This is a genomic window from Paenibacillus zeisoli (assembly GCF_003994465.1).
GTDB lineage: Bacteria > Bacillota > Bacilli > Paenibacillales > Paenibacillaceae > Fontibacillus > Fontibacillus zeisoli.
This window is the reverse complement of the sequence record NZ_RZNX01000009.1, coordinates 1-57,671: the sequence shown is the minus strand read 5'-3', so window position 1 is coordinate 57,671 and position 57,671 is coordinate 1. Positions and strand designations below refer to the sequence as shown.

Genomic DNA, 57,671 nt, shown 5'->3' with positions numbered 1-57,671 from the left:
TTCGGTCTGCATCACATCTTCTATTCTCCATTCTGGTTCGAATTCGGAGAATACACCAGCAAGGCTGGCCAAGTTATCCGGGGTGACCAGCATATCTTCATGTCCCAGCTTCGTGATGGCGTACCATTCACAGCAGGTACATTCATGACTGGTAAATTCCCGTTCATGATGTTCGGTCTTCCGGCCGCTGCACTTGCTATGTACCATGAAGCTAAACCTGAACATAAGAGATATGTTGCGGGTATCATGGGTTCTGCTGCATTGACTTCATTCCTTACAGGGATTACAGAACCTATCGAGTTCTCCTTCCTGTTCCTGGCACCGCTGCTGTTCGCGATTCACTGTGTGTTCGCGGGTCTGTCTTTCATGACTATGCAACTGCTCGGTGTCAAAATCGGTATGACCTTCTCCGGTGGTCTGATTGACTATCTGATCTTCGGTGTAATTCCAAATCGTACCCCTTGGTATCTGGTTATTCTTGTGGGTGCAGTGTTTGCAGTCATCTACTACTTCGGTTTCCGGTTCATTATCCGGAAATTCAATCTTAAGACTCCAGGACGTGAGGATGCGGCTGAGGATGACCAAGCTGCAGCAGGCAGCGGTACTCCGGTTACCCAAGATGATCTTCCTAGCAATATCTTGGTAGCTCTTGGAGGTAAAGAGAATATTGCCCATCTGGATGCTTGTATCACACGTCTGCGTGTTGAAGTTAAAGACAAAGCAAATGTGAACAAGGATCGCCTCAAGAAGCTGGGAGCATCCGGCGTGCTTGAAGTGGGTAATAACGTACAAGCCATCTTCGGTACTCGTTCGGACACGATCAAGTCCCAAATTCAGGATATTATGAACGGCAACGCGCCGGCTCGCATTCCTAGCGCCGATGATGTAGGTGATCGAGCTACGGATTTCAACGCTGCAACCGGTAATGGTAAGCCAGCAGAAGCTGAACAACAGGCTGCACAGAATGGCGATGCCATCATTAAAGAAGATGTGGTAGCTCCAGCCAATGGTGAATTGATGGATATTACCAAGGTTCCGGATCCAGTCTTCTCTGAGAAAATGACCGGTGACGGATTCGCCATCCTTCCAAGTGACGGTACAATTTGCTCACCAGTCTACGGTAAAGTGTTCAATGTGTTCCCAAGTAAGCACGCTATTGGCATCATGTCGGATGGCGGCAAGGAAGTTCTTGTTCACATCGGTGTCAACACGGTGAAGCTGAAAGGCCAAGGCTTTAACGTTCTCGTTAAAGAAGGCGATCTGGTATCGGCAGGACAGCCGATTATGGAAGTGGATCTGGAATATGTGAAAGCACACGCGCCTTCGATTATTTCACCGATCATTTTCTCCAACTTGCCTGAAGGTTCTTCCGTAACCCTGAACAAATCGGGTCTGGTGAAGAGCGGAGAGAACAATATCATCACGATCAAGTAAGATATTTGTAATACAGCAAAGTTATCCCTTAATATGATGGATGAACTAAAACTACCAAAGAAAGCGAGATGTATTAAAATGCAAAGAAACTTTAAAATTACGGATGAAGACGGTATCCACGCTCGCCCGGCTACAGCTTTGGTGAACACAGCTAACAAATTCAAAGGCGCTGAATCTTTTGCTGAAGCGAAAGGTAAAAAAGTAACATTGAAATCTATTCTGGGTGTTCTATCCCTGGGTCTTGAACAAGGTGATATCATCACTCTTTCTTCTGAAGGTGAAGAAGCGGAAGCAGCGCTTAGCGCACTGTCCGATATTATGGTAAGTGAAGGGTTAGGCGAGATTAATGATTAATATCGAGGGTATTGCAGCATCTGCTGGTGTGGCAATTGCCCGCGCCTTCAAGCTTGAGCACCCTGATTTTACGATCAATAAGCAGTCGGTTCAAAGCACAGACGCCGAGATTACCCGCTTCAACAGTGCTCTTGCCAAATCACAGGAAGAGCTGGAAGCGATCAAGGAGCGCACACGCGCTGAGCTTGGTGACAAGAAGGCTGAAATCTTTGAATCCCATCTGCTGATTCTGAATGACCCGGAGCTTATTGATCCGGTTCGCACCATGATCACGGATGAACAGGTTAACGCAGAATATGCGCTGAATGAGACAGCATCCCAGTTCATTACGATGTTCGAGAACATGAAGAGTGCTTATCTGCAGGAACGTGCAGCCGATATGCGTGACGTAACCAAGCGTGTGCTGACTCATCTGCTCGGATTGACTTATGTCAATCCAGCAGAGATCAGCGAAGAAGTTATTGTCATTGCTGAAGACCTCACTCCTTCAGATACGGCTCAATTGAATCGTAAATACGTGCTTGGCTTTACAACGAATATTGGCGGACGTACTTCCCACTCTGCCATCATGGCCCGTTCTCTGGAAATTCCGGCTGTAGTCGGTACCAAGAATGTGGTTGAGCAGATTGGCAGCGGGGATCTCGTGATTGTAGACGGCCTAGACGGACAGGTGATCATTAACCCTACGGATGAGGTTGTCGCTGAATTCAGAGTGAAGCAGAAGCAATATCAGGAGCAGCGTGCGGAATGGAACAAGCTGCGTGATCAGAAGTCTGTATCGAAAGACGGTGTTCATGTAGAGCTTGCAGCAAATATTGGAACGCCGAACGATGTTGCAGGGGTTATTGATAACGGCGGTGAGGCCGTAGGTCTTTACCGTACAGAGTTCCTGTATATGGGCCGTGACAAGCTTCCTTCGGAAGATGTCCAGTTTAATGCCTACAAGACGGTTCTTGAGAAAATGGAAGGCAAGCCCGTTGTCGTACGTACGCTTGATATTGGCGGAGACAAAGAGCTTCCTTACCTGGATCTTCCAAAAGAAATGAATCCATTCCTTGGATTCCGCGCTGTGCGTCTGTGCCTGGATCGTACGGACATCTTCCGCACCCAGCTTCGCGCTTTGCTTCGTGCAAGTGTGTATGGGAATCTGCGGATCATGTTCCCGATGATCGCAACTCTTGGTGAATTCCGCGAAGCTAAGGCGCTGCTTCTTGAAGAGAAGCAGAATCTGATTGCAGCCGGAATTGAAGTATCCGAGAACATCCAGCTTGGCATCATGGTCGAAATTCCTTCAACCGCAGTAATGGCAGATCAATTTGCCAAGGAAGTGGATTTCTTCAGTATCGGAACGAATGATTTGATTCAATATACGATGGCGGCGGACCGGATGAATGAGCGTGTGTCTTATTTATACCAACCTTACAATCCAGCCATTCTTCGTTTGGTCAAAATGGTTATTGATGCAGCTCATAAAGAAGGACGCTGGGCAGGTATGTGTGGTGAGATGGCTGGTGATACAACGGCAATTCCACTACTTCTCGGACTTGGACTTGATGAATTCAGCATGAGTGCTACCTCAATTCTGCCGGCACGTTCCCTTATTTCCAAGCTGTCCAAAGCGGAAATGCAGGAGCTTGCAGCCAAAGCCCTTGAGCTTCAAACGGCTGAGCAGGTAGTTGAACTCGTAAGAGGTATTGATGCATAAACCGCATTTGCGGCTTGTAATCCGTAAATTCTTTTTCCAACATAATGACCTCGGGAGCTTCCCCGGCCGGTATCTTCGGATACCGGTTTTTTTTGTTTGCGGGCCATTTGGTTTATTTTTGAGAGAAGATAGGCTAGAGTGGTAAGGGAGAAATATGAATAATTTATATTTCTGCTGATTTAGTCTGTTTTAATGGGTTTATAATGAATCTATACCGACTTACAAGGAGTATACATATGAATGACAATCGCAGCACCGTGGGCATTATTGATATTGGTTCGAACTCGATCCGGGCCGTGGTCTATGAGGTCACCTCATCAGGAGACTACCGGGTTATTCATGAAAGCAAAGAATCTGCCCGCCTCAGCGAGAAGATTGGTGCAGATGGAAGAATGGAGTATGAGGGGATATTATCCATAGTCCCTGTTCTAAGTGAATTCAAGAATATCTGCACCTCCTATAAATGTGAGCGTATTCGCGTCGCGGCAACTGCCGCCATCCGCAATGCGGCTAATGCCAGGGAAATTGTAGAAACGCTGGACAAGCATACCGGTCTTGAAATCGAGATACTGTCCGGAGAGGAAGAGGCTTTTTACGGATTTCTTGGAGTAGCTCATGGGATTGGCGCCGCAAATGGCTTTATTATCGATATTGGCGGAGGAAGTACCGAGATTACCCTGTTCCGGGAACGGAAGCTGCTTCGCAGTGTCTCACTGCCTTTTGGAGCGGTGAATTCAAATTATAAATTTGCTGGGCCCAATGGCTGGACCTCGGAGTCTAGTAAGGAGCTTATTCACGAACTGAAGGGGCTGCTGGATCAGTATGACTGGATCTCGAGGCATCCGGAGCTTCCTCTCATTGGACTGGGCGGAACCATTCGTTCATTGGGTAAGCTCGACCAGCGCAGAAGCAAATATCCGCTGCCGATGACCCACCATTATGTGCTTGAAGAGGAAAGTATCGAGTATTATTCTGATCTGCTGCCATCCTTATCGGTTGAGCATCGCAGACGACTGCCTGGTTTGTCAAAGAACCGGGTGGATATTATTGCACCGGGCGTGATGATCCTGCATACGATATTCAGCTATATTAAAGCTAAATATTGTCTGATCAGCGGGACCGGATTGCGTGAAGGACTGCTGCATGATGTGATAAAGACCAAGCTGCCAGAAGCTTCCGAGGTAGTTGAGCGTCAGGTCCGCTCGCTGCTTTCTTTTCAATCGACAGCTTCCCTTCGACATTTGGAGCATGTTAACGGGTTAGCCCAGCAGATGCTTGATCAATTGAAGGTGCCGGAGGATGAGGAGCTTGCCCGAACCATTCTTCACGTGTCTGCCATGCTGTACAAGGTAGGGGCTTCACTCTGGTACCATCAGTATGAGAAGCATACGTTCTATTGGCTGCTGAACGCTCCCCTGGGTGGACTAACTCACCGTGAAATTGTGCTGATTGCACTTATTGCCGAATACCGGGCGAAGAACGGGAAGATGACCAGTGCGGGGCTCTACCAGAAAAGCATTCTCAAAGACGAGGATACCAAGCTGATCGCCCAGCTTGCCGCCCTGCTGCAGGTTGCAGTCTCCCTTGATGTGAGCGAGACTCAGCCGATTGACCTGGTGGACGCCGAGAAGGAGAACAAGACTTTGACGCTGAAATTGAACTGCCGCAGCCAGCCCTTTATCGAACTCAGGGAACTGGATGCGGCAGCGAAGGTCTTTCAGAAAGCTTGGGATATCAAATTGAAGTGGGAATTTCCGGCTTCTTCCAAGTACTAATATCAAGAGCTGCAAATTGGCTGCGGCATGACGGGAGATCGTTCACGATTCTCTCGTATTTGCCGTTCGGGATAAGCTGCTTGGCTTTGACATTATCAGCCAGGGATAGGCGTAGAATCTGAATGACCATATTGCGGGCGGCTTGATCGTATACCGGACACATGAGCTCAATCCGTCGGGTCAGATTCCGGGTCATCCAGTCTGCACTGGAGATCCAGACTTCGGGCTGGCCGCCATTCTCGAAATAGTAAATACGTGAGTGTTCGAGGAAGCGGTCTACAATACTTCTTACGTTGATACGGTCGCTGAGTCCCTCGACTCCTGGCCGGAGGCAGCATACTCCGCGAATAATCAGATCAATGTTAACTCCGTCTTGGGAAGCTGTATATAGGTCGTCAATCATCTCTTGGTTCGACAGGGAGTTCATCTTGGCGATGATCCTTGCCGGTCTTCCGCTGCGGGCATGCTCCGATTCTCTCTCAATCAGGCTGGCGAGCTTGTTATGCATATTCCCTGGGGCAAGGGTCAGGGACTGCCAGTCATGTACGGCGGAGTAGCCGGTAATTAGATTGAACAGCTCCGAGGCATCCTCGCCAATGGAGGGATGGGTCGTGAACAAGCCAATATCGGTATACAGCCTCGCTGTAATGTCATTGTAATTTCCGGTGCCGACATGAACATACCTCTTCAGATCTGGCCCCTCCTGGCGAACGATAAGCAGGATCTTGGCATGTGTCTTGAGTCCGACAAGACCGTATACTACGTGGCAGCCTGCTTTCTCTAATTTTCTGGCCCAGGCGATATTTCGTTCCTCGTCGAATCTGGCCTTCAGTTCAACGACCACTGTGACCTGCTTACCGGACTCTGCGGCATCCGCTAAAGCTTGAATCAGCGGCGAATTCCCGCTCACTCTGTAGAGCGTCATCTTAATTGCCATGACATGAGGATCCTCTGAGGCCTGGACAATGAAATCGGTCAACGCGTCAAAACACTCATACGGGTGGTACATCAGCACGTCCCGCTCCTTCAGCATCTCGAAGAAATCTTCACTCTCCTCGAATTCCTGAGGATAAGGGGGCTCATCCTGCGGATAACGGAGCTTGGAACTTCCTTTGACAGCCCCGGTGAAGTGACGCAGAAATGTCAAATCCAGAGGCCCATCGATTTCAAATACAGAATCTTTAATTTCGAATTCATCTTGAAGCAGCTCAAGAGCATAAGGATGGAAGCCCTTCTGGACTTCGAGGCGAACAGGGGCGCCCCAGCGCCGCTTCCGCAGCTCCTTCTCGATCTCTTCGAGCAAATCCTCAGCCCCCTCTTCATCAATGGCCAAATCCGCATTGCGGGTCACCCGGAACTCATGAACCGCAAGAGGGATATACCCGCTGAATAAGGTTTGTATATGATGCTTGATCAGCTCTTCAATCAGAATGAAGGACTGCTTCTTGCTGTTCGAATGCTGGGGAAGCGGGACGAACCTCGATAGGTTGGATGGAATCTGCACCACCGCGAAATAAGGTTCTTCTTCCGGGCTATCTCCATCCCGCTTCAAAACCACTGCCAAATACACGAACTGGTTGTGTACCAGAGGAAAAGGCCGGCTCTGATCTACCGCCATCGGTGTAAGTACTGGGAAAATTATATCGTGATAGTAACACTCCATGGATTTGCGCTGAGTCGCATTCAGATCCTCATATTTCAGGAACTGAATATGCTCTTTGGTCAGCTGGCGCATGATATCGCGGTATGTACGGTACTGAGCCTGTACCATTTTTGAAATGCGGGAGACCAGACGTTTATATAAGCCGGCCGGCGTGTAGCCTGTGAAATCCTTCTTGGCATAGCCCGCCCGGATCTGATCCTGGATGCCCGCCACGCGAACGCTCATGAACTCATCCAGATTGCTTGAGACGATGGATAGAAATTTGGCCTTCTCAAGCAAAGGGGTTGTCGGATCCTGGGCTTCATGCAGCACCCGCAAATTGAACTCGATCCAGCTTAAGTCCCTGTTAAGATAACGTGAACCGTCTTCTTTGATATGAATTTGTGTCATCAGTCTAACGACCTCCGCTTAAATACGCTAATTACTCTATTCCTTAATTGTACTCCTATGTTACCAAGATAAAAGAGTACTTTTGTAAAATGTATGTAAAATTTATAAAGGAATGTAAAGTGTTATGACCTCTAGAACTATTTTTTACCCAAAAAGTGAGTGTATCACCACCTTTCTGGGTAAATAAATGATATGGCCCTAGCTCTGCTGGTTTGATTTGCCTTGTTTTTGGCCATATTGAATCGAGTGAAGGGCTGACCGAGAATCTTGAAGAATGACCAGCGCAGCCTTAGGCTTCGCCAAATCATGAGGAGGTCGTAAAAGAATGAGTGCAGAACATAATGTTAAGCTTAGTGCTGAGAAAAGATCGTTAGCATCAAGTAGCTCTTTGCGTCAATTAAGAGAAGCAGGCCGAATTCCAGGTGTGGTCTATAGCTCCCAAATGGGCAGTCTGTCCCTGCATGTAGATGCGAAAGAGCTTCTAAAAGTCGCACGTACAGGACGCTCTGAATTTTTCACCCTCTCGATTACGGATGGAGAAAGCTTCCCGGCCTTGATTAAGGATGTTCAGCAGCGCGGAGGGAAAGTGGTTCATGTTGATTTTCAGCATGTATCCAAGAACAAGCCAATCCGGGTAAAGGTGCCTATTCATTACACCGGTACTCCTGAGGGAACCCAGTCAGGTGGTATTCTTCAGACTCAGGAAACAGAGCTTGAGGTCGAAGGACTTCCGGATTCTCTTCCTGCCGGAATCGATGTAGATGTTACGGGACTTGGAACTGGGGACAAGCTGACTGCAGCCGATGTAAAGCTTCCGGAAGGTGTGAGTCTGATTACTTCCGAGGAAGCACTGCTGGCCTCTATTGTTCTTCCTAGAGCAGCTCTGGAAGCCACGGATGAAGGAGCAGATGCAGCTGCTGAGGGTGAAGGTGCAGCTGAAACGGCAGAGGCTGATGCGAAGAGCGAGGAAGCTTAAGCTATTTAAAATCGCAGCTGGTGTAACATTTGGAGTGAAATTGCGAATTATATAGCCTAATCATATATAAAGTGAAAAGAAGGACCGGAGCAGAAGTGCTCCGGTCCTTTTTGGTGCGGGTGCACAGGAATAGTGACAAGTGCCTAAACTGCTGCATATGATATCGCAGACGAAAGCACCCAGGAAGGAGAGATCGGCTTGAAGAAAGGGAAAGTCACCAAACCGGTCAGAAGCAGACAGCTCAGTTACCGGGAAGAGAACCCCGAGTTCGATGAGATGGATCTGCTTGAGAAGGCTAGGGCCAGAAACAGGATGGAGAAGCGAGAAAACGAAGTGCATTTGTCACAGGCCTTGGCGCCTGTTGATGAGAAGGTCCTATCTCAGCATGAGGATGAGAATAAGCAGTCCCGGCAAGTGGTAGAGAAGGTTCTGCCTAAGCCGGAAGAAGAGAAGATCGAGTCTAAAGAGGAAGTTGTAAATTCCAGCGTAAATACGCAAACAAGCTCGCCGCCTGTCATAGATCAGCGGCCCCCTTCACAATCTGAGCGCGCTGGGGAATCCTGGGCCGCAGTTCGGCATCCTGTCGTCTATACGGATGATATTTCGGATGCGGCAGTGACTGGAGAGAAGATCGCCCCTTACACCATAGATGCGACCAAGATCAAATATGGTTCCATTGGCACAGCCTGGCTGGCCGATTATGCGGTCACAAGCCTCAATATTGCTGAAGGTGCCGTTACAGGTTCTAAGGTTGCTCCGCATTCATTAACAGGTGAACACTTTATTGACAGTTCGATTCAAGGACAGAAAATTGCTTATGGGACACTTAGTGGGGAGAAAATTCAGGATGGCAGCATCTCTGCAGATAAGCTTGCGGACAAAGTAATCAGTGCTGATAAATTGGCTGATGGCTCAATCGGAAGCCGGCATTTAAGCGGGGGCCTTATCACGACGGAGCTTCTTCAGGACCAGGCCGTGACTTCGGAGAAAATCCGGAGCGGTTCGATTCAATCCATCAACCTTTCGAATGGAATTATTGATACTTCCAAGCTGAGTGAGCGTTCTGTAACAGAGTCCAAGCTTCAGGATGGAGCGGTGACAGGTTCCAAGCTTGCAGAGCGAAGTGTGGAAGCTAGGCACATTGCACTGAATACGATCACATCCGATCACTTGGCCTCAGGAATCAGTGCAAGCGGACTTCTCGCGCCGGGGAGTGTTGGAGCTTCAGAGCTGGAGGAAGACTCGGTTCATGGCCGTCATATTAAAGAGCAGTCCATCGAGGCCTGCCACATCGCGCCTGAATCCCTGGAACGCAGGCATTTTGCCGCAGGGAGTGTTGGAGAGGAGCAGATTGGTTCCGGGGAGATTGAAAGCCGGCACATTGCGGACCGGAGCATTATCTCTACCAAGCTGGCAGATCAGTCTGTAGGGACTGCGCAGATTGTTGAGCAGGCCGTAACGTCCTCCAAGATTGCGGACCAGAGCATTCTCTCTCACAAAATAGCTGATGAAGCTGTAATTACACGTCACATTGGAAAAGCAACCATTCATAGTCCCCAGCTGGCGTCTGGCGCAGTCGGGTCCGAGCATATTCAGTCAGGCTCCCTGCGGGAGAGCCATATTGCCGATGATTCCATTCATGAGCGTCATATTCAGGAAGGCGCCGTAATTAGCGGTAAAATAGCTGCAAAAGCGGTGCTGGAGTCTCATCTCGCCCAGGAATCTGTAGCAGAGCGGCATATTCAGCCGGGAAGCATCACGGAGAATAAGCTGGCTCACGCCAGTGTGACCGCTGATAAGATTGCTCCGAGTGCAGTAACGGGAGCAGCGGTAAGCGGCAAGAGTATTTCTTCTGATCATATTGCATTTGAAGCGATTCATGAGGCTCACCTGGCAGAGAACAGCGTGAACAGCAGCGCGATCCAAGAGGGAGCAGTCGGTTCCGAGCACATTGAGCAGGGGGCTATCCGTGCCGAGCACCTGAAGAAAGCCTCGATCGGGACGGCTGCGCTTCAGCACCGGGCTGTGACCAGTGAGATCATTGACACTGGAGCCATTAAGGATCATCACCTGGAGGCAGGCTCCGTGTTCCAGCATCATCTTCAGAATCATGCGGTAACTTCCCTGAAGCTCTCACCGGAGAGTGTATCCACGGACAAAATTAATGATCTGGCTGTCACAACCGGTAAATTGGCAGAAGGCAGCGTGACGTCCTCTAAGATCCTGCCCTCATCAATTCTATCTGCCCATTTGGCAGATCACGCGGTGAGTGAGGATTCGCTGGCTGAGAATGCGGTGCACTCCAGACATATTGCGCCTGAATCCTTGGGATCAAAGCATCTCATGAGCGGATCCATACTCAGTCGCCATCTCTCGGATAAGGCAGTGACAGAGTCAGTACTGGCACAGGAGTCGGTGACCGCCGATAAGATTGCAGACGCAGCCATAAACACTCAGCACTTGGCTGAGGGAATTGTAACCTCCTCCAAGATTGCTTCCGGGAGTGTTCAGTCCCATCATTTATCCACGGGTCTGATTCAGCCCGACTTGTTGGCTCAAGGAGCTGTCCAAGCGGAACATATCACACAAGAATCCATCCATTCAAGTCATATTACATCTGGTGCGATATTGTCCCAGCATATTGCGGATGGTTCTATAGATTCAGATCATCTCGCTGCCGGATCGGTACAGACCAGGCATCTTGGGGAAGGATCGGTAGGTGCTGGGCAGATTGCCACAGGAGCTGTTCACGGAAGGCATGTAGCGAGCGGAACCCTGTCTGGTTCCAGCTTAGAGAACGATGCTATCAGCTCTGACAAGATTGCTGAGGAGGCAGTTAAGTCCGTTCATCTTGCTGATGGCAGTGTAACTTCAACCAAGTTAGCAACCAGCAGCGTGCAGTCCCACCATCTATCGAATGGACTGATATTGTCTAATTTCCTCGCAGAGGGTGCTGTCCATGCCGAGCACGTTGCCCCAGAATCGCTGGGCTCCTCTCATTTGAAACCGGGTGCTGTAATGTCCAAACATCTAGCCGAAGAATCGATTGGCTCCGGTCACATCAAGACGGCTGCGATACAGGGAGATCATATATATGAAGGGGCTGTAGGTTCCACTCATATTGCCTCCAGCGCAATTCAATCGAGGCATTTAGCCTCAGAAGCCATTACGGGTTCATCGCTCGAGAATGGAGCTGTACGTTCGGAGAAAATTGCGGGAGAAGCCATTCACACCTTCCATCTCGCAGAGGGCAGCGTCACTTCTTCGAAACTGGCTACAGGCAGCGTAAGAGGATATCACCTGCAAGCAGGCATAATTCAGTCCAGCCTATTGGCAGAAGGTGCAGTTCATGCTGAACATATTGCTCTTGAAGCCCTTGGTCCGGACCACATTGCCTCTCAGGCGATTCAGTCCAAACACCTTTCTGAGAGCGTAATAAGTTCCGGCCATATTCGGACCCACGCTGTGCAGTCCGGTCATCTGGCTGAGGGAATAGTGGGCCCCGAACACATCGCAGAAGGAGCCATTCAGCTCCAGCATCTTGCCTCAGGATCAATTACTGGTGCTTCGCTGATGGACGGAGGCGTGGGCTCCGATAAGATTGCCGTCGGTGCGATTGATACTCCTCATCTGGCCGAAGGCAGTGTAACATCAACCAAGCTGGCGGCAGGTAGTGTTCAGTCAGATCATCTCTCTGAAGGCCTGATTCATTCGGGACTTCTGGCCAGGGAGGCTGTTAAGGCCGAGCACATCTCTTCTGAATCCCTAGGCTCCCACCATCTCGCTTCGGGTGTGATCCAATCCAGACATATCGCAGCAAGCTCGGTAGGCTCCGATCACCTTAGAAATGAATCCGTATATGCCGAGCATCTTGCAGAAGGCTCAGTAGGATCGGATCATATCGCAGAAGGAGCCATCCGTGCTAAGCACCTTGCCTCTGAGGCTATTACCGGCTCCATTCTAGAAGATGGGACGATCAGCTCAGCCAAGATTGCACCGGAAGCCATTCAATCGCTGCATTTGGCTGAAGAGAGTGTAACCTCTTCCAAGCTGGCTCCTGGAAGTGTGCAGACCCGGCACTTGTCGGCAGGCTCCATCCATTCCGATCAACTGAAAGAAGGCTCCATTCAGTCCGGACATATATCACCTGAGGCTATTGGCGCAGGTCACCTGGCATCCGGCACCATCCAGACCCGGCATCTTGCTGCAGGTACGATCGTCTCTCATCATCTCCAGCCGGATATCATCCATCCTGAACATGTGGCAGAAGGTTCAATCGCTGCTGGTCATATCACTTCAGAAGCAATTGAAGCTAGACATATTGCATCAGGTGCGATAGTTACTGATCATCTCCAGCTAGGCATCATTCATGCTGAACATTTGTCGGCAGGTTCAGTTGCTGCTGCTCATATCGATTCTGGCGTGATAGAAGCCAGACATCTGGCCCCAGGGGCGATCTCTGGTTCGGTTCTGGAGGATGGTGCTGTTACTTCCGAGAAGCTGTCAGAAGACTCAGTCAGTGCTCGGCATCTGGTTGAAGGAAGTGTGATCTCATCCAAGATCGCGGAGGAGACGATCCAGTCGTATCACCTCTCCCCGGGCATTATTCATTCGGAGCTAATTGCGGGGCGTGCCGTACAATCGGCCAACATCGATCTGGGTTCCATTCATTCGGAACATATTAACTTTGGAGCTGTGCAGGATGTGCATCTGGCTTCCCAGGCTGTCTCTGGGGCAGTAATTCGAGATGGAGCTATCACTTCTGATAAGCTGGCTGATGAGGCTGTGGACACAAGGCATCTGGCGCAGGGAAGTGTGAACGCATCCCAAATTGCGGAGGGAGCGATTCAGCCGGCTCATATCTCAGAGGGAGCTGTGCAGGAGGCGTCTCTGGCGAATGAATCCGTGCAGTCCCGGCATATCGCGGCCGATTCAGTGGGCACGAGCCATCTGCAGGCGGGAGCTGTTCAGGAATATCATCTGGCCGAGGGAGCCATCTCGGGACAATCACTGCAGGATGAGTCGATTGGCTCTGAGAAAATATCTGGTAGCGCCATTCAGGCGTACCATCTTGCTCCCGAATCGATTGGGCCAGAGCATCTGCAGCCTGGTTCCATCCAGGGGCATCACCTGGGCTCGCAGACCATTTCAGGTAATGCACTGCAGAATGCTTCAATCAGCTCCGAGAAGCTGTCCGCTGGCTCGGTTCAATCTAAGCAGCTAGCCGCAAGCAGTATTGATAGCCGGCATATTGCAAAAGAAGCGGTAGCTTCGGGGCACATTCAGCGCGGTATTATTACTAAAGCGCATTTGTCCAAAGACCTGCTCTCCGGAGGCTTGCTGCCTGAGAGAGGAATACAAGGAGAACATCTGGAAGCAGAATGCATATCCCGGGAGCACTTGACTAGAGGCATTGTGGATGAAGTAGTGCTGCAGAATGATTCGGTGAGTGCGGATCATATTAAGCCGTTATCTATTCAAAGCTATCACTTGGCGGAGGAAAGTGTGCAGTCGCATCATTTAGCTGAAGGCTCCGTATCTGCAATACATTTGGAACCGGGAGCTATCGGTCTGGATCAGTTGACGGTTACACCGGTGCAAAGCTTGAAGGGCGTGCATGCGATGCAGCAGTTTGGGATGTCGGTCTTCCTGCTCCAAGGGCAGGAGAACCAGGCGGAGCTGACCATTAAGTTCGAGGAGCCTTTCGGGGATCAGAATTATACTTTGGTTGCGATGACGAATCAGCCTACCATCTATGCTTCGCTGAAGTCCCGTTCTCCGGAATCCGCGGTTATAGAGCTGACTCGGCATACAGGAGGTCCTCAAACGTATGGCTTCGTCACCTGGATTGCGATTGGAAGCTGCCTGAGTTAATTTAGTTTAGATTGATTTTAGAAAATTGTCACAACTATAGGGCTATCCCGGTAATCGGCCAAAATTGGCTGGGGGTAAGCCCTTTTTTTCATGCTTTATTACAGCTTCCGGATGTATGAAGAATATGGAGTCCATGAAGTGCGTCATAACGCTTGACGAAATGTTATTTACTATCTAGAATTTGTGGCAGTATGTTAATAGAGAAAGAGGGGATTACACTGCAACCCAAAAAGAAAACGACGGCTTTGTCACAGCGTAAACGAGAGGAGCAGCTCCAGAAACAAAGAATGAAGCGGCTGATCTGGTTCTCATCTGTGGCTGTACTTTTGGTTCTTATCATCGTTGTATTCACCATTAAGCCCAATTCTTCCAACCCAGCGTCTAACCCGAATTCTTCGAATAAAGTGGTTAAACCCAACTTTCCTTATGATACCCTCCCGGTATTAGGTAACAAGGAAGCCAAAGTGAAGATTGTTGAGTTTGGAGACTATCAATGCCCGGCTTGTAGAGATTTCACTCAGCAGGTCAAGCCGCAGATCGTCAAAGACTACGTCGACAAAGGCCTGGTGTCCTTCTACTTTATGAATTTCTCCTTCATCGGGGAAGAATCCAATCTGGCTGCGCTGGCGGCACAGGCGGTATATCACCAAAACAATGACGCGTTCTGGAAGTATTATGAAGCGCTTTATCGTGAGCAGGGTGCCGAGAACAGCGGCCGGATTACAGAAGCCTACCTTGTAGATTTGGCTAAGAAGGAGAATCTGCAGATCGATTACAATAAGCTTCAGCAGGATATCGAACAGAAGAAATATCAGGATGAAGTGGACAAGCATAATACCAAGACAAATGAACTGAATATTCAATATTCACCTACGGTGTATGTGAACGATACTCAATACACGGGTCATTATCTGGACTATGACAGTCTGAAGAAAGACATCGAAAAAGCGTTAAAGGGTGAGTAACCATGAGTGATAAGCCAGTACGTTCTGTATTTCATGTCTATGCTCTATACTTGGCTTGGTTAGTGTCCATCGTGGCCACCGTAGGCAGTCTGTACTTGAGTGAAGTGATGCTGTTTGAACCGTGCCGGCTGTGCTGGTTCCAGCGAATATTCATGTATCCGCAGGTAATTCTTCTGGGCATCGCGGCTTACCGCGAGGACCGGAACATCATCCGCTATCTGCTGCCGCTGAATATCATTGGAGGCTGTATCTCTTTGGTTCACTATGCCGACCAGAAGATTCCTGGATTCTCCAAGCTTGCTCCATGCAAGGTGGGAGTGCCCTGCAATGTGGACTATCTTGATTGGTTCGGATTCATTACGATTCCCTTGATGGCCCTGGTTGCCTTTATTCTTATTACCGTGTTCCTGTCTCTGGGACGCAGTAAGCAGAGTGAAGAAGAAATAGATGCGGAGCAGGAGCTGGCAGGGCAGGACTGAATAACAGAGTTACGGCAGTACCCGAATTGTGAACTTTTGATCTGTGTCTCAGATTAATCTAGATCTAATAGCTAAATGCCAATTTAAAAAGAGAGCCCACGGGCTCTCTTTTTCTTGTTCGAACAGGAATTCAATCTCCGGAGATCACCATAAAGTATTAGAAAGGCGGTGTCTGTTCAAGCAGCTTAAAGCGTTCGATTTGATCCCAGAGCTGTTCCTGCTTCAGGATAGATATTTGCTTCGAGCCGATTAAGTCATAATGGGGATAAGGCTGACGCTGATGAATATATTTGGGATTAAGACCATGTTCTTGGCACCAAGCTGTGAGCTTAAGAAGATCCGAGCAGCCCACTTTGGTAACTGTCGTTATTCCGGGCCACCGTGGCTCCAGCCAATAGTGAGTAAGGTATGCAACTTCACCGCGTCTGACTTGTTCTTTCCAATCGTAAAGCTCCTGTCTGCTAACGCCGAAGGCCATTTGATTCATTCCTATCTGATCTTAAGTTCAGTCCGTCCAGCCTTAATTATAGCAAGGTTTGTCTTGATTTTCATGGAGGTGAACCAAGAAGACCCTGTTAGACAAATCTGAAATAGTCTAATCATGCCGATACTGGAAGGATTTGAGGGAGATATGTCGAATAGTTGACTAACGTATTAAAAAGGAGGAAGCATACTTTGAGTTTTTTGGATAAATTTAAGGCGGGTGTAGCTGAAGCGGGCAACAAGGCCAAGAATGTGGTAGAGATCAACCGTCTGAAGATGCAGAACAATTCCATGCAGAATGAGATGGCGGGGCAGTATGAGGCCATAGGCAGAATCGTATTCGAATCCATGGAAGAGGGCTCATGGCCTGTGTCCAAGGAGCAGGTATCCACTCATGCCGTGCGTATTCAAGAGCTGCAGCTTGCAATTGAGCAGAATCTGCTGCATATTGCGAACATTAATGATTCCAAGACCTGCAAGTCATGCGGGGCAACGAACAATATCGAGGCCAAATTCTGTAACCACTGTGGACATACATATGAAGTGAAGCATAACAGTACAGTGGAGTATGAGACAGATGTCAAAGAAGAGCTAGAAGAAGGCGGGCACTCACTGCCTGATCATACCAATCGTAAGGGGGAATAGTTTTGCAGCAATTTTGGGTTGTGTTACAAGAGCTTCGTAAGTGGTTCGAATCATTTGGGTGGTACCGTCAATTAAGGAAATATGACATGCAGTTGTTATTCGGAGGACTGGGAGTTGGATTTCTATATGAAATTCTTATTCTGATCCTTCCTTATCAAAGCACCTCGGGACTGATCACGTTATTCTATACCATCCCTTTGCTGGCACTGGCTCACCAAGCCTTCCTGCTTGGAGCCTGGCTGACACTGACTTCTGGAAACATTAAATACCTGCCTTACGCATTATGGCTTGAGGCTGTGCTCATCATCTTCCCATTCTCGCATATTACGCTCGCTGGCTTAATTCCGGCTGCCGTATATGCACTTCTCGGATACTTTGTATTCAAATATACAGCTACTGCTTATGTGGACAAATCAGGTACCCCTTAAGCAAGGTGACCCGATTCATTAGACAGGGGCCGTCCCGCAAGATCTTGGATCTTGAGGGACGGCCCCTGATTTTAGTTAAGGAGATACGGTTTGTGTTCGTGCAGATCCCAAGAGCGAATGCTGCTCCTGCGAGCAGCTGTTCTACACCAACTTTCGATACAATTGTCTTAGATAGCGAGAGCGAGTAATGAAGAAATAGATAATCTGAATGAACAGGAATGTGGCAAATATCGCAATCGCGTATTGAAATACCGAGTAGGAGATCAGCTGCTGAAGGGCAGCTATGGCTACGGCGCTGTGAATCATCGCCAGCACAAGGGGCAGGAAGAACATGAGGATCAGCTGCTGGGTTACGGTTTTGTTGAGTTCCTTGCGGCTGAGCCCCACTTTGGCGATCATCTTGTACTGCTGCTCATCCCGCTCCGAGTCGGCATATAGACGGAAGTAGATGAAGCTGGCGGCGAAAGTGAAGAAGACGATGCCTACAAGTCCGCTCAAGATAAGCAGAATGCCGTTAACCTGCTGGGATTCAGTCCATTTATCGACCAAAGAAGATAAAGTGTAGTGACTGTTGTCCTGGGGGATTAACTTCTTAAGCTGTTCCGAGACGGCCCGGCTCTTTTGCCAGTCCTCTACGACAAAATGATAGGTTTTATTTATGTTTTGTTTGGGTTCCTTGGCGAAGATCGTATGGAAATCTTTATCCGTAACAATGTATAAACCCCAGATGTTGGGTAGGACGACATAATCAAGTGATTTTATGACCTTGAAAGTGCCCTTATAATCTCTCCTGATGATGCCCACTTGTTGACTTGGAACTCCCTGGATCTTGTAAGTATTGGCCATCTCTAGCGAGGATGGCGCGAGAATGGTCATCTGATCCTGCAGCTGCTCGGCAGGCCGACCCAGCGTCTTCGCTAGGCTGTTGTAGTCACTTAGCTTGATCAACCTTAGACCATTGTCTGACTGATCTATTGAGACTTCACCCATCCGGTACTTGAAGCCGTTCCTGGTCAGCTCTTGCTGGATCAGCCGGATGTGCTCCTGTTCTTTCGTATTGCCATAATAAGAAGCGTAGCTGAACGAGTATGGGTTCGCCATTTCAGCCAGACCCGGCGCCCCGATCGCCAGACAGGTGCCAATCGCGGTGAAAGCAACCGCGGAAATAATTGAGACCATGAAGAACATGACCGCGTTATCCTTCATCCGATAGGAAAGCTCGGATAAGGTCAATAGGTTAGTGCGGCGGAAGAACAAACCTTGATTTCTCTTGAGCATCCGAATGACATATACACTAAGCTGGGTGAAGAGGAAATAGGTTCCCAGGATGACGAGCCCGACACCTACAGCCAGAAGGGCGAGGCTGTAGACATGCATGATTACGAAATAGAATACACATCCATATCCAGCGCCAATCAGCAGCACGGCAAGGAGAGAGAGCACCCAGGAGGCCTTCGGCTCCGGCTTCGGCTTGTCGGAAGATTTGATCAGCTCTACCAGCTCTACCTTGCGCACCATCAGGGAGGTGAAGAGCGAGATGACGACGAACATTACCGCGAACGCGCCGGCGGTCAGCCAGATTGCTTTCAGCGGAATATAGAACCTGAGCCCCTGTTCAATCGACAGCAGATTCGCACTGACGAGCAGGATGAGCTTGGAGAAAATCAGGCCTACCCCAATTCCCGCGACAATAGAGCCAAAGCCGATTAGAATATTCTCGATGAACAACAGCTTATGCAGCTGTCTCTTCGACATGCCCAGAAGCATCAGAATACCGAATTCCCGCTTGCGCAGCTTCAGGAAGCTACTGACCGAATACAGCAGGAAGAAGAAAGAGAAGATGAAGACGATATACTGACAGATTTCCATGCCCATACTCGCCAGCATACTCATCGTTCTGCTAGTGGAGGCCAGCTCTCCCTGGAGATCCGGATGGTAGAGCAGCAGCGCATAGATGAAGAAGATCATGACAGCAAAGGCACTGCTTAGAAAGTGGGCAATGTAGGTCCGCTTGTTGCGGATCACATTGTTAAATGCGAATTGTCTGAAATTCATCAGCATTCCCTCCCAATAGCGACAGAACATTCATAATTTTCTGATAAAAGGCTGCCCGGTTGTCCCCATCATGAATTTCATTGTACAGCTGTCCGTCTTTGATGAAGACGACCCGGTTGCAGTAGCTGGCCGCGACAGGATCATGGGTGACCAGCATCATGGTGGTGCCGTCCTCCTGATTGCGTTTCTCCATGATCTCCATAACATCACGGGCCGCCTTGGAATCCAGATTCCCTGTAGGTTCATCCGCCAGCACCAGCTTGGGCTCATGAATCAGTGCACGGGCAATCGTCGTCCGCTGGGCCTGGCCTCCAGATATCTCATAGGTGCGCTTGTCCAGAATGGTGGTGATGCCAAGCTTGTCAGCCAGCTGATCGATCCGGGAGTTCATTTCCTTCAGACTCACTCCGTCCAGAGCAAGAGGGAGAAGGATGTTCTCCTTGACCGTTAATGTATGTAGCAGATTGAAGGACTGGAATACAAATCCGAGTTCCCGGCGGCGAAAGACAGCAAGCTGATCGGCAGAGAGCGTATGCGGATTGCGGCCGTTAATGAGCACCTCGCCCGAAGTGGGCGAGTCAATGGTGGAGACCAGATTCAGCAGCGTGGTCTTGCCGCTTCCCGAAGGACCCATGATGCCGACGAATTCACCTGGGTTGACAGACAGCTGAATCTTGGATAAAGCCTCATAAGATACGGCGCCTTTATATATTTTACTGAGATTATTCACTTTCAATATTTCCATGATGATACATTCCCCTTTCATTAGGTAATCCACGATTAGAGACAGATAGAGTCTAAGTGATAACGTGCCGTAAGCTGTATTAGTTACGGAGCTGCGCTCGTTACCGCCCAATCTCTGTTCCAAGTGTAAGGCATGGCGGTTCAATGTCCTATTGATCAATCTTTCAGGAAGCTGACAAAGTTGTAAGGTAGTATTGTGACTGGTTCGGTCAATAAGCAAAAACCCCTCATTCGCTAGAATGGGAGGTTCGGCATCATGCATATGGGAATCGAATACGTACGGCCGTGCCGCGGGACGGGGCAGATTCAAGTTCAATTTCATAACCTAGTCGATCAGCAACCTCTTTGACCAGGTACAGTCCCATACCGGTAGATTCCTTAAAGATTCTTCCGTTCTCTCCGGTGAAGAAGGGGCGGAAGACACGGGCGATATCGGCCTTCGGAATTCCGATTCCGGAATCGCGAATCTCGAGACACAGCGCCTGCTCATCACGAAAGGCAGTGAACGTCACGGTGCTGCGGCTGCCTGCCGAGTATTTTATAGCATTGGACATGATCTGCTGCAGCATGAAACGGAGCCATTTCACATCAGTCTGAGCCGTGTATTCATATGGAATTTGATTATCTGGATAGACACTGCTGCGGATAAAGTACAGCTTGTTCTCGTGAATGACATCTTGGACGATTTCTCGAAGGCAGATTTTCTCTACATGAAAATCCTGTTCAAACGTCTCCAGTCTCGCCATGTAGAGCACCATCTCAAGCCCGCGTCTAATTCTATCGGCCTCCTCGGCAATATTCTCAAACAGGGGATCTTCTTCACTTTGAGTGATCAAATCGATCACGGAGAGCGGGGTCTTCATCTGATGCACCCATTGGTTCATGAACACCAGATGCTCCTGCTGATGCTTTTCATATTTGATAAGCTGGTCTTGGTAGTGTTTGAATTGAATATCCAGCAGCCTGCTGACAGCTGAGGATAACGGGGCAGCATCGCCATCTTGGATGGAATCTAGAAGTGCTGCAGGCGGGTAGGTCAGGCGCTTATATAACAGGCGGTGAGTATAGTATCTGAACCCAAGATAAGCGACGAACAAGCAGAGACTTAGGAAGCAGGCATACAGAGCAGTCAAGGGATGTTTGTAGCCATCGTACCAGTAGACCAATATAATCAGAATCTGTTGGGCAATCCCGAACAGAAAGAGAGGAATATGCTCACGTACAAACAGCTTCATGCCCCCGTATCATCCTTCCAGGTGACATTAAGACGGTATCCAACACCCCGCATCGTTTCCAGGGCATCCTCTATGCCCAGATCGGCCAGTTTCTTGCGCACTCTGGTGATATTGACGCTCAGTGTATTGTCATCGACGAAGGAGTCATCCCACAGCTTATCCAGAATCTGGGTGCGGCTGATGGATCTAGGACTTCGATCGAGCAGAGCTTCGATAAGAACGGTCTCTTTTTTGGTTAAAGTAACGCTGTGTTCCCCAAGCTTCAGCTCCATTCTCTCGGGATAGAGAATCAGCCCCGCTTGAGATAGAGTACGCTCTTCCATCTTGGAAGCATAGTCTCCATATACCCGTCTAAGCTGACTACGGATCTTGGCCATCACGACTTCATAGTGAAAAGGTTTGGTTATATAATCATCCGCCCCGTTCTCCAGGGCGCGGACCTGATCCATTTCCCCGCTGCGCGCGGAGATGAAGATAATCGGACAGGTGGACACCGTCCGAATCTGGCGGCACCAGAAATATCCGTCAAAGCTGGGCAAATTAACGTCCATCAGTACTATGTGAGGCTCTAATTGTCTAAATTGATCTAACACTTGTTCGAAATCGTTAATAGTTTCAGCCCGATCTCCATATTTCTCAATATGAGACTTCAGGAGATGGGCAATCTTCGGATCATCTTCCACAATCATAATGGTATACATCCTAAATCTCCTTTTGAAAAGCCAATATACCCACATTATACATAAAGGCGAAACGGATGAACTATTATGTCGAAAAAATAGGGGCTATACAAGAGCAGCCACCCTGTGAAGGATGGCTGCTCTTTATAAATGGCCGAAGCCATAAGGGTTTTAGGAGGATACCAATATCTCTCTGAATTCCTTAGTAAGTAGAGGCACGACTTCGAATAAATCTCCAACGATACCATAATCCGCAACCTTGAATATAGGTGCTTCGGGGTCCTTGTTAATCGCGATAATTACACGGGACTGGCTCATGCCGGCAAGGTGCTGAATAGCACCGCTGATGCCGCAGGCGATGTAAATTTCTGGCGTAACGACCTTGCCGGTCTGGCCAATCTGCATGGCATAATCGCAGTAGCCGGCATCGCAGGCACCGCGTGAAGCTCCGACCGCACCGCCCAGAACATCGGCCAGCTCTTCGAGCGGCTTAAAGCCTTCAGCGCTCTTCACACCACGTCCGCCGGAGACCACGAATTTGGCCTCGGTAAGATCGACTTTACCGGAGGTTTTGCGGACGACATCCTTAATGACCGACTTGAGGTCGACTGCAGGCGAATACTCGGTCTCTACAATAGTTGCGGGATTGGCGGCCTTTGCAGCTGTAGGAATATTGTTGGGGCGAATGGTGATGACTCTTGGACCATCCGTGAACTGCTTCTGCTCAAAGGCTTTGCCTGCATAGATTGGGCGGGTGAACGAGGCGGTTGTGCCTGTATTTTGAATTGCTGTGATATCCGAAATTTGTCCGGCATTTAAATGAGCAGCTACCATAGGGGCAAGGTCACGGCCGATCGCAGTATGTCCGAACACTACGGTATGGGGGTTCAGGGTACCCAGCACTTGGGTAAGGGCCTCAAAATAAGCCTCGGCATTGTAATTCTCCAAGGCCGGATGATCCAAGACGTGCACTTCTCCATCCAGATACTCCGCCAGTTCACTGGCAAGTGGGGTAATCTGCGAGCCGATCAGGACAGCCGCCGCTGAATCGCCCTCTTCTTTAAGTAAGGATACAGCGTGAAGCGCTTCCAAAGTGACTTGTCTTAAAGCTCCTGCTCGAACCTCAGCAACAACCACGTACGCATGACTCATATCCGTTAACCTCCCATGGAATGGAATCTTATCAATCCGTACTCATATTAACTTCGCATCTGTACGCAGCAGCTGAACAAGCTGGGCAGCCTGCTCAGCCAAGTCACCCTTCATGATCTGTCCCGCTTTGCGAGCAGGAGGCAGAGCCAGCGACAGGCGCCGAGTCTTCGGGGCAATCTCAGTATCATCCAACCCCAGATCATCGAGGCTTAATGTCTGAAAAGGCTTCTTCTTCGCTTTCATAATTCCCGGAAGGGAAGGGTATCTCGGCTCGTTCAGCCCCTGCTGCGCTGTAAATAGAGCGGGGAGCGAGACCTGAACCGTCTCGGTATCTCCTTCGGAGTCCCGCTGAACTTCTGCGTTCATGCCGCTGATGTCCAACTTGATAATCGAGGAGACATGAGGGAGGCCCAGAAGCCGGGAGATACGTACGGCAATCTGCCCTCCGCCGCTGTCGACGGAGAAGTTCCCGCCGAGAATAAGATCAGGAGATTGCTTGCCAAGATAGGCGGCCAGCACCCTGGATACGCTGAACTCATCTGCCGGAATCCGGGCATCCATAATGAGCACCGCTTCATCGGCTCCCATGGCGAGGGCTGTACGAAGGGCTTCGGCTGAGCGCTCAGGACCTACTGAGAGGACGATGACCGTGCCGCCATGCTGCTCTTTTTGACGCAGCGCTTCCTCCACGGCGTATTCATCATACGGATTAATGACGTATTTCACTCCGTCATCCGAGATTTCCCCATTTGTGATCACGATTCTCTCCTCGGTATCGAACGTTTGCTTCAGCAGTACATAGATATTCATGTTCCAAACTCCTCTCTAAATTTAGGTAGGCGGAAACACATTGTAGCTGGTTCTGCTATTTAAGTCCTTTGAGGAAAAACTCCACCGTCTTTTCAACCTGAGCCGTAAGTGAATACTTGCGGCCCGAGATCAGCCAGGATGTCACCACTTCATCCAGGGCGCCGAAGATAAGCAGGCGGGTTAACTTGATGTCCAGGTCGGCGCGGAACAGCTTCTCCTGAATCCCCTTCTCCAGAATATGCTCAATTAACTGGATATAGGGCTTCACTACGTGCCCAATGGCTACGCGCAGTTCAAGGGAGCTCTGCCTAAGCTCAATCTGGGTAACGTAAGCCAGGTTCACATTGTTCTCAAGCTCACTGTAATGGATCTCGCATACTTTGCGCAGAGCCTCCTCTGCGGTACTGGATTCCTTAACACTTTCATGGAAGGAAGTAATCAGATCGCCAAGGCGCTCCTGAAAGAGAGAAATAAGGATATCTTCCTTCTTCTTAAAATATAAATAAATCGTGCCGTCCGCTACACCAGCCTCCTTTGCAATCTTGGAAATCTGAGAACCATGAAAGCCGTTCTCAGCAATCACTTTCAGCGCAGCTTCCAGGATCAGTTCATATTTTTCCGTTTTCCTACTTGCCATAGTTCCACCTCGGTGTTAGAATTCGAATTAACTGAATGAATACTCATTCATTTTTCTTAATCTTAGGGTAAAGCGTGCTGGATGTCAACGTTTTAGGCCTAAGAATTTACTACTTAATATGCAGTTACAAAGGTTTACCTGTGGGGGCACGCACCTTATACAGACTTATGTAACCGCTTACCAAGGCTTGGCCATCACAATCAAATATTTACTCGGCAGAAAGGACGGATGCTCCGATGGCATGGCAGATCGTTAATCTTCTCTTATTTCTATCAGTAACCGGGTATGGGATTTATTTGTTCTATAAGGCTGTGTATCACCGCTGGCTGTATGTGAAGCTCGGCAAGCCGTCCGACTTTCGCTTGCAGAGCGAGGGGAGGTGGAAAGATTTCCTGACTCAAGTGTTCGGGCAGAAGAAGCTGCTTAAAGATCCGAAGAGCGGCATCATGCATATCGTTATTTTCTATGGATTCATCATTCTTCAGTTCGGTGCCCTGGATCTCATTATTAAGGGCCTGACGAGAGGCGATGGGCATCTGCCCGTGCCAGGCTATGAAGTGTTTGGACTGCTGCAGGAAATTACGGTCCTGCTCATTCTCGTCGCTATGGCCTATGCCGCATACCGGCGCTATGGGGAGAAGCTGGCAAGACTAAAGCGCGGATTCAAACCGGGTATAGTTGTGATTTTTATCTTCTCCTTAATGTTCTCGGTGCTGCTGTCCCTTGGATTTGAAAGGGTTTGGCTTGGGATTCCGGCCTCCGGGTATGCACCTATCTCGTCAGCGATTGCGGGGGTGTTTGGTTCCCTACCGGCCGCTGCTGCTGCCGTACTTTTCTATATTTGCTGGTGGGCACATCTGATCATTCTCCTGGCATTCCTGGTCTATGTGCCGCAGTCGAAGCATTTTCACCTGATTACCGCCCCAATCAATATCTGGCTTGGCCGATCTAAGCCGGTTGGCCGGCTTAAGAAGCTTGATCTCGAGGATGAAGAAGCTGAATCGTTCGGGGTAGGCAAGATTGAAGATTTCACCCAGAAGCAGATGATTGATTTCTATGCCTGTGTGGAATGCGGGCGGTGTACCAATGTATGTCCAGCTTCAAACACCGGCAAGGTGCTGTCACCGATGCATCTGATTACCAAGCTTAGGGACCATCTCACGGAGAAAGGAACAGCTATAACCGGAAAATCTCCTTATGTGCCGGAGTTTGCTTTTGCCGGGGGAAGCGGTGCGAATGCCCTTAAGGAGAACGGACAGCATGAACTGGATTGGAACGGTACCGGAATTACGGATATCCGTCCAACATTGGCCTGGCAGAAAGCTGCATGGGGCCATACCGACAAGTCCCCACAGGAGCTGAATCTGGTTGGTGATGTCATGACGGAAGAAGAGATCTGGTCCTGCACGACCTGCCGTAACTGTGAGGATCAGTGCCCGGTAGGGAATGAGCATGTCGACAAGATCATCGATCTTCGCAGACATCTCGTGCTGATGGAAGGCAGCATGCCCCATGAAGGGCAGCGGGCCCTGCAGAATATTGAACGCCAGAGCAATCCATGGGGGCTGAATCGTAATGACCGCGCGGCCTGGAGCGGTGAAGTGGAAGGTATTAAAGTGCCGACGGTGAAAGACCAGCCTGAATTTGAATATTTATTTTTCGTAGGCTCCATGGGTTCTTATGATCTCCGCAGCCGAAAGATTTCTCGTGCTTTCGCGAGACTGCTGAACGAATCTGGAGTTAGCTTTGCGATTCTCGGCAACGAAGAGAAGAACTCGGGCGATACGCCCCGCCGGATGGGGAACGAGATGCTGTTCCAGCAGCTGTGTATGGAGAACATTGAGACTTTTGAGAAATATGGGGTTAAAAAGATCGTCACCGCCTGCCCTCATACGTTCAATACGCTGAAGAATGAGTATCCGGATTTCGGGCTTGAGGGGGTTGTAGTGCTTCATCATTCACAGCTGCTTGATCAACTCATCAAGGAAGGCCGGCTGCAGCCCCGGTATGAAGTGAAGGAACGCGTTACCTATCACGATTCCTGCTACTTGGGCAGGTACAACAATGTGTACGAAGAACCCCGCAATGTGCTTAGAGCCATTCCAGGTGTAGAGCTTGCCGAGATGGCACGGTCCCGGGAGAACGGAATGTGCTGCGGCGCCGGGGGAGGCATGATGTGGATGGAAGAATCCTCTGGCAAAAGAGTTAATCTGGCGCGCACCGAGCAGGCGCTTGAGGTCAACCCGACCGTGATCAGCAGCGCATGTCCCTACTGCCTGACGATGATGGAAGACGGTACGAAGATGAAGGAAGTTGAAGACAGCGTGAAGGCGAGGGATATTGCTGAACTGCTTGAGCTGTCCGTATTCGGCAGTGCTCCAGCAGACACTAATCATGAACTTGAATTGGAGGCTGGCAGGTTATGAACTTATCCATTCGTAAAGCGGCCGTAATCGGCTCCGGTATTATGGGTTCGCAAATTGCAGCACACCTAGCGGGTGTAGGCATCAAGACTCTGCTGCTCGATATCGTACCGAAGACATTGACGGAGGAAGAAGCAGGCAGAGGGCTAACCCTTGCTGATCCGGCCGTTCGAAACAGACTCGCTGCTTCGGCAATTAAAAGGCTGACCAAGATCAAGCCGGCCCCCCTCTATGATGAGGCGTTCGCGGAACGAATAACACCGGGAAATCTGGAGGATCATCTGGCCTCCCTTGGCGAGGTGGACTGGGTTATTGAAGTGGTTGTCGAGAATTTGGAGGTGAAGAAAAATCTGCTGAAGCAGATTGAACAGCACCGTAAGCCGGGGACCATCGTCAGCTCTAACACGTCGGGCATATCCATCAATGCGATGGCCGCAGATTGCGGGGAGGAGTTCAAGAAGCATTTTCTCGGTACCCATTTCTTCAATCCACCCCGATATATGAAGCTGCTTGAGATTATTCCGGGCGAGAAGACGGATTCCGAGCTGGTTAGGGCCATGAAAGCTTTCTGCGAGAAGGTACTTGGCAAGGGAGTTGTACTGGCAAAAGATACCCCCAACTTTATCGCCAACCGAATCGGGACTTACGGATTGCTTGTGACCTTGCAGGAGATGCAGAAGAACGGTGGCTATACGGTCGAGGAAGTAGATGCGGTTACCGGGCCTGCGATGGGCCGGCCGAAGAGTGCCACGTTCCGGACGCTGGATCTGGTAGGACTGGATACGTTCGTTCATGTCGCAGACAACGTGTTTCAGAATGTGACGGACGAACAAGAGAAGGCGGTCTTTGATACGCCGGATGTACTGAAGAAGATGACGGAGCTGAAATGGCTGGGGGAGAAGACGGGAAGAGGCTTTTACCTTAAGCAAAAAGGGGAAAAAGGCAGCGAGATCCTGTCCCTGAACCTGGCGACGATGGAATATGTTCCGCAGCAGAAGCCAAAAGGAGCCTCGCTCGAAGCGGCCAAAGCCGCCAAAGGCACCAAGGAGAAGCTAAAGACGCTGTTGTCGGGTAAGGACCGGTATTCGGAGCTGGCCTGGAATATTCTCAAGCCGGTGCTTATCTATTCCGCCGAGAAGGTCGGCGAAATCTCGGACTCTATCCAAGAGATTGATGAAGCTATGAGGTGGGGCTTCTCTTGGGATCTTGGACCGTTCGAGACCTGGGATGCCATCGGGCTGGCGCGGTCAGTCGAGCGCATGGAAGCAGAAGGCTTGGCCGTACCAGAGTGGGTGAAGGATTGGATTGCGTCCGGCCAGACCTCTTTCTATAAGAGCGATGAAGGACAGCTGTACTCGATTCATATCGGTTCACAGCAGTATAAGCAGGTGGAACAGGCACCGGAAGTGATTTCACTGCGTAGGCTCAAGGAGCAGAACAAGGTGATAAAAGGCAACTCAGGTGCGAGCCTGATCGATCTTGGAGAGGGAGTTGCTTGCCTGGAATTCCACTCGCCTAATAATGCAATCGGAGAAGACATTCTGTCGATGCTGCAGCAGAGTGTAGAGGAAGTCCGGAAGAACTACCTTGGCATGGTGATCGCTAACCAAGGTAAGAACTTCTGTGTTGGAGCCAATATCATGCTCTTATTAATGGAGGCACAGGACGAAGAATGGGATGAGATTGACGACATTATCCACATGTTCCAAAGCACCATGTATAAGGTCAAGCGGCTGGAAAAGCCAGTCGTTGCCGCACCGCACCGGATGTGTCTGGGCGGAGGGGTGGAAGCCTGTATGCCTGCGGACCAGGTCATTGCCTCAGCCGAAACTTATTATGGACTCGTCGAAGTAGGTGTGGGACTCATTCCCGCAGGAGGAGGCTGCAAAGAGTTTGCGCTTCGTGCAAGCCAGAGTCTTTTGAACGCGGAAGCGGATCTACAGCCTTACCTAAATCAAGTGTTCGAAACCGTTGGCATGGCCAAAGTATCGAGCAGCGGATATGATGCCAAGCGGCTTGGATATTTAAGGAGCTCAGATCGGGTTGTGGCTAACCAGGATCACTCGATTTATGAAGCGAAGCAGGCCGTGCTTGGCCTTGCTAGAAACGGTTACGAGCCGATTCCAGAGGAGAAGATCCGCGTAGCCGGTAGGGAAGGCAAGGCCATCCTGCAACTTGGAGCGATCGGAATGAGGCAGGGCGGCTACATCAGTGATCACGACCTGCTGATTGCTAAGAAGCTGGCCCACGTGCTGGCCGGAGGCGATGTCCCTGCCGGAACGCTCGTGACCGAGCAGTACATGCTCGATTTGGAGCGGGAGGCTTTCCTCAGCTTGTGCGGTGAGCCGAAGACGCAGGCCCGCATGCAGCATATGCTCACGAAAGGCAAAGCGCTGAGAAACTAAGGGCGGAGCAGAGGAAGCGGAACCAATGCCGCCAAAACTGCCTAGCTGCGAAATATCGGAGGAAGCGGGCCAACACCGGAACGCTATGCAGTGAAGTAACGGATTCAGCGGAACTAAAGTCGAAACTACTAGCAGCAAAGTAACGGAGGAAGCGGAACAATCCTGAAGAAGCGAAGCGCTCGCCTTTGTCCCCGGATTAGAACATTGCACAAGTTAATTCAGCAAATCCGGGGACAACAGCGATCGTAAGGATGTTCCGCAGCCGGAGTGGCGTCCAAGGTGGAGAGTTCCGCATCCGGAGTGGGCATACAAAGTGGAGAGGTCCGCTAGTCTAGCGCGCCAAGTTGAGCAGTTCCGGGACTGGAGAAGACATCTCGGAGTAATGGTCTTGATCGGCTGTAATCATTGCCGAATCGAAATGTCGAAACTGCTAGCAGCAAAGTAACGGAGGAAGCAGAACAATCCTGAAGAAGCGAAGCGCTCGCCTTTGTTCCCGGATTTGAACATTGCCAGAGTTAATTCAACAAATCCGGGGACAACAGCGATCGTAAGGATGTTCTGCATCCGGAGTGGCGCCCAACGTGGAACTATCCGCTGCCCGAGGTGCCTCCAAAGAGCGTAAGGATGTTGTGCAGCCGGAATGGGCATCCAAGGTGGAATGTTCTGCATCCGGAGTGGCGCCCAAGGTGGAAAGGATCCGCAGCCGTAGTGGGCATCGAAGGTTGACAGTAAATTTACCAAGGAGTGTGAGAACACGATGAGAGAAGCTGTAATTGTATCCATGGCGCGAACCGCCATTGGCAAAGCGAAGAAGGGCAGCCTCGCGCAGACCCGGGCCGATGACCTCGGTAAGGTCGTACTGGAAGCCGTGATTGAGCGGGCGCCGGGTCTTAGGAAGGAAGATGTCGAGGATGTCATTATTGGCTGCGCCATGCCGGAAGGGGAGCAGGGGCTGAATTTTGCCAGAATCATGTCACTGTATGCCGGTTATCCAAACACGGTACCTGCTCTTACGATCAACCGCTTCTGCTCTTCGGGGCTGCAGTCGATTGCCTTCGCGGCAGAACGCATCATGCTGGGAAATGCGGAAGTGATGGTTGCGGGCGGTGTGGAAAGCATGAGCCATGTTCCGATGACAGGCTTCAAAATTTCTCCGAATCTGAAGCTCGTGGAAGAAATGCCAGAGGTGTATATCGGCATGGGGCATACAGCCGAACTTGTAGCTGAGCGATTCGGCATCTCTCGTGAAGACCAGGATGCCTTCGCCGCACGTTCTCACCAGAAGGCAGCCGCCGCAATTGCGGATGGCAGATTTGAAGAAGAGATCGTGCCTTTTGAGGCCGAGCTTACCAGTGTCGATGACAAAGGAAGCATCGTGAAGAACAGGTTCGTCTTCGACACGGATGAAGGGGTGCGAAGCGATACCTCTGCCAAAGCTCTAGGCAAGCTGAAGCCAGCTTTTAAGATAGGCGGCTCGGTGACAGCCGGGAACTCCTCACAGGTGAGTGACGGAGCAGCAGCTGTCGTCGTGATGAGCAAGGAGAAGGCCGAAGCGCTCGGCCTGAAGCCGCTGGCTACGTTCCGGTCTTTTGCGCTAAGTGGAGTTGAACCGGAGATTATGGGGGTTGGTCCTGTTAAGGCGATTCCCAAAGCTCTTGAAATGGCAGGCATCACCCTGGAGGATGTGAGCTTGTTCGAGATTAATGAGGCGTTTGCTTCTCAATGTGTGCAGGTCATTCGGGAGCTTGGGATCGATGAGGAGAAGGTGAATGTGAACGGCGGAGCGATTGCGCTTGGCCATCCACTCGGATGTACGGGTACGAAGCTTACAACAACGCTGATTAGCGAGCTTCGCAAAAGAGGCGGCGGCTATGGTGTGGTATCGATGTGTATTGGCGGCGGAATGGGCGCAGCCGGCGTATTTGAAGTTCATGCAGAATAACATGAATTTGGAGAGGAGCAAATAATCATGAGTATAGTAGTGAACAAAGTGATTGGCGGCAGCTTTATGATTCAGGACGTTGACCATGAGCAGATCGTAACCCCGGAGGACTTTACCGAAGAGCATCGGATGATTGCCAGAACTACCCAGGACTTCGTTGAAGGTGAAATTGTTCCACGTGACGAAGAAATTGAGAAGCTGGACTATGAGCTAACCGTCAAACTGCTTCGTAAAGCCGGAGAAGTGGGTCTCCTCGGCGCGGAAGTCCCTGAAGCGTATGGCGGACTTGGTCTCGACAAGGTCAGCGCAACGCTGATTAGCGAGAAGCTGACCCAAGCGTCGGCTTTTGCCTTATCGGTTGGAGCCCATGTAGGAATCGGTACCCTGCCGATCGTCTATTTCGGGACAGAGGAGCAGAAGATGAAGTATCTGCCTTCACTGGCTTCAGGTGAGAAGGTTGCCGCCTACTGCCTAACCGAACCCTCCTCCGGTTCCGATGCGCTGGGCGCAAAGACAACCGCTACACTTAGTGATGACGGTGAATATTATATTCTGAATGGCAGCAAGCAGTTCATTACGAATGCTGGATTTGCGGATGTGTTCATCGTATATGCCAAAGTGAACGGCAAGGATTTCAGTACCTTTATCGTGGAGCGGGAGATGGAAGGGGTAAGCATTGGTCCCGAAGAGAAGAAGATGGGGATTAAAGGCTCGTCTACCTGCCCGCTGATCCTTGAAGATGTGAAAGTCCCTGTGGAGAATCTGCTGTGGGAAGTTGGCAAAGGCCATCTCATTGCCTTCAACATTCTGAATATCGGCCGCTTCAAGCTTGCTGCTGGGTGTGTAGGCGCCTCCAAGGATACGATCGCACTTGCAGCGAAGTATGCGAATGAACGGATGCAGTTCGGCAAAACCATTTCTTCGTTCCCGCTGATCGGCAAGAAGCTGGCCGAGATGAACACCAGAACCTTTGTCCTGGAAAGCATGGCCTACCGCACCGCGGGGCTGTTCGATGTAGGTCTGGCCGAGGTGGATCATACCAGTGAGAATGTAGGATACCAGTCTGCCAAAGCCATTGCTGAATATCAGCTGGAGTGCTCCATCAACAAAGTATTCGGTTCGGAGACGCTGGATTTCGTCGTTGACGAAGGTGTGCAAATCCACGGAGGCTATGGCTTTATCCAGGAGTACCGGGTCGAGCGGAATTACCGGGATTCGCGGATTAACCGGATTTTTGAAGGGACGAATGAGATCAACCGGCTGTTAATCCCTGGCACACTGATCAAACGCGCGATGAAGGGCGAGCTGCCTCTTATGCAGCAAGCTATGGCCCTGCAGGCTGAACTGATGCAGCCGATTCCTAGCCAGACTTTTGAAGGAACACTTGACCAAGAGACGCATCTCCTTGCTATGGCGAAGAAAATTTTCCTGATGACCGGCGCCCAGGCTGTGCAGAAATACCAGCAGAAGCTGGAGGAACAGCAGGAGATCCTCAGTCATCTGGCGGATATGATGATTCAGGTCTATGCGATGGAGAGTGCACTCCTGCGTACACGCAAAATGATGGGTCGTTCCGGGGAGGCCAAAGCCCATCTCGCGATTCTGATGACAACCGTGTTTGTTCAAGAGGCTTTTGCACAGATTGAGACCTGGGCCAAAGAAACTTTGGCGGCCATGGAGACAGGAGATACACTTCGCACACAGCTGTCTGTCCTCAAGAAGCTTACGAAGAGATCTCCCGTGAATACAATAGAAATGAAGCGCAGCATCGCTGCCAAAGTGATTGAGGCGGAGGAATACGTACGGTAACCATTGTTTAAGAATTGGGGTGTCCTGAATGCTGAACAAACTATGGTTCAATCATTACCCGGATGAGGTCCCGCATTCTTATGATTATCCGAAACAGAATCTGGCGAAATTTCTGATCGATTCGGCCAACCAGTATCCAGATCACATCGCGCTGGATTTCATGGGGAAGAAGATCAGCTACAATTCTTTGCTGAAATCCGTATACCGCTTTGCGAATGCCCTGCTTCGGCTGGGTATTCGTAAAGGCGACCGGGTAGCCATTATGCTGCCCAATTGTCCTCAAGGCGTTATCGCCTACTATGGCACCCTGTTAACAGGCGCCGTCGTTGTGATGACGAATCCGCTGTACGTCCCTAGGGAGATCGAACATCAATTGAGCGATGCCGGGGTTCGTCTCATTGTGACGATGGATGCCCTCGTCTCCCGGGTTCAAGAGGCGATGAAGAAGCATCCGCTGGAGTTTATGCTGGTGACGGAGATGAAGGATTACTTACCTTTTCCGAAGAACCTGCTCTATCCCATCAAGGCTAAGAAGGACGGAATGAGGGCAGCAGTCGAGTATAACGAGCGCGTACTTTCCTTCAAACAGTGTCTTAAGGATTCTTCCGATCTGCCTTGCCATACCCTGGTGAATGCGGATGAGGATCTGGCCTTGATTCAGTACACAGGAGGAACGACCGGGGTTGCCAAAGGAGTTATGCTGACCCATATGAATCTGATCTCCAATACGGTTCAGGCCCAGCTTTGGTTCTACAGAAGCAGGAAAGCGAACGAGAAGTACTTGGCGGCGCTTCCTTTCTTTCATGTATTCGGGCTTACGGTTCTGCTTAATCTGGCTATTTACAACGCCGGCACCCTGATTCTTCTTCCGAGATTCGAGATCAATCAGGTACTGAGTACGATTGATAAGCTGAAGCCGACTATATTCCCAGGGGCGCCTACGATGTATATCGCGGTGATCAATCACCCGGAGGTAAGCAGGTATGACCTATCTTCTATCAACATCTGTATCAGTGGTGCGGCTCCTCTTCCATTAGAAGTTCAGGAAAGGTTTGAGCGGATTACCGGCGGTAAACTGATTGAAGGGTATGGACTTACGGAGGCCTCGCCCGTTACTCATGTCAACAATATTTGGGAGCTGAGAAAAAGCGGCTCAATCGGAATCCCTGTTCCGGATACGGAGGCCCGGATTGTGAATGCTCTGACGGGTGAAGATCTTCCGCTCGGAGAGATCGGAGAGCTTATTGTCCGCGGACCGCAGGTGATGAAGGGATACTGGCAGCGCCCCGATGAGACCGCAGCTTCGCTGCGTGACGGCTGGCTCTACACTGGCGATCTGGCGCGCATGGATCAGGATGGATTCTTCTTCATTCTGGACCGGCGCAAGGATCTGATCATTGCCGGTGGGTATAACATCTATCCCCGAGAGGTGGAAGAGGTGCTGTTCGAGCATCCGGATGTGGAAGAAGCGGTGGTTGCTGGAACCGTGGACCCCTACCGCGGAGAAACGGTAAAAGCTTATATCGTGTTAAGGGAAGGTTGTACGACAACAGAGGCCGAACTGAAGAGCTTCTGCAAAGAGCGGCTCGCCGTATACAAGGTTCCGAAAGTATATGAATTTAGGAAAGCGCTTCCGAAGACGCTGGTCGGCAAAGTTCTCCGCCGCAAGCTGATTGATGAAGAAATGGGGAAGCTTATTCCTGACAACAAGGAAGAAGCATGACCTTAGGCAATGCTTTGCATTCTGGATGGAGTGAAGCAAGTCTTTAGAAAGGAGGTCCTGAAACTTGGAGCCCGAATCTAGAAAGCATTTTCCGAATCTTGAACGGTTAGAAGAGGCCGCCCGGAATACGTTCTGGGATTATCTCGGCTGCCAGATTGACGAGCTTGACGATCAGAGGGCGGTCGTTTCTTTTGACATACAGCCTCATCATCTTAATCTGATCGGCATTCTGCATGGCGGCGTTCATGCGGCTGTGATCGACTCTGCCATGGGTCTGATCTTAATGCTAGCCAGGCCGGAGTCCAGCATTGTGACGATTAATTTGAACATGAATTATGTTGCCCCTGTGCACGAGGGCAGGGTGATTGTGACTGCCAAAATCATTCACAGCACTAGGAAGCTCATGACTGCGGAAGCCTATGCTCGCAAGGACAATGGGGACCTGCTGGCTTTTGGTACAGGAACCTTCCGTGTGCTGGATAGGCCAGCCCGGGAGGCGGATCAACTACCGGGTAGAGAGCACGGTAACGAAGGTGCAATTGAGCTTTAAGGAATATGAGGGATCTAATGAACCAGCTTCCTGACGTAGGATTTGAGAGACCACAAAAAGCAGCCTCTATCCTGAGAGAGCTGCTTTTTTGTGCTGCTTACTGCTGTGATATAGTGCTATTTCTAGTGCTAGTCTTGTTGGTTAGTTGCTCATCCTTGTTTTGGCTTGCGGGTCATTTCTGCAAGAACGTCCCACTGCTGCGGGGTTACCTGCCTAAGGTCATTGAACTGACCTGCACCCTGCAGCCATTCCCCGCCGTCGATCGTAACCACCTCGCCATTGATATAACCGGCATAATCCGAGATTAAATAAGCGGCAAGATTAGCCAGTTCATCGGCACTGCCTACTCTGCGCATGGGCACCCGGTTAATCATCTGTTCTTCCAGCTCAGGTGTTGGGGAGAGGCGGGACCATGCCCCTTCGGTAGGGAAGGGACCTGGCGCTATGGCGGCCTGCCGGATACCGTAAGGAGCCCATTCCACAGCCAGCGATCTGGTGAGAGCAAGTACACCTGCTTTGGCAGCAGCCGATGGAGTAACGAATCCGGAACCCGTCGAAGCATAAGTCGTTACAATATTCAGCATGGTCCCTGGATGTCCCTGCTCGATCCATCTTTTGCCGACTTCAAGTGTCATATAAAAAGTTCCATGCAGCACAATATTCAGCACCGCGTCCACGGCGCGGGGAGATAGACGTTCGGTCGGACTGATGAAATTACCAGCCGCATTGTTCACCAGAACATCCAGACGCCCGAAGTGATTATAGATAGCCTCGATGAGTTCATGAATCTGAGCCGGGTCGCGAACATCGCAAGGTTGGTAGAATGCATTGTAACCGCTATCAATAAAGGTGTCACAAGCTTCCCGCAGTACCTCTTCGCGGCGACCGGTTATCGCAATACTAGCCCCAAGCTGAGCGAACCTCTGGCCCATCGCAAGTCCGAGTCCGGTGCCACCTCCAGTAATAAGTACAACCTTGTCTTTAAGCAGATCTGTGCTAAAAGGTTCCATGGCTCATCCTCCTTCATCATTTAGTAGAAAGAAAACATTACATATTCCAAGTATAATATATGCCGTCCTGATCCGGGACATTTACATGGATTATCCGCTGTTGTCACCAGACAACGTGCTAATTTCTTTCTTGTTCCGCATACATATGAGGGAGAAGAGGGGAGTGGGGGCGTGGACAAGAAGGTGGAACTATATTTTGAGTTGAAGCAGCAGCACAAGGCAATTGAGCTTCAGCTTGCTGAACTTCGCAGTGAAATAACTGGCTATCTGGGCGATCATAACTTCACCGAGCTTGACATTGGCAGCTATAAGATTAAGCTGGTCCAGCAGGAGCGGAGGGAATTTGATGAGAACAAATTGTATCAGGCACTTCAGGGCCCGGAGCTGTGGCGGCTTGCATCAAGGCCGGATTCCTCCAAAATCTCAAGTCTGCTTAAGCTGAATGTCATCTCAGAAGCCCAGTTGAAAGATACCTACTCAGTTAAGCCGATAACTCTTCTCCATGTTGAGAAGAAATAGCCTACTAACCAAAAACTCATAGATCGAAAACGGACACGGCTTCCTGGTTAAGGATGGCCGTGTCTGTCTGTAGTCATTGAAGACTGGCAGCTGGCATTAGCTAACGCAATCATTAGATGGACTTAAAGTTCTCATATGATACAATTTATCCCAGGAGAACTTAGTATTAAAAGGAGGGGCAGGAAACATGCGAGAAGAACAGGAAATATTCGAGGGCGAAGGATATAACAGGTCGTACGCAATAGCTACGGGTCTACCGATTTTGAATCTTAGGGGTAGCATACCGCGTGAAAGTAACGGCCAACTACCGTTTCCGTGGGTGACAACGGGCATCAGGATGGATAAAGAACAGATGTTGGAAACCGTTATGAAGCAGAAGACACTCGAGTATTTGTTTAATATGCAATTCAGTAAGGAGGAAATGACCGACCGCAATTTGGTTGTAGGCTGTTATGAATACAGGAATCCGAATGACAAGGAACAAATATTGCTATATGCGCTGGTTTCGTTGAAGGAATTTCTCGCGAGATATGGCGATGAACGGTCATCGGAGATTCTGATGCGAGTTGGCTGCACATACGAGAAGATTATGGAGGAATGTGATGAAGCCATTAAAGAACACTTTGCAGTGTTGCGCCAGTCAGTTCATTTAAAGAATTTGAGGGACAAATATGATGTCGTTTACGCGTGGAGTGAAGAGGAAGGGGTAAAGACGTACATAATCAGATACACCAAATCGAGTTATACGAAGATTGTAGCTAAATCATTCGAAGAGTTGACCAAACTCTATGATGAGCAACGGAAGAAAGATGCGAAGAAGACGTTCGCGACTTTGGAGCCGTTAGAAGCCTTCATGCAAGCATAAGAAATCCTAGCAGAAAAGTTTACTGTCCGGACCCCATTGGGTAAGCAATGGGTACAGAGTGCAATCTCAGCTTTATTATTGCAAATTTAACTAACAAGGATGAAGTAGCATGGAATTGCAGCGCGAAGGCAGCGTAATACGGTATCAGCGTGGACAAGTTACTCGTGAGCGTGATTTGGTTGTTACGGAGCACCCGGTCACCCTGAAGATCAATGGCGAGGAATTCGCCACCCTGGTCTGTTCACCCGAATATATAGAAGATATGGCGGTTGGATATCTCGCTTCCGAAGGGGTCATTAAGGAGTATGGAGATATCGAGGAGCTCTGGGTTCAAGAAAAAGAAGGTTTTGTACACATCAAGACAAGCCGGTGGAACCCTCAGCTTCAGAAGCTGTATACCCAGCGATATATCACCTCCTGCTGCGGTACTAGCCGGGCAGGATTTGTGTTCTTCAATGACGCGAGAACAGCTAAGGTGATGAAGGATGTGCATGTTCGGATTACGTTCAAGGAGATCTTTCAACTGATGGATGAACTGCTTCTGAGGGCGGATTTATTCCAGCGCACCGGCGGAGTGCATAGTGCTGCGCTCTGTGATACGAAGCAAATTCTGCTTGCGCGCAGTGATATTGGACGCCATAACGCGCTGGACAAAATCTACGGTCATTCTCTGAAACAGGGGATGAACCTGGAAGATAAAATTATTGTATTCAGCGGCCGAATTTCTTCGGAGATCCTGCTTAAGGTTGCCAAGATCGGGTGCGAGATCGTTCTGTCGAAATCAGCTCCAACGGCTCTTGCCCTGGAGCTTGCCGAGGAGCTCGGCATTACGACCGTGGGATTTATACGAAGTGATTCGTGCAATGTGTATACTCATCCCCACAGAATTGTCGAATGTCAGAACATGGGGAGAACACTATGACAGTCTACGATAAGATCAGCCGCAATCTGAGGGACCTGCGCATTTCGGTCACGGATCGTTGTAATTTCCGCTGCCGTTATTGTATGCCTGAAGAAATTTTCGATAAAGATTATCCATTTCTCCCTACCGAGCGGGTTATGTCAGCCCAAGAGATTGTGCGGTTGGCACGCCTATTTGTCTCTCTGGGTGTACGGAAGCTCCGGATTACAGGCGGAGAGCCTCTGCTTCGTAAAGATCTTCCATCTATTATAGCTGAATTGGCCCTAATCCCGGGTACAGAGGACCTGTCGCTGACCACCAACGGCAGCCTTCTGGCTTCTCGTTCAAAGTTGCTTAAGAAGGCAGGCTTGCAGCGGGTTACAGTCAGCCTAGATTCGTTGGAAGACGAGACCTTTATGTTCATGAACGGAGGAAGGTCGAGAGTGGAGCCGGTGCTCGCGGGAATTGAAGCGGCCAAGCAGGCCGGACTTCAGGTGAAGGTGAACATGGTCGTGCAAAAGGGAGTGAATGATCACTCGGTCATTCCGATGGTGGATTATTTCAGAGGCCAGGGGATCATCCTGCGCATGGTTGAATACATGGACGTAGGTAGTACTAACGGCTGGAACCGGGAACAGGTTGTAAGCAAGCAGGAACTGTTGAAGATGATTGGTGAGAAGTGGCCCATTGAACCGCTGAATCCCAATTACACCGGAGAAGTCGCGACCAGGTACCAATTCAAGGATGGGATGGGTGAGGTCGGATTTATCTCGTCCGTCAGCGAGGCTTTTTGTTCCACATGTACGCGTGCCCGGCTATCTGCGGAGGGGAAGCTGTACACCTGTCTTTTCGCTTCCAGAGGACATGATCTGCTGGAGCAGCTTAGAGCCGGGAAAACAGATGAAGAGATGACGGAGGCAATCCGGTTGATCTGGGAAGGGCGACACGATAAGTATTCTTTGGACCGGGGAACTCATCAGGGGGACGGGCCCCGGGTGGAAATGTCCCATATTGGTGGATAAGGACAAGAGGACCTTCTATATGGGGGCAAAAAGGTAAAAGCCGTGATCGCCACAAGCTGGCTGACCACGGCTTTGTTTAATTTTAGTTAATCTTGATAATCTTCAGACGCAGCATTCTGCGTTTACTTGTCCTGAGTGTTCCCGTGGGAGCCTCCAGATGACGGGCGTGTTCCGTCCGGTCTCTCGTTCGCCAGCGCGTCCGGCAGATCCACGCTGTCCGGGTAAGAATCCTTGACGAACATGCCGGATTCCTTGTCAATATCGCGCTGGGTTACCAAGTCGTCCTCTTCATGGGTTTCATTGTGTTCACTCATTCCTTTGACCTCCCTTACTGATGCATTCTATATATATATCCCCGTTTGAGCGATTAACCAATCACGAAAAAGAGAAAGCCGCAAGGGCCTTCTCTTCTCACTTTCTATAGGTTTTGAATTACTAGATCAGCGCAATAGCCAGAAGTGTGAACAAGCTCAGAGTTAAAATATCATTGGCATAACCATAGTTATAGGGTGAAAAAGCGGATGTGCGGATCGGACCGCCATCTTCTGGCCGAAGATAGACATTTTCCGGATCGACATCAACAATAGTTCCTTGGTAATGCTGTCCGTCCACTGTAAGTATACGGACTTTCTTATTCATACACTGCAGACAATTATAATAGGCTTCCATCAGATCACTCTCCTCTCGTATAGTTGTATAGTATGAGCAGAGGAGTTTCATGGAACGGCATTGGTACCCATAATCCGGGGATAAGGCGCTCGTTTTTTCAAATCGTAAGGAGTATGCTATATTTGTACAAATAACTATAAAAAAGGAGCAGACCGATGCAGGTTATCGATATAGTACAAGTTCAGAACAGAATCGATTCATTTAAGGACCAAGATATCTACGTTCATTTGGAGTTAACAACGGGAGCTTATGCATCCCATCACGACAGCTCGAAGCATCCGGCTGCCAATTTCATAACCAACGCAGTTATTCGTTATTCCAATGGCTCCATTGTCGGCAGCAACGGCATATACCGGGCAGGACTCAAGATGGAGCACGGCTGGTTATACGCGGAAGGTCTTACAACCTGGGATGAAAGTGATCCTGACAGGCTCATTCTTGCCGGGCATGATGGTCAGGGTAAGCTGGTTGTCGCTCTGCAGCTGAGCAGGGAGCCATTCTAATGGGGGAGGAAATGAATATGATGCATCAGCGGATACTAGTTGTGCTTCCTCATCCCGATGATGAGGCGTTCGGATTGTCAGGCACACTGGCCAAGTATATTCAGGAGGGAGCCCAAGTGACTTATGCCTGCCTGACCTTGGGTGAACGAGGCCGGAATATGGGCATACCGCCCTTTGCTAACCGGGTAACTCTTCCTGATGTGCGCAGAAGTGAGCTTCTGGAGTCTTGCAAGGCAATTGGAATTCAAGACTTAAGAATGCTTGGCTTCCACGATAAGACGATTGAATTTGAGGACAAAGAGCTGCTGGATGGCCGGATTATGGAGATCTTGCAGGAGATTCGTCCAACTCTTGTATTTACCTTCTACCCGGGATATAGTGTGCATCCAGACCATGATGCCACCGGAGCCGCCGTATTGCGGGTCATGGAAAGCCTGCCTGCCAAGGAACGTCCGCCGCTGCTCTGCTTGGCATTCTCCAAGAACTGCTATAGTGTTCTGGGTCAGCCGGATGTTAGTGTGGATGTGACCGAGTTTCTGGAGCACAAGATGAAATCCATTCAAGCTCACCGTTCCCAGTTCCAGGCTGCCGAGCTGCTTGGAAACAGAACGCTGAAGGATAGAGAAATTCTGGATCGGTTCGGAACCGAACGGTTCTGGACCTACCCTTTGAACAAGTAAGGCGGATATGAAGGGATTCGGTGTTGACGTGAAGATCTCCAGGCTTTTGGCCTGGGGATCTTTTTTTGCTCATATATGATCTTATTGGAAGATGAAGACCTGATGAAATCCTAAATTGCCGGGGTTTTTGACCGATAATAAAGAGTAAACATAATTTAATTTTGGATTTCGGAGATGATCGGATGCATCACAACATACTGCAGGGACAATACAACTATTGGATGGTGCTTCTATCTTTTATTATTGCGGTATTCTCCTCTTATTCTGCCCTAACCTTGGCAGCCAAAATTAATCATGCCAGAGGGCGTGCCCAGCTGGGCTGGCTGCTCGCAGGTTCTTGTGTCATGGGCTGCGGCGTATGGGCCATGCATTTTATCGGGATGCTGGCTTATAATCTGGACATACAAGTTACTTATAACACAGGAATCACATTTCTCTCGCTTCTATTTATGATTCTGGCCTCCTTTATCGCATTCCAGATCACCTTGCCAGCGAAGGTTCGCTTCAGACATCTTGCAATTGGCGGATTCTTCATGGGCGGCGGGATCGTCGCGATGCATTATACCGGTATGGCAGCCATGCAGATGAGGGGGACCCTCACTTATGATCCTCAATATTGGTCACTTTCCGCGATCATCGCTCTAACAGCGTCCTATGCCTCGCTGTACTTGTTCCTGAAATTCAGAAACCGCTCGTCGGCGAGCGCAGCGAAATGGATCTCTGCGGTGATTATGGGCCTGGCCATCTGCGGGATGCATTACACAGGTATGAAGGCTATGATCTTCTCTTCCAACCATAACGAGAGAGGAATGGTACCGAATTCAGATACGGATATGCAGATCAAATTGATCCTGCTCGTATGTGTATCGGCTGCAATCCTGGTCATCCTCCTAATTTCCTCGCTGGCTGTCTACTTTGATCGGAGAATCATGAAAGGGATGGCTTTCACGGATGAATTAACCGGATTACCAAACCGGTACCGGATGAATCAGTTTTTTGATGCTTACGACTTTCGTGGACCCGATGATCAAATGGCCCTGATGTTCATTGACCTCGACCGATTTAAGAATGTGAACGATACGTTGGGTCATGATTTCGGAGATATGCTGGTAAGGGCAGTAGGTGACCGTCTTCGGAAGACCATGAATCGGAGTGAAATTTATCGGCTTGGCGGAGACGAATTCCTGTGTGCACTAAGCGGTGCAGGGAGAGCTGAGGCCGAACAATGGGCTAAAGTGCTGCTTGAGGAAATTCAAAAGCCATTTGTGCTGGATGGGTATGAGCTGTACATTACCAGCAGTATAGGGATAAGCCTGTCTCCTCTTCATGGACAGGATCGGCATGCGCTGCTGAAGGCAGCGGATACCGCCATGTATAAGGCCAAGGAGGAAGGAAAGAACCGGTACAGGGTGTTTGATGAATCCCTGGATCAGGGAATGATTCGCCGGCTTGGTCTGGAGAATGATCTGCGCAGAGCCGTGCATAATCAGGAATTCTTCGTATTGTATCAGCCTAAATGGGATGCTTCCTCTGGCAAGGCGGCGGGTATGGAGGCCTTGATCAGGTGGCGTCATCCAGAGCTCGGGATTATCTCTCCTGCCGAGTTCATTCCCATTGCGGAGGAGACGGGCCTCATTATTCCGATGACCCGGTGGATTATGGGAGAGGCCTGCCGCCAGAATCAGCAGTGGCAGGAGGAAGGGTTCGAACCGCAGTGTGTCTCTGTAAATCTGTCGGTGCGTGTATTTGAGAGCCAGAATCTGCTGGATATGATTCAGTGTGCTCTTTCCGGGACCGGACTGGATGCTAAGTATCTTGAAGTTGAGATCACGGAGTCGATACTCGCTTCGGATATTCAAGGGATTATCAGTCAGCTGATGAAGATCAGAGAGCTGGGGATCAAAATTGCTATGGATGATTTCGGATCAGGATATTCATCGCTTGGTTCGCTGGACAAGCTGCCAATTGATACCCTCAAGATTGATCAGCTCTTCGTCCGTGAGTATGAATCGGGCTCCAAGAAGGCGATTATTCAGGCCATAATTACGCTTGGGAAGCAGCTTAATCTGGAGCTTATAGCCGAAGGAGTCGAGACGATCGAGCAATCCGAATTCCTGAACGGCCTTGGCTGCAGTATTATGCAGGGCTATTACTATGGAAGGCCTATGAATGAGGATCAGATCAGGGAATGGCTGAGCACGAGCACAGAATCCTCCACCGTACTAGTCCAAGTGAGTGGACCGCAGTTGAAAATTAACAATCCGGGTAATTAGCGAATAACTGTGACTCCATGAGAGGAGTTCAAGCTGTAAGAGCCAGTGGGAGCACTGGCTCTTTATTCTTGTGTACGGATGCCGAATCGTCCTACTTTCACTGTGCGCGGATAATCGTGAGCTTTTGCACCAGTAACTCGAGACCCAGACTCAGCAAGTAATCTTAAGCTTATCTTAACTTTAGCTGGAGTTAATCATTACTTAATTTCGCCAAACTATACTTGAAGGGAAATCAAAAACCAGGCTGTTAAGGAGCGATTCCCTTTGGTTCGAACACGATCCCTATACCGAATATTTAAATGGTTCTTCCTAAGTCTACTCGTCCTAGCCGCTGCAGGTGTGGCTTACGAACAAATTTCCGAGAATATGACCAGGCACAAATATCAGCCTCCAGGACAACGGCTGGACATCGGCGGTTACAAGCTCCACATGGTCACCCAAGGCAAGTCTGCCGGCCTGCCAACCGTGGTTCTGGAATCGGGACTTGGTGTCCCGAATCCTGGTGACGATTGGAGCAAAGTTCAGCCTGAACTGGCCAAATTGACGAAAGTAATCAGCTATGACCGGGCTGGTTATGGATGGAGCGAGCTTGCGGATTCAGAGCGGACAGCTTCAGCGTCAGCACAGGATCTGCATAAGCTCTTGCAAGCTTCGGGTGATCCAGGACCGTATGTGCTGGTAGGCCACTCCTACGGGGGATTTATCGTGCAAATGTTCGCTTCACTCTATCCAGAGGATACCGCAGGCTTGGTCCTGGTCGACAGTTCACAGGTAGGGCAGCCTCTGAGCTTCTCGGACTGGCAGTTATTCCTGATGCAAGCCTCCAGAATTACTGGTGTGAATCGTCTTATAGGAGCCTTGGGACTTGTTACTCTGCCCGATCAAGACTCGAAGTCCAAGGATTTGTTCTACCAAATGGCCTATAACCGCAACCATACCAGCGAGCTCCGTAATATGATGACGAAGTCCAAGGACCAAGTCCAGGCTGCTGAGTCGCGAGGCTTTCACAACTTGCCTCTTGCGGTGCTGGCCGTTCCCAATGAGTACTCGGACTGGATAAATTTGCAGAAGAAGATGTCGGAGTTATCCTCGCATAGTTCTTTTCAAATCGTTCGGAATTCTACTCATTTTGTTCAGAAAGACCAGCCCGGTCTTATTATTAACACAGTTGCCAGCATGCTGGCGGAGATTGGCAAGAAATAATGCTTTTGACTATGCTCTAATTGTTCCTATAATTGAAAAGGCAGCATTGCGTTAAGACACAAGAATTAGATAGGAGTAATGGAGTATGGTTCTGACAGGTGCGATAGTTAATGGGATTGCGGTAGTTGGAGGCGGCTTGCTTGGAAGGCTGCTGCACCGAATACCCGAGCGTATCAAAGATAGCGTGATGAAGGTCATGGGGCTTGCCGTGTCCGTACTGGGAATCCAGATGGGGCTGAAGAGCGCAAGCTTTCTGATCGTGATTATAAGTCTCGTGCTAGGGGCAGTACTTGGCGAGCTTCTGGCGCTGGATGATCAATTGAACCGGCTTGGAGGCTGGCTGGAGAGAAGAATGGGCGGTGCGGAGGAAGGCAGCATCTCCCTTGGTTTTGTTACAGCTACGCTGATCTTCGTTGTGGGAGCAATTGGGATTCTTGGTGCGCTCGACAGCGGCATCAGGGGTAATCATGATGTGCTGTTCACCAAAGCGATTATGGACGGAGTGATGGCCTGCATTCTGACCACTACACTAGGGATCGGAGTGTTATTCTCAGCTCTGCCTATTCTGCTGTATGAGGGTCTTATTGCGCTTGGGGCAACCCAGATTCACCGCTTCGTCTCGGACGAGCTGATGAACCGCTTAATTGCTGAGCTCACGTCAACGGGGGGCATCATGATCCTGGCGATCGGAATGAATCTGCTGGGTCTGGCCAAAATTAAAGTGGCTAATCTGCTGCCGGCAATTGTCGTCGTAGCGGTGCTTGTTACAATATTTGAATAGCCGGTTAGAGGCTGCGGAACATAGGCGGAGAGGTATTTATGAAGGCGCATATAGGCAGAAGCATATAGGCACTACGTATATAGGCAGAAGCGGGTTCATCATAGGTCGCAGAGTTTTTGATCGAGCCGGAGCTTTAACCACTGTAATTCCTCGCGGATACAGTGGTTTTTTTAGTATAAGGAAACAGAGGGAGAGAGGGGCAGATACTTACTTGATCATTCTAGAAAATCAGGCTAAGCCCGCGCGGTGTTTTTTTATATACACCGTACAGGCACGACTGGGCGGCCGCCCACATACAATGAAGTGACCGCACACAGGTTGCACGCATTTATGCAGGAGGTGGCAGCATTGCCCGGATTGTTTACCGCAATTGCATTGTTCATCAAACAGTTGACCCTTCTCGTGTCCTATGTCAAAAATAATGCATTTCCCCAGCCGTTAACCGAGGAAGAGGAAGCCAAGCATCTCCAGCGCATGGCGGAAGGCGATCCTGTCAGCCGCAATATTCTGATTGAGCATAACTTGAGATTAGTCGCCCACATCGTCAAAAAATTCGACAACACCGGCGAGGATCTGGAGGACCTGATCTCCATCGGTACGATTGGCCTGATCAAAGCCATTGAAAGCTTCCGGCTGGGCAAAGGCACCAAGCTGGCAACGTTCGCGGCTCGTTGTATAGAGAATGAAATCCTGATGCATCTGCGTTCACTCAAGAAGACGAAGAAGGACGTCTCCCTGCATGACCCGATCGGGACGGATAAGGAAGGCAATGAGATTACTTTGATCGATATCCTGGGCTCCGAGAACGACGATGTCGTCGAGCGGGTGCAGCTCAAGATGGAGAAGAGCAAGATCTATCAGAACCTGGATATCCTGGATGAGCGGGAGCAGGAAGTGATCCGGGGAAGGTTCGGACTGGACCAAGGCGGAGAAGAGCGGACACAGCGGGAAATTGCGAAAGAGCTGGGGATCAGCCGGAGTTATGTGTCCCGGATTGAGAAGCGGGCGCTGATGAAGCTGTATCATGAGTTTTATAAGGCGAAGCGGTGAGAGTGGCCCGGGATGGGAATCCCGGGTTTTATGATGTTATTAATTTTTTGAAATGAAATAGACAAGCAGGTTATGATTAATATCAGAGTTTTGATTTAGATTTTCCGTATGTTGCCGAAGCTGAAATGATTAATTTGATAATGAACGAAAACCGTGATTATCTTGAAGCGACCCAAATTCCCTTTAGAGAAATATCCTTACAAATAGAGCAAACAGGGTGTTTAAACGAATGGGTATGGAAAAAAGCTGTAAAAAGCCCGATGAAGGAAAATTATGCTGAAGTTATTTGCCAACATGGGTATATAGCATCGATATCCCATCATGATTAGGAAGAAAGATGGTGAAGCAATCCAAGGGAATTAACCGAATCGTTTCTCGAAAACGAGTGAAGGATTGACAAATGAATTATGCAGTAATAGCTGTGGTATAATCGAGCTATAAAGAAAAAATGAGGTGTTTGTATAAATGATGAATCTTACGCAGGACCTTGCTAAATTGATTCGTTTAACGGGTGATCGGGCGAAATTGGATGCTAAAGCAAATGGGACATATATAGTATATAAAACAGCTGAAGGGCAATTTGTGAAAGAAGATAGCTCGGGGAAGATCGAGAAAATGAACGAACAGGAATTTAAGCATGAATGAGACAAGTGCAACCATGTTTGTGTTTGCTGGAAATAATGGAAGTGGTAAGAGCACCATTCGCAATTTGATTGTTGACCGACTTGGGGTAAGTGTGAATATTGATCCGGATGCACTTGCACGCAAAATTAATACTCTAAATCCTGAAAAGAGTAAAGTATCTGCTGGCAAGGAAGCCATAAGGATGGCCAGAGAATGTATTCGAAGTAAGTGGGATTTCACGGTGGAAACTACTCTAGCCGGTGGTAACGTTATTCGGCAGATGATAGATGCAAGGGACAAAGGCTTTGAAATTATTATGTTTTATGTAGGACTAGGAGATGTCAGACTTAATATTGAACGTGTTGCTACGCGTGTGAAAAATGGTGGTCATCATATTGAAAGTGAGGATATTATTAGACGAAATGTAACGAGTATGAATAATCTGTTGTCTCACTTGGACCTTATAGATCAACTAGTCGTTATTGATAATAGTAAAACAGATGGTGAAATTATTCTTGGAGCAGATAAACATGGAATAAAGTATTATATAGATGAATTGCCTGATTGGGCACAAGTAATTGATCAACAGTTACAGACCAGAGACAAAACAAAAAAGCAAACCAATTCGAATCGGGAACGATCGTAGTTGGTTTGCTTTTTTTTACATCTTATCGTGTCTATAACCTCAAAAAATTTGAAAACACCGGCGAGGATCTGGAGGACCTGATCTGAAACTATAAAAGGAAATCCGTAAATACTTTTATTAAGGATTACTATGGCTACTTCGATCCCTCTCCAACTCGAGATTACTCATCGCTTCAGCAATAGCACGGTCCATTTCAGCGCATGGTTGCTTTAGCATTTCTCCGTGACCAACAGCTAATAAGGAAGGACAATGCATACGAAGTTTGACTGCACTTTCCAATGCAACTTGTTGATTCCAGGTAGCCTTAGCAGGGAACGGGAACAACGGTCGAAGTTGTCCGCTTACTGCAATCCCACCTTCAGTTTGAAAAGCGTCACCGGCAATTAAGGATTTGCAACGCAAATCAAGAAATGCCATCGAACCAGGTGTATGACCCGGAGCAGCCACAGCGAGTAGTGATCCAATCTTGTCTCCATCCTGGAGCTGAAAGTCGGCTGGCGTCTGCAAGTTTTTTGGAATTATGCCGCGGATCGGAGTATTGGCTTCACCTGGGTCAAGTGTGTAGTCACCAGCCATCAAACGGGCTTCCCTGCTGGAAATATAGACAAGTACATCAGGGATCGCTTGCTTTAGTTCATCGAGTGCCCCAACATGATCATGATGAAGATGGGTAAGAACGATCCGTGTAATCGGTTTACCTATCTGACCAGCTAATTGAAGAATTTCATGTGAACACCCAGGCATTGCAGCATCTGCAAGGGTCAATCCTTCTTGCTCTTCGACTAGATAGCAATTGACCGATAGAGATTTATTATTATAAAAAGTTAATTGGTAAAGTGTATTTTCGTGTATAATTCGCACGTCCATTTACATCATTCCCTTCACATAGAATCAGTCACCATGTAATCTTTTCAGAATGCCAGGTTCCTTTCACATTATGTTTAAAATTGAACAATTTGTTCGTTTTCGATTATAATATTCATAAATAATTGGATACAATAACCAATTAGGGTCTGTTTGTTCCAAATAGTACAAAATGAATGAAACTGTTCAGCAAAGGGGGGCAACGATGGGCGAAAAAAAGGAAGACAGACGAGTTCAGCGTACGCGAAACATGCTGTATGATGCCTTGTTCGATCTTATGATCGAAAAGGGATACGACGCCATAACCATTCAAGATATTATTGACCGGGCTAATGTAGGGCGGTCCACTTTTTATTCACATTTCATGGATAAAGAACAACTGCTATTGGGCAACATCGAACAACTGCGCGAACTCCTTAAGGAGCAATGCAGCACACATTCTTCCCTTTCTACTGAACGGGTTGGCGGATACCGGTTCGGTTTCAGTTTGGCCATGCTTCAGCATGTTCAGAGCCATAAACAAATATATAGAGCAGTTACCAGCAAACAAGGCGGTACACTTGTCCTGTACCACATAAAACGTATGCTTATGGAAATTACACGAGAAGAGATTTCAGCCATTCTTCCAAATTCGGATAATTCAAAGGTGCCTCAAGATGTTGCAATAGATTTTGTTGTCAATACATTTTGGTCCATTCTTACCTGGTGGATGGAGAACAATATGCCCTATTCCGCAGCTGAAATGGACCAGATGTTTCACACCCTGGCGTTTTCCGGCGTGAGTGCGATTCAATGATCTATTGCACATAAAAGAGGTCAACCAGTATAAACTGGCTGACCTCAAATGGGATGGGCAGCGATAGATTTGTGTTCCTATTCCTATATCATTTCACCCCAACGATAGATTTAATATCGAGAGTTTGTAATTCTGCATTGAAATCATATGTATCTGCACAGGCAGTCAAAACATATCCTTCCTCTAAAGAAAAGGTACGAAAGTACCATAGATCTCCTTCGATTAATTGTACTTTGGCTATCGCATCCCCTTCAACAGTGGAGAAGCTGTCTAGGGGGATGGACAGTCCTTTGCCAGTGGCCTTGATATAGCTTTCCTTCGCTGTCCAGATACGAAAAAACTGTAGTAATCTCTCTTGATGTAACGGATGACTCAGAATGGAGTTATATTCTTCCTTCGTATAGAACTGCCTCGCTACTTCGGGATCCATCACATTAATTCGCTCGATATCTATCCCGATCCGTCCGGATGGACCTGCTGCCATAACGACCCAGTCTCCGGAATGAGAAACATTGAAGCTGGTATTTTGGCCATGTCCCAGCAGAATGGGCTTGCCATATAAATTTGTGCCGAACTCCAGTTCTGCAGCCCTGCAATTTAGCATTTGGGACAGCACGGCTCTGGTTAGCAGGTCACCGGTAACGCCGCGCAGCATGTCCTGTAAGAACCGAAAGCCCAGCAGCTTACGCCGTCTTTCTTCCGGGAGTGTAGCCAATATGGAATCCAGATTTTCTGTTGGAAATTCCGTTATCCGAGCAGCATATACCTTAATCAAATTGTTATCACTCCCAAATAGTATAAATAGCTGGAGACTGAGACTGCTGTATATTTTCATAGTATACGCTAACCTGACGTAGTTGAGGAGCTCCCATGTTAATCAAGAGTTTACCAAAATTATGCAAACGTTTGCGTATAAAGTGTTTAGACAAGTTGAGAATTACTGGCGGATTGAATGACAGCTACATGAGGGCTTTTGAAGGAATGGTATGGGTATTCTGTGATTGTCGCCTGATTCTATGGAACTAGTAAATGGGTTTGTATATTAATTTTATAGTCTTAGAAGCATAATTCATGGAAAAATTAATAAATTTTGCTTGATATTTTGGATGGATTTCGATTATCTTTAATATAAAGTTAAATACAAAAATTAGCAGTTATTCGCTAACCGATCAGTTATGTAATCAACACTGTGCAATCCTTTGCACACCGTATGTTTGCTTGCTAAGTAATTTCTTCCCAAATAAAGTATGCGCTTTCATATTAAAGGGGGCAATTTATGCATAACAAAACGCTAGTAGATTTATTTGAGGTAAGCGCACACACGGATAAGGGGATTACCTTTATTGAGAAAAACAAAGATTCGCTCGTAACCTATCGCCAGCTCTACAACGATTCGTTAATGCTGTTATACCTTCTGCAAGAACGAGATTTACACCCCGGAGACAAACTCCTATTTCAAATTGAGGAGCCACGAAGTTTTCTCACTTATTTTTGGGCCTGCCAGCTCGGAGGGATTATCCCGGTCCCTGTAACCGTAGGAACAACGCCTGAACACCGCTTGAAAGTGCAGCGAGTATGGGAAATTACAGAGAAGCCTTGTATCATCGCTTCACCCGATCTTCTTCATTCATTTACCGAACACATGGGACATGATTCCCCGGATCCGCTGACTCTGGAATTCCTAGATAGCTTAAGGGATGCGGACGAAATGATGTCTGACTTGTCCAGGCAGGGAATCCCGCATGCCGCACAGCCGGAGGATATCGCACTCATTCAATTTTCATCTGGTTCTACCGGTGATCCCAAAGGTGTCATCCTGACTCACCGCAATTTGCTTACCAATATTGACGCCATTCTGACCTCTTCGGCAGCCGCTCCTTCAGACAGGTCACTAAGCTGGATGCCGCTTACACACGACATGGGATTGATCGGATTTCATTTATCGCCTCTTGTCGGACAGATGGGCCAATGGATGATGCAGCCCAATCTATTCCTGCTAAGGCCGCACATTTGGCTACACAAAGCACACGAATATCAGATTACGCAGATATGCTCTCCTAACTTCGGCTACAAACACTTCATGAGCCACTTTAACCCACAACATGCCATCGATTGGGACTTATCGTCCATACGCTATATTTTTAACGGTGCCGAACCGATCTCACCACAATTGGCACAAGACTTTTTATCTCTCCTGGAACCTTATCATTTGCAAAAGAAAGCGATGTTTCCTGTATACGGTATGGCGGAAGCGAGCGTCGCTGTTGCTTTTCCACCAGTGGAAGAGGAACTTCAAGCTGTCTATGTAGACCGCAAGCAATTAGCCTTTGGAAAGGAAGTGACCTATTCTTCACCAGAAAGTGAGACAAGCATTGGCTTCGTAGATGTTGGCTATCCCATAGCCCACTGCAAAGTACGAATATGCGACGACGACAACGCGCTGCTTGGCGAAGGTTATGTCGGGAACATTCAGATTAAAGGAGGAAATGTTACAAGAGGGTATTACCGTAATGCCGCTGCCACGGAGCAGGCTTTCTCCGAAGATGGCTGGCTGCTGACTGGCGATTTGGGATTCATGCGGCAAGGCCGACTGGTCATTACGGGCAGAAAGAAAGACATCATTTTTGTAAATGGCCGCAACTATTTTCCACATGATCTGGAATGGCTCGCACAGGAGGTTGAGGGGATTGACCTTGGCAAAATCGCGATATGCGGAATTACCAACCAGGCCCTAGGCAGAGACGATGTAGTGGCATTTCTTCAGCACCGCGGCCGCGGCGATTCTTATGCTGCATTGGTGTGGGAGCTGAAAAAGCATATTTCCAGGACCATTGGCTTGGAACTGACCTGCATTCTGCCTGTCCGGCATATTCCGAAGACGACTAGCGGGAAATTGCAGCGTTACAAGCTGGTAGAGATGTATGTGAACGGGGATTTCGCCGAACAGGTGCATCACTACAAAGAACTGCTTAACTCCCGAGCTGAGGAAGCTGGGAAAGAACCTCCAGCTGATGAATTGGAAAGCCGGATGGCTGAACTGTGGTCGGATGTACTGGGACAGGGAACGCTGATCGGCGTAACGGACTCATTTGCCGATTACGGAGGGGACTCTTTGAAAGCGGCTGTATTGCTGGCCAGAATCCATAGACATTTCCATGTGGAAGTGCCTCCGCATAGATTCAGTAATGACGCTACCGTCAGATCGATCACCGATTACGTCAGAAATTCAGAAGCAAGCCCGTACGTGTCCATTATTCCTGCGGAGCCTGCTGGCCACTATCCGGTTACTCCGACGCAGCGAAGAATGTACATACAGGAGCAGTTTGGCGGTGCGGGGACGGCCTATAACATGCCATTTGCGATCAAGATCGAGGGCGATCTGAATGTTAGCCAGTTGGAAGATAGTCTGCAAAAATTAATCGGGCGTCATGAATCCCTTCGCACGACTTTCAAGGTAGTGGACGGCGATATCAGACAGGTTGTGCACCCGAATGCTGCAGTAGAAATCAGTTCATTATCTGAAGATGAGTCTGAAATTACAGATGTGATTCAGCAGCTTATACGTCCGTTTGATTTGCATAGTTCCCCATTAATCCGTTGCTTCCTGATTGAGGTTCAAGGCAGCGAGGCCTATCGGGTTCTGCTCATTGATATTCATCATATTTGTTCTGATGGCATTTCAGCGCAAATCATGCTGCAAGAATGGCTGCAATTATATCAGGGCAGGGAACTGCCGCCGCTCGACTTGCAGTATCGGGATTATGCGCTATGGACGAAGCAGCAATTGCAGGGTGCGGATTTGGAGCAGGCACGACTGTATTGGTCTGATCGATTGCAGGGTGAAATGCCTGTACTGGAAATGCCTTTGGATGGCAGCAGGCCGCAAGCCAAAACTTTTGACGGAGACACGAGCCGGTTTGTTATTCCTAGAGCAACAGCTGAGCAGCTGCGGATTTTCATGAAATCAAGGAACGTGTCCTTGTACGAGGTGCTCTTGACGACGTATTCCATATTCCTGCATACCTACACAAGGCAGGAGGATATGATCGTGGGTGCTTTGGTTGCCGGCAGGCAGCATGCGGACCTTGAACAGATGCTTGGAGCTTTTGTGAATTATGTACCTGTACGCTTTCAGATCGATGCAAGGCTGACGTTTGAAGAGTACATTAAACAGGTCACCGCACATATGCAGCAGGATTTTGGACATCAGCAGCTCCCATATGATGAAATTGTTGCGCTAACAGGCGGCTTGACGGAGCCTTCGCGTAATCCTCTGTTTGACACGATGGTGATTCTGCATAACCAAATGGATATGGCTCAGGCACTGGCCTCAGATGTTATAAAAGCAACCTACTACCCGCTTCAGGGTTCTACATCTAAGTTAGATTTCAAATTGGATGTCTTTATCAATGGCGACTTCGAACTAGAGGGCGTATGGGAATACAATACTCATCTGTTCCGCAGGGAAACGATAGAGCGATTCAGCATTCATCTGCTTCGATTGCTGGAGCAGGTTACCCTGGAGCCTGATACGCAGCTTGGAGATTTGAAGCTGTTGACGGGTAAAGAACAATCGGCGCTTCTACAAGCCTTTAATCCTGCTCCGGTGCCTTACGCTGAGAACCAGCTTATTCATGATTGGATTGAAGCCCAAGCGAAGATCATTCCTGAGCAGACAGCGGCGATCTTTGATGATGGGCGGCTCTCCTACGGTGAGCTGAATGCGAGAGCCAATCAGTTGGCCCGTGTACTACGCGCACGCGGAGTGAAGCCGGACAGCATCGTCGCGATCATGTTGGATCGTTCACCTGAGATGATCGTCGGCATTACGGCGATCTTGAAGGCAGGCGGAGCTTACCTGCCGATTGCGCCGGATGCTCCGGTGGAGCGTGTCCGCTACATGCTGGAAGATAGCGCGGCCAGGCTACTGCTGGTGCGTGGTGACCAGTTTGGCGATGCCCGGTTAGAGGGTGAACAATTTAACGATGATTTGGTTGGCGGTGCGCGGTTTGACAATGAACAGCTTAATGCTGATCAGCATAACGGCGCTGAACAGTTTGACGTAGAGCGCATTTCGCTGGATGAAGAAAGCCTGTATCAAGGCGACGCCAGCGATCTGCCGCCCGCAGCCCACGCGAGAAATTTGGCTTATGTGATCTATACGTCAGGCTCGACGGGGAACCCGAAAGGGGTCATGATCGAGCACCATTCCGTAATCAACCGGATTACGTGGATGCAGAAGGCCTATCCGCTTACAGCGGAGGATGTCATCTTGCAAAAGACGGCGTTCACCTTCGACGTATCAGTGTGGGAGCTGTTCTGGTGGGCGCAGGCGGGAGTCGCTGTGCACTTCCTCGTTCCGGGAGGAGAGAAGGACCCGGAACAGATTATTCAGGCGATTGAGACAAATCAGGTCACGACGATGCATTTCGTTCCGTCAATGCTGCATCTGTTCCTTGCGCATCTGGAAGCAAGGCCCGAGCATCTGGAACGCTTGCGGAGCCTGCGCTATGTGTTCGCCAGCGGTGAAGCGCTGCTCGTACATCAAGTGGAGCGGTTCCAATCGCTATTGGGCGAGCGGTATGGTACGAAGCTGATTAATCTATACGGGCCGACTGAAGCTACGGTGGATGTGTCTTGCTTCGAGTGCAAGGCAGGCGAAACACTGAGCAGCGTGCCGATCGGAAAGCCGATCGACAATACGGAGCTGTATGTCGTAGACAGCCATTTGCGGCTGCTGCCGCCGGGGATTCCAGGCGAACTCTGCATTGGCGGTGCGGGACTAGCCCGAGGCTACCTAGGTAGGCCCGAGCTGAGTGAAGAGAAGTTCACGGCGAATCCGTTCCGGCCGGGCACCCGCATGTACCGGACGGGGGATCTGGCGAAGCAGCTGCCGGACGGCAATATCGAATATTTGGGAAGACTCGACCATCAGGTGAAGATTCGCGGTTACCGGATCGAGCTTGGTGAGATTGAGCACCTGTTGCTTCAGCACGAAGCTATAACGGAAGCAGCTGCGATTGCGAAATCAGCGGGCGGCGAGCATGCCGATTTGTACGCTTATTTCGTTGCCGATGAGGCTATTGATACGGCAGAGCTGCGTTCCTTCATGAGAACCTTTGTGCCGGATTATATGGTGCCTGCTTATTTGGTACAGCTGCCAAGCATGCCGCTATCAGATAATGGCAAAATCAACCGTAAAGCGTTGATGAATGCCGTAAGCGAAGTCTCGTTAACGAAGGAATACACAGCTCCGCGGACGAAGGCGGAGACAGCGCTAGCCCAAATTTGGCAAGAGGTGCTGAGGGTAGAACGTCCGGGAATCGACGACGACTTTTTTGAACTGGGTGGCCATTCCCTAAAGGCAGCGCAAATTGTATCGAAGATACATCAAATTTTCCAAGTGGAAATTCCACTTACGGAGATGTTCCACAGGTTGACCATTCGCGAGCTGGCAAGCTGGATTGAACAAGCAGAGCAGCAAGGCTATGAGCCTATTGCTGCTGTGGAATCAGGGAGCCATTATCCGCTGTCCTCGGCCCAATCGCGGATGTATATTTTGGACCGAATGGAAGGGATCGGAACGGCCTACAATCTTCCTTTTGCCATGGAGATCAAGGGCCGTCTTGAAATAGACCGGGTCAAAGCGTCATTTCAAGCGATTATGAATCGCCATGAAACACTTCGTACCTCATTCAGTATGCAGGATGGCGAGTTAAGGCAGGAGATTTTGGCTGCCGATACGGTGGAGCTGCCTATTACCTTTAGTGCGGCAACGGTAGAAAACGTTGATGCGGCGATTCATTCGTTCATCCGACCATTTGATCTTCATAAGGCGCCGCTCTTGCGAGTAGGGATCCTAGCGCTGTCCGAGGAACGACACTTCATCGTATGCGATATGCACCATATCATCTCGGACGGGATATCGATCATCGTGCTGATGGAGGAGTTCATCCAGCTGTATGCGGGCGAAGAACTGTCACAGCCGAATGTCCAATTTAAAGATTACACGAACTGGATGTCCCAGCGGCTCACAACGGAACATCTGGAGAAGCAGGAGACCTACTGGCGTCAAGTGCTTCAGCAGCCACTGCCATCAGCAGAAATGCCGCATGATGCGAAGCGGGCCTCGGCGCTTTCTTTCAAAGGAGACCGCTATACATTCGAGCTGCATCCAGCTGTCAATCAGCAAATCAAATTGTTAGCTAAAGAAACCAACACAACGCTGTACATGCTTCTCTTGGCGGTGTGTAACGTGCTGCTCGCCCAATATACGGGACAGCAGGATATCATTATCGGCTCGCCGGTATCGGGAAGGCAGCATCCCGATCTGCAGAGGGCGATCGGAATGTTCGTGAATACGCTGGCGATGCGCAATTATCCGGAAGCCTCCAAGTCATTTAGAGATTTCCTGCAGGAGATCAAAGCGAACAGTCTATCCGCCTTTGAACATCAGGATTATCCGCTGGAACTATTGCTGCAGAAGCTGAATATTTCACGCGAAATGAACCGCAATCCGCTGTTCGATGTCTTGTTCGTGGTTCAAAATATCGGAATTGAAGACAGCTGGGAAGCGGCTGGTCTGGGCTTTGACCGATATCCGCTAGTCAATCCGGCTAGTAAGTTTGATCTAACGATAGAAGTAACCGAGACGAAAGTAGGTCTTACATTCACGTTGGAATACAATACCGAACTCTTCCGCAGAGATACGATAGAACGACTTGGCGTTCATCTGCTTCGATTGCTGGATCAGGTCATCCTGGAGCCGAATACGCGGCTTGGGGACCTGCGGCTGCTAACCGATGAAGAACAATCTCAGCTGCTGAAGGCCAATAATCCAGACCCGGTGCCTTACGCAGAGAACCAGCTTATTCATGAGTGGATGGAAGCCCAAGCGAAGATCAGGCCTGAGCAGACAGCGGCGATCTT

General features: G+C 49.3%; 44 protein-coding genes (1 of these 44 running past the window's edge). 30 read left to right on the top strand and 14 right to left on the bottom strand.

The genetic code is table 11. From position 1 onward, the window contains the following. From ptsG to EJP77_RS16890, 4 genes are all read left to right on the top strand, one after another. Positions 1-1,434 carry the 3' portion of a glucose-specific PTS transporter subunit IIBC gene (gene ptsG, locus EJP77_RS16905; protein WP_127200432.1) on the top strand. Its footprint begins 672 nt before the window's first position, so 1,434 of the gene's 2,106 nt are visible here — the last part of the coding sequence; the start codon falls outside the window, past its left edge; its stop codon occupies positions 1,432-1,434. Between the two features lie 78 nt (positions 1,435-1,512). Next, the gene (locus tag EJP77_RS16900; RefSeq protein ID WP_127200431.1) at positions 1,513-1,788 is read left to right on the top strand and encodes an HPr family phosphocarrier protein; all 276 of its coding nucleotides are present in this window, start codon (positions 1,513-1,515) and stop codon (positions 1,786-1,788) included. Then, complete coding sequence (ptsP, locus tag EJP77_RS16895) at positions 1,781-3,493, top strand: phosphoenolpyruvate--protein phosphotransferase (protein ID WP_127200430.1); 1,713 nt, start codon at positions 1,781-1,783, stop codon at positions 3,491-3,493. The genes EJP77_RS16900 and ptsP overlap by 8 nt, the downstream gene beginning before the upstream one ends. Before the next feature lie 236 nt (positions 3,494-3,729). Continuing rightward, on the top strand, positions 3,730-5,268 hold the full coding sequence (locus EJP77_RS16890; protein WP_185897383.1) for a Ppx/GppA phosphatase family protein: 1,539 nt from the start codon (positions 3,730-3,732) through the stop codon (positions 5,266-5,268). On the opposite strand, the gene ppk1 is transcribed toward EJP77_RS16890, so the two are convergent. After that, complete coding sequence (gene ppk1, locus EJP77_RS16885) at positions 5,228-7,321, bottom strand: polyphosphate kinase 1 (protein WP_127200428.1); 2,094 nt, start codon at positions 7,319-7,321, stop codon at positions 5,228-5,230. The two genes, EJP77_RS16890 and ppk1, sit on opposite strands and share 41 nt — an antisense overlap. Positions 7,322-7,646: 325 nt before the next feature. Here ppk1 and EJP77_RS16880 point away from each other — a divergent pair, with 325 nt between their 5' ends. From EJP77_RS16880 to EJP77_RS16865, 4 genes are all read left to right on the top strand, one after another. Continuing rightward, positions 7,647-8,297, top strand: a complete 651-nt coding sequence (locus EJP77_RS16880) for a 50S ribosomal protein L25 (RefSeq protein WP_127200427.1) — start codon at positions 7,647-7,649, stop codon at positions 8,295-8,297. Between the two features lie 198 nt (positions 8,298-8,495). Further along, positions 8,496-14,171, top strand: coding sequence for a WIAG-tail domain (locus EJP77_RS16875; RefSeq protein WP_127200426.1), 5,676 nt, complete (start codon positions 8,496-8,498; stop codon positions 14,169-14,171). A 191-nt stretch (positions 14,172-14,362) separates the two neighbouring features. Next, a complete protein-coding gene (locus EJP77_RS16870) occupies positions 14,363-15,136 on the top strand; it encodes a DsbA family protein (protein ID WP_246021923.1) in 774 nt (257 codons plus the stop codon). A gap of 2 nt (positions 15,137-15,138) precedes the next feature. After that, complete coding sequence (locus EJP77_RS16865; RefSeq protein WP_127200425.1) at positions 15,139-15,615, top strand: disulfide oxidoreductase; 477 nt, start codon at positions 15,139-15,141, stop codon at positions 15,613-15,615. 157 nt (positions 15,616-15,772) lie between these two features. Here EJP77_RS16865 and EJP77_RS16860 read toward each other — a convergent pair whose 3' ends face one another. Next, positions 15,773-16,093 carry a hypothetical protein gene (locus EJP77_RS16860; RefSeq protein ID WP_127200424.1) on the bottom strand — a complete coding sequence of 107 codons (321 nt, stop codon included), beginning with the start codon at positions 16,091-16,093 and terminating at the stop codon, positions 15,773-15,775. 197 nt (positions 16,094-16,290) lie between these two features. Here EJP77_RS16860 and EJP77_RS16855 point away from each other — a divergent pair, with 197 nt between their 5' ends. Together EJP77_RS16855 and EJP77_RS16850 are read left to right on the top strand one after the other, a co-directional pair. Beyond that, positions 16,291-16,743 carry a zinc ribbon domain-containing protein gene (locus EJP77_RS16855; protein ID WP_127200423.1) on the top strand — a complete coding sequence of 151 codons (453 nt, stop codon included), beginning with the start codon at positions 16,291-16,293 and terminating at the stop codon, positions 16,741-16,743. A gap of 2 nt (positions 16,744-16,745) precedes the next feature. After that, positions 16,746-17,171, top strand: coding sequence for a hypothetical protein (locus tag EJP77_RS16850; protein WP_127200422.1), 426 nt, complete (start codon positions 16,746-16,748; stop codon positions 17,169-17,171). A gap of 141 nt (positions 17,172-17,312) precedes the next feature. Here the strand turns inward: EJP77_RS16850 and EJP77_RS16845 are convergent, their stop codons facing one another. The 7 genes from EJP77_RS16845 to EJP77_RS16815 all read right to left on the bottom strand — a co-directional run bounded on the left by EJP77_RS16845 (position 17,313) and on the right by EJP77_RS16815 (position 24,484). Further along, on the bottom strand, positions 17,313-19,226 hold the full coding sequence (locus EJP77_RS16845) for an ABC transporter permease (protein WP_127200421.1): 1,914 nt from the start codon (positions 19,224-19,226) through the stop codon (positions 17,313-17,315). Then, positions 19,201-19,971, bottom strand: a complete 771-nt coding sequence (locus EJP77_RS16840; RefSeq protein WP_127200420.1) for an ABC transporter ATP-binding protein — start codon at positions 19,969-19,971, stop codon at positions 19,201-19,203. The genes EJP77_RS16845 and EJP77_RS16840 overlap by 26 nt, the downstream gene beginning before the upstream one ends. A gap of 253 nt (positions 19,972-20,224) precedes the next feature. Further along, positions 20,225-21,205 carry a sensor histidine kinase gene (locus EJP77_RS16835; RefSeq protein ID WP_127200419.1) on the bottom strand — a complete coding sequence of 327 codons (981 nt, stop codon included), beginning with the start codon at positions 21,203-21,205 and terminating at the stop codon, positions 20,225-20,227. Continuing rightward, positions 21,202-21,906, bottom strand: a complete 705-nt coding sequence (locus EJP77_RS16830; RefSeq protein ID WP_127200418.1) for a response regulator transcription factor — start codon at positions 21,904-21,906, stop codon at positions 21,202-21,204. Before EJP77_RS16830 ends, EJP77_RS16835 begins: the two co-directional genes overlap by 4 nt. Before the next feature lie 150 nt (positions 21,907-22,056). Then, complete coding sequence (locus EJP77_RS16825) at positions 22,057-23,037, bottom strand: electron transfer flavoprotein subunit alpha/FixB family protein (protein WP_127200417.1); 981 nt, start codon at positions 23,035-23,037, stop codon at positions 22,057-22,059. A gap of 42 nt (positions 23,038-23,079) precedes the next feature. Beyond that, positions 23,080-23,847 (bottom strand): electron transfer flavoprotein subunit beta/FixA family protein, encoded by a 768-nt coding sequence (locus EJP77_RS16820; protein ID WP_127200416.1) that lies wholly within the window; start codon positions 23,845-23,847, stop codon positions 23,080-23,082. 55 nt (positions 23,848-23,902) lie between these two features. After that, the gene (locus EJP77_RS16815; RefSeq protein WP_127200415.1) at positions 23,903-24,484 is read right to left on the bottom strand and encodes a fatty acid metabolism transcriptional regulator FadR; all 582 of its coding nucleotides are present in this window, start codon (positions 24,482-24,484) and stop codon (positions 23,903-23,905) included. A 236-nt stretch (positions 24,485-24,720) separates the two neighbouring features. On the opposite strand from EJP77_RS16815, the gene EJP77_RS16810 reads away from it, so the two are divergent. The 6 genes from EJP77_RS16810 (at position 24,721) to EJP77_RS16785 (ending at position 35,336) form a co-directional block, all read left to right on the top strand. Further along, positions 24,721-26,910, top strand: coding sequence for a (Fe-S)-binding protein (locus tag EJP77_RS16810; protein ID WP_127200414.1), 2,190 nt, complete (start codon positions 24,721-24,723; stop codon positions 26,908-26,910). Then, a complete protein-coding gene (locus EJP77_RS16805) occupies positions 26,907-29,312 on the top strand; it encodes a 3-hydroxyacyl-CoA dehydrogenase/enoyl-CoA hydratase family protein (protein ID WP_127200413.1) in 2,406 nt (801 codons plus the stop codon). The genes EJP77_RS16810 and EJP77_RS16805 overlap by 4 nt, the downstream gene beginning before the upstream one ends. A gap of 757 nt (positions 29,313-30,069) precedes the next feature. Next, positions 30,070-31,254 carry an acetyl-CoA C-acetyltransferase gene (locus EJP77_RS16800; protein WP_127200412.1) on the top strand — a complete coding sequence of 395 codons (1,185 nt, stop codon included), beginning with the start codon at positions 30,070-30,072 and terminating at the stop codon, positions 31,252-31,254. A gap of 27 nt (positions 31,255-31,281) precedes the next feature. Then, positions 31,282-33,063, top strand: coding sequence for an acyl-CoA dehydrogenase family protein (locus EJP77_RS16795; protein ID WP_127200411.1), 1,782 nt, complete (start codon positions 31,282-31,284; stop codon positions 33,061-33,063). Positions 33,064-33,091: 28 nt separating this feature from the next. Then, on the top strand, positions 33,092-34,786 hold the full coding sequence (locus EJP77_RS16790; RefSeq protein WP_127200410.1) for a long-chain-fatty-acid--CoA ligase: 1,695 nt from the start codon (positions 33,092-33,094) through the stop codon (positions 34,784-34,786). Positions 34,787-34,850: 64 nt separating this feature from the next. Then, on the top strand, positions 34,851-35,336 hold the full coding sequence (locus tag EJP77_RS16785) for a PaaI family thioesterase (protein ID WP_127200409.1): 486 nt from the start codon (positions 34,851-34,853) through the stop codon (positions 35,334-35,336). A 149-nt stretch (positions 35,337-35,485) separates the two neighbouring features. Here the strand turns inward: EJP77_RS16785 and EJP77_RS16780 are convergent, their stop codons facing one another. Continuing rightward, positions 35,486-36,346, bottom strand: coding sequence for an SDR family oxidoreductase (locus EJP77_RS16780; RefSeq protein WP_127200408.1), 861 nt, complete (start codon positions 36,344-36,346; stop codon positions 35,486-35,488). A gap of 171 nt (positions 36,347-36,517) precedes the next feature. Here EJP77_RS16780 and EJP77_RS16775 point away from each other — a divergent pair, with 171 nt between their 5' ends. The 4 genes from EJP77_RS16775 to moaA all read left to right on the top strand — a co-directional run bounded on the left by EJP77_RS16775 (position 36,518) and on the right by moaA (position 39,653). Next, positions 36,518-36,865: a hypothetical protein gene (locus tag EJP77_RS16775; RefSeq protein WP_127200407.1), complete on the top strand. Its 348-nt coding sequence runs from the start codon at positions 36,518-36,520 to the stop codon at positions 36,863-36,865. 187 nt (positions 36,866-37,052) lie between these two features. Then, positions 37,053-37,730, top strand: coding sequence for a hypothetical protein (locus EJP77_RS16770; protein ID WP_246021922.1), 678 nt, complete (start codon positions 37,053-37,055; stop codon positions 37,728-37,730). Between the two features lie 109 nt (positions 37,731-37,839). After that, complete coding sequence (gene fdhD / locus EJP77_RS16765) at positions 37,840-38,652, top strand: formate dehydrogenase accessory sulfurtransferase FdhD (RefSeq protein WP_127200406.1); 813 nt, start codon at positions 37,840-37,842, stop codon at positions 38,650-38,652. Further along, positions 38,649-39,653, top strand: a complete 1,005-nt coding sequence (gene moaA / locus EJP77_RS16760; RefSeq protein WP_127200405.1) for a GTP 3',8-cyclase MoaA — start codon at positions 38,649-38,651, stop codon at positions 39,651-39,653. Before fdhD ends, moaA begins: the two co-directional genes overlap by 4 nt. Before the next feature lie 122 nt (positions 39,654-39,775). Here the strand turns inward: moaA and EJP77_RS16755 are convergent, their stop codons facing one another. Together EJP77_RS16755 and EJP77_RS16750 are read right to left on the bottom strand one after the other, a co-directional pair. Beyond that, complete coding sequence (locus EJP77_RS16755) at positions 39,776-39,967, bottom strand: hypothetical protein (RefSeq protein WP_127200404.1); 192 nt, start codon at positions 39,965-39,967, stop codon at positions 39,776-39,778. A gap of 121 nt (positions 39,968-40,088) precedes the next feature. Next, positions 40,089-40,322, bottom strand: coding sequence for an LSm family protein (locus EJP77_RS16750; RefSeq protein ID WP_127200403.1), 234 nt, complete (start codon positions 40,320-40,322; stop codon positions 40,089-40,091). 155 nt (positions 40,323-40,477) lie between these two features. Here EJP77_RS16750 and EJP77_RS16745 point away from each other — a divergent pair, with 155 nt between their 5' ends. The 8 genes from EJP77_RS16745 (at position 40,478) to EJP77_RS16710 (ending at position 48,082) form a co-directional block, all read left to right on the top strand. Next, positions 40,478-40,825, top strand: coding sequence for a YojF family protein (locus EJP77_RS16745; protein ID WP_127200402.1), 348 nt, complete (start codon positions 40,478-40,480; stop codon positions 40,823-40,825). Between the two features lie 20 nt (positions 40,826-40,845). Then, positions 40,846-41,505, top strand: coding sequence for a bacillithiol biosynthesis deacetylase BshB2 (gene bshB2, locus EJP77_RS16740; protein ID WP_127200502.1), 660 nt, complete (start codon positions 40,846-40,848; stop codon positions 41,503-41,505). A gap of 182 nt (positions 41,506-41,687) precedes the next feature. After that, positions 41,688-43,778: a bifunctional diguanylate cyclase/phosphodiesterase gene (locus EJP77_RS16735; protein ID WP_246021921.1), complete on the top strand. Its 2,091-nt coding sequence runs from the start codon at positions 41,688-41,690 to the stop codon at positions 43,776-43,778. Positions 43,779-44,042: 264 nt separating this feature from the next. Continuing rightward, complete coding sequence (locus EJP77_RS16730) at positions 44,043-44,981, top strand: alpha/beta hydrolase (protein WP_127200401.1); 939 nt, start codon at positions 44,043-44,045, stop codon at positions 44,979-44,981. 85 nt (positions 44,982-45,066) lie between these two features. Then, the gene (locus tag EJP77_RS16725; RefSeq protein ID WP_127200400.1) at positions 45,067-45,762 is read left to right on the top strand and encodes a DUF554 domain-containing protein; all 696 of its coding nucleotides are present in this window, start codon (positions 45,067-45,069) and stop codon (positions 45,760-45,762) included. A 348-nt stretch (positions 45,763-46,110) separates the two neighbouring features. Next, positions 46,111-46,812, top strand: coding sequence for an RNA polymerase sporulation sigma factor SigK (gene sigK, locus EJP77_RS16720; RefSeq protein WP_127200399.1), 702 nt, complete (start codon positions 46,111-46,113; stop codon positions 46,810-46,812). Between the two features lie 465 nt (positions 46,813-47,277). Then, a complete protein-coding gene (locus EJP77_RS16715) occupies positions 47,278-47,457 on the top strand; it encodes a hypothetical protein (protein ID WP_127200398.1) in 180 nt (59 codons plus the stop codon). Further along, positions 47,450-48,082, top strand: coding sequence for an ATPase (locus tag EJP77_RS16710; protein WP_127200397.1), 633 nt, complete (start codon positions 47,450-47,452; stop codon positions 48,080-48,082). Before EJP77_RS16715 ends, EJP77_RS16710 begins: the two co-directional genes overlap by 8 nt. 117 nt (positions 48,083-48,199) lie before the next feature. Here EJP77_RS16710 and EJP77_RS16705 read toward each other — a convergent pair whose 3' ends face one another. Continuing rightward, a complete protein-coding gene (locus EJP77_RS16705) occupies positions 48,200-48,943 on the bottom strand; it encodes an MBL fold metallo-hydrolase (protein WP_127200500.1) in 744 nt (247 codons plus the stop codon). 208 nt (positions 48,944-49,151) lie between these two features. On the opposite strand from EJP77_RS16705, the gene EJP77_RS16700 reads away from it, so the two are divergent. After that, a complete protein-coding gene (locus EJP77_RS16700) occupies positions 49,152-49,742 on the top strand; it encodes a TetR/AcrR family transcriptional regulator (protein WP_185897382.1) in 591 nt (196 codons plus the stop codon). A gap of 88 nt (positions 49,743-49,830) precedes the next feature. Here the strand turns inward: EJP77_RS16700 and EJP77_RS16695 are convergent, their stop codons facing one another. Then, positions 49,831-50,517: a 4'-phosphopantetheinyl transferase family protein gene (locus EJP77_RS16695; protein WP_185897381.1), complete on the bottom strand. Its 687-nt coding sequence runs from the start codon at positions 50,515-50,517 to the stop codon at positions 49,831-49,833. Between the two features lie 501 nt (positions 50,518-51,018). Here EJP77_RS16695 and EJP77_RS16690 point away from each other — a divergent pair. Then, positions 51,019-57,671, top strand: a 6,653-nt coding sequence (locus tag EJP77_RS16690) for a non-ribosomal peptide synthetase (RefSeq protein WP_127200394.1), incomplete at its 3' end; no start/stop codon positions are given.

Excerpts from the sequence above, each read along its gene's own strand:
- EJP77_RS16820 (WP_127200416.1), bottom strand. The coding sequence starts at position 23,847 with ATGAATATCTATGTACTGCTGAAGCAAACGTTCGATACCGAGGAGAGA.
- bshB2 (WP_127200502.1), top strand. The coding sequence starts at position 40,846 with ATGCATCAGCGGATACTAGTTGTGCTTCCTCATCCCGATGATGAGGCG.
- ptsP (WP_127200430.1), top strand. The coding sequence starts at position 1,781 with ATGATTAATATCGAGGGTATTGCAGCATCTGCTGGTGTGGCAATTGCC.
- EJP77_RS16750 (WP_127200403.1), bottom strand. The coding sequence starts at position 40,322 with ATGGAAGCCTATTATAATTGTCTGCAGTGTATGAATAAGAAAGTCCGT.
- EJP77_RS16790 (WP_127200410.1), top strand. The coding sequence starts at position 33,092 with ATGCTGAACAAACTATGGTTCAATCATTACCCGGATGAGGTCCCGCAT.
- EJP77_RS16710 (WP_127200397.1), top strand. The coding sequence starts at position 47,450 with ATGAATGAGACAAGTGCAACCATGTTTGTGTTTGCTGGAAATAATGGA.
- fdhD (WP_127200406.1), top strand. The coding sequence starts at position 37,840 with ATGGAATTGCAGCGCGAAGGCAGCGTAATACGGTATCAGCGTGGACAA.
- EJP77_RS16755 (WP_127200404.1), bottom strand. The coding sequence starts at position 39,967 with ATGAGTGAACACAATGAAACCCATGAAGAGGACGACTTGGTAACCCAG.
- EJP77_RS16840 (WP_127200420.1), bottom strand. The coding sequence starts at position 19,971 with ATGGAAATATTGAAAGTGAATAATCTCAGTAAAATATATAAAGGCGCC.
- EJP77_RS16815 (WP_127200415.1), bottom strand. The coding sequence starts at position 24,484 with ATGGCAAGTAGGAAAACGGAAAAATATGAACTGATCCTGGAAGCTGCG.
- EJP77_RS16810 (WP_127200414.1), top strand. The coding sequence starts at position 24,721 with ATGGCATGGCAGATCGTTAATCTTCTCTTATTTCTATCAGTAACCGGG.
- EJP77_RS16780 (WP_127200408.1), bottom strand. The coding sequence starts at position 36,346 with ATGGAACCTTTTAGCACAGATCTGCTTAAAGACAAGGTTGTACTTATT.
- EJP77_RS16865 (WP_127200425.1), top strand. The coding sequence starts at position 15,139 with ATGAGTGATAAGCCAGTACGTTCTGTATTTCATGTCTATGCTCTATAC.
- EJP77_RS16745 (WP_127200402.1), top strand. The coding sequence starts at position 40,478 with ATGCAGGTTATCGATATAGTACAAGTTCAGAACAGAATCGATTCATTT.
- ppk1 (WP_127200428.1), bottom strand. The coding sequence starts at position 7,321 with ATGACACAAATTCATATCAAAGAAGACGGTTCACGTTATCTTAACAGG.
- EJP77_RS16830 (WP_127200418.1), bottom strand. The coding sequence starts at position 21,906 with ATGTATACCATTATGATTGTGGAAGATGATCCGAAGATTGCCCATCTC.
- EJP77_RS16880 (WP_127200427.1), top strand. The coding sequence starts at position 7,647 with ATGAGTGCAGAACATAATGTTAAGCTTAGTGCTGAGAAAAGATCGTTA.
- EJP77_RS16715 (WP_127200398.1), top strand. The coding sequence starts at position 47,278 with ATGATGAATCTTACGCAGGACCTTGCTAAATTGATTCGTTTAACGGGT.
- EJP77_RS16870 (WP_246021923.1), top strand. The coding sequence starts at position 14,363 with ATGTTAATAGAGAAAGAGGGGATTACACTGCAACCCAAAAAGAAAACG.
- EJP77_RS16800 (WP_127200412.1), top strand. The coding sequence starts at position 30,070 with ATGAGAGAAGCTGTAATTGTATCCATGGCGCGAACCGCCATTGGCAAA.
- EJP77_RS16825 (WP_127200417.1), bottom strand. The coding sequence starts at position 23,037 with ATGAGTCATGCGTACGTGGTTGTTGCTGAGGTTCGAGCAGGAGCTTTA.
- EJP77_RS16890 (WP_185897383.1), top strand. The coding sequence starts at position 3,730 with ATGAATGACAATCGCAGCACCGTGGGCATTATTGATATTGGTTCGAAC.
- EJP77_RS16845 (WP_127200421.1), bottom strand. The coding sequence starts at position 19,226 with ATGAATTTCAGACAATTCGCATTTAACAATGTGATCCGCAACAAGCGG.
- EJP77_RS16725 (WP_127200400.1), top strand. The coding sequence starts at position 45,067 with ATGGTTCTGACAGGTGCGATAGTTAATGGGATTGCGGTAGTTGGAGGC.
- EJP77_RS16770 (WP_246021922.1), top strand. The coding sequence starts at position 37,053 with ATGCGAGAAGAACAGGAAATATTCGAGGGCGAAGGATATAACAGGTCG.
- EJP77_RS16835 (WP_127200419.1), bottom strand. The coding sequence starts at position 21,205 with ATGAAGCTGTTTGTACGTGAGCATATTCCTCTCTTTCTGTTCGGGATT.
- EJP77_RS16700 (WP_185897382.1), top strand. The coding sequence starts at position 49,152 with ATGGGCGAAAAAAAGGAAGACAGACGAGTTCAGCGTACGCGAAACATG.
- EJP77_RS16795 (WP_127200411.1), top strand. The coding sequence starts at position 31,282 with ATGAGTATAGTAGTGAACAAAGTGATTGGCGGCAGCTTTATGATTCAG.
- moaA (WP_127200405.1), top strand. The coding sequence starts at position 38,649 with ATGACAGTCTACGATAAGATCAGCCGCAATCTGAGGGACCTGCGCATT.
- EJP77_RS16900 (WP_127200431.1), top strand. The coding sequence starts at position 1,513 with ATGCAAAGAAACTTTAAAATTACGGATGAAGACGGTATCCACGCTCGC.
- EJP77_RS16860 (WP_127200424.1), bottom strand. The coding sequence starts at position 16,093 with ATGGCCTTCGGCGTTAGCAGACAGGAGCTTTACGATTGGAAAGAACAA.
- EJP77_RS16805 (WP_127200413.1), top strand. The coding sequence starts at position 26,907 with ATGAACTTATCCATTCGTAAAGCGGCCGTAATCGGCTCCGGTATTATG.
- EJP77_RS16735 (WP_246021921.1), top strand. The coding sequence starts at position 41,688 with ATGCATCACAACATACTGCAGGGACAATACAACTATTGGATGGTGCTT.